This window comes from Actinomyces sp. (genome assembly GCF_030530635.1).
Taxonomy (GTDB): domain Bacteria; phylum Actinomycetota; class Actinomycetes; order Actinomycetales; family Actinomycetaceae; genus Actinomyces.
Genome location: NZ_JAUMUL010000021.1, coordinates 1 through 45,918, shown reverse-complemented (window position 1 = coordinate 45,918; position 45,918 = coordinate 1). Strand labels below are relative to the sequence as shown.

General features: G+C 68.4%; 41 protein-coding genes and 1 tRNA gene. 9 read left to right on the top strand and 33 right to left on the bottom strand.

What is annotated here, in order from left to right:
* Window positions 1-108 precede the first annotated feature (108 nt).
* Window positions 109-543: an RNA-binding S4 domain-containing protein gene (locus Q4A20_RS06935; RefSeq protein ID WP_303121674.1), complete on the top strand. Its 435-nt coding sequence runs from the start codon at window positions 109-111 to the stop codon at window positions 541-543.
* A gap of 14 nt (window positions 544-557) precedes the next feature.
* Complete coding sequence (locus Q4A20_RS06930; protein ID WP_303121667.1) at window positions 558-1,634, top strand: alpha/beta hydrolase; 1,077 nt, start codon at window positions 558-560, stop codon at window positions 1,632-1,634.
* A 44-nt stretch (window positions 1,635-1,678) separates the two neighbouring features.
* Here the strand turns inward: Q4A20_RS06930 and Q4A20_RS06925 are convergent, their stop codons facing one another.
* The 4 genes from Q4A20_RS06925 to Q4A20_RS06910 all read right to left on the bottom strand — a co-directional run bounded on the left by Q4A20_RS06925 (window position 1,679) and on the right by Q4A20_RS06910 (window position 5,315).
* Window positions 1,679-2,521 carry an aldo/keto reductase gene (locus Q4A20_RS06925; RefSeq protein ID WP_303121664.1) on the bottom strand — a complete coding sequence of 281 codons (843 nt, stop codon included), beginning with the start codon at window positions 2,519-2,521 and terminating at the stop codon, window positions 1,679-1,681.
* Window positions 2,522-2,606: 85 nt separating this feature from the next.
* The gene (locus tag Q4A20_RS06920; RefSeq protein ID WP_303121672.1) at window positions 2,607-3,461 is read right to left on the bottom strand and encodes an HAD family hydrolase; all 855 of its coding nucleotides are present in this window, start codon (window positions 3,459-3,461) and stop codon (window positions 2,607-2,609) included.
* 113 nt (window positions 3,462-3,574) lie between these two features.
* On the bottom strand, window positions 3,575-4,546 hold the full coding sequence (bsh, locus tag Q4A20_RS06915) for a choloylglycine hydrolase (RefSeq protein ID WP_303121662.1): 972 nt from the start codon (window positions 4,544-4,546) through the stop codon (window positions 3,575-3,577).
* A gap of 223 nt (window positions 4,547-4,769) precedes the next feature.
* Window positions 4,770-5,315, bottom strand: coding sequence for a TetR/AcrR family transcriptional regulator (locus tag Q4A20_RS06910; protein ID WP_303121671.1), 546 nt, complete (start codon window positions 5,313-5,315; stop codon window positions 4,770-4,772).
* Window positions 5,316-5,568: 253 nt separating this feature from the next.
* Between Q4A20_RS06910 and Q4A20_RS06905 the strand changes: the two genes are divergently transcribed.
* Together Q4A20_RS06905 and Q4A20_RS06900 are read left to right on the top strand one after the other, a co-directional pair.
* Window positions 5,569-5,748, top strand: coding sequence for a hypothetical protein (locus Q4A20_RS06905; RefSeq protein WP_303121660.1), 180 nt, complete (start codon window positions 5,569-5,571; stop codon window positions 5,746-5,748).
* A 55-nt stretch (window positions 5,749-5,803) separates the two neighbouring features.
* On the top strand, window positions 5,804-6,553 hold the full coding sequence (locus Q4A20_RS06900) for an SDR family NAD(P)-dependent oxidoreductase (protein WP_303121658.1): 750 nt from the start codon (window positions 5,804-5,806) through the stop codon (window positions 6,551-6,553).
* Here the strand turns inward: Q4A20_RS06900 and Q4A20_RS06895 are convergent.
* The 7 genes from Q4A20_RS06895 to pgi form a co-directional block, all read right to left on the bottom strand.
* Window positions 6,550-7,284, bottom strand: coding sequence for an alpha/beta fold hydrolase (locus Q4A20_RS06895; RefSeq protein ID WP_303121655.1), 735 nt, complete (start codon window positions 7,282-7,284; stop codon window positions 6,550-6,552). The two genes, Q4A20_RS06900 and Q4A20_RS06895, sit on opposite strands and share 4 nt — an antisense overlap.
* Window positions 7,285-7,339: 55 nt before the next feature.
* Window positions 7,340-8,014: a DUF998 domain-containing protein gene (locus Q4A20_RS06890; RefSeq protein ID WP_303121653.1), complete on the bottom strand. Its 675-nt coding sequence runs from the start codon at window positions 8,012-8,014 to the stop codon at window positions 7,340-7,342.
* A complete protein-coding gene (lysX, locus tag Q4A20_RS06885; RefSeq protein WP_303121651.1) occupies window positions 8,011-11,193 on the bottom strand; it encodes a bifunctional lysylphosphatidylglycerol synthetase/lysine--tRNA ligase LysX in 3,183 nt (1,060 codons plus the stop codon). Before lysX ends, Q4A20_RS06890 begins: the two co-directional genes overlap by 4 nt.
* A 122-nt stretch (window positions 11,194-11,315) precedes the next feature.
* The gene (locus tag Q4A20_RS06880; protein WP_303121649.1) at window positions 11,316-11,987 is read right to left on the bottom strand and encodes a GyrI-like domain-containing protein; all 672 of its coding nucleotides are present in this window, start codon (window positions 11,985-11,987) and stop codon (window positions 11,316-11,318) included.
* Window positions 11,988-12,122: 135 nt separating this feature from the next.
* Window positions 12,123-12,199 (bottom strand) — tRNA-Pro (locus Q4A20_RS06875).
* Window positions 12,200-12,357: 158 nt separating this feature from the next.
* Window positions 12,358-13,557, bottom strand: a complete 1,200-nt coding sequence (gene moeB, locus Q4A20_RS06870; protein WP_303121647.1) for a molybdopterin-synthase adenylyltransferase MoeB — start codon at window positions 13,555-13,557, stop codon at window positions 12,358-12,360.
* A gap of 27 nt (window positions 13,558-13,584) precedes the next feature.
* Entirely contained in the window at window positions 13,585-15,249 is a 1,665-nt protein-coding gene (pgi, locus tag Q4A20_RS06865) for a glucose-6-phosphate isomerase (protein ID WP_303121645.1), read from the bottom strand.
* Between the two features lie 34 nt (window positions 15,250-15,283).
* Between pgi and Q4A20_RS06860 the strand changes: the two genes are divergently transcribed.
* The gene (locus Q4A20_RS06860) at window positions 15,284-15,886 is read left to right on the top strand and encodes a DNA-3-methyladenine glycosylase I (RefSeq protein WP_303121643.1); all 603 of its coding nucleotides are present in this window, start codon (window positions 15,284-15,286) and stop codon (window positions 15,884-15,886) included.
* Window positions 15,887-16,115: 229 nt separating this feature from the next.
* On the opposite strand, the gene Q4A20_RS06855 is transcribed toward Q4A20_RS06860, so the two are convergent.
* The 17 genes from Q4A20_RS06855 to rapZ all read right to left on the bottom strand — a co-directional run bounded on the left by Q4A20_RS06855 (window position 16,116) and on the right by rapZ (window position 34,063).
* Window positions 16,116-16,814 (bottom strand): HEAT repeat domain-containing protein, encoded by a 699-nt coding sequence (locus tag Q4A20_RS06855; protein WP_303121641.1) that lies wholly within the window; start codon window positions 16,812-16,814, stop codon window positions 16,116-16,118.
* Between the two features lie 115 nt (window positions 16,815-16,929).
* Entirely contained in the window at window positions 16,930-18,147 is a 1,218-nt protein-coding gene (locus Q4A20_RS06850) for an MFS transporter (protein ID WP_303121639.1), read from the bottom strand.
* Window positions 18,148-18,198: 51 nt separating this feature from the next.
* On the bottom strand, window positions 18,199-20,358 hold the full coding sequence (gene der / locus Q4A20_RS06845; RefSeq protein WP_303121637.1) for a bifunctional cytidylate kinase/GTPase Der: 2,160 nt from the start codon (window positions 20,356-20,358) through the stop codon (window positions 18,199-18,201).
* A gap of 120 nt (window positions 20,359-20,478) precedes the next feature.
* Window positions 20,479-21,435 carry a ketopantoate reductase family protein gene (locus Q4A20_RS06840; RefSeq protein WP_303121635.1) on the bottom strand — a complete coding sequence of 319 codons (957 nt, stop codon included), beginning with the start codon at window positions 21,433-21,435 and terminating at the stop codon, window positions 20,479-20,481.
* A 12-nt stretch (window positions 21,436-21,447) separates the two neighbouring features.
* Complete coding sequence (locus Q4A20_RS06835; RefSeq protein ID WP_303121633.1) at window positions 21,448-22,611, bottom strand: prephenate dehydrogenase; 1,164 nt, start codon at window positions 22,609-22,611, stop codon at window positions 21,448-21,450.
* Complete coding sequence (locus Q4A20_RS06830) at window positions 22,608-23,549, bottom strand: pseudouridine synthase (RefSeq protein WP_303121669.1); 942 nt, start codon at window positions 23,547-23,549, stop codon at window positions 22,608-22,610. Before Q4A20_RS06830 ends, Q4A20_RS06835 begins: the two co-directional genes overlap by 4 nt.
* Window positions 23,550-23,557: 8 nt before the next feature.
* On the bottom strand, window positions 23,558-24,220 hold the full coding sequence (gene scpB, locus Q4A20_RS06825) for an SMC-Scp complex subunit ScpB (protein WP_303121631.1): 663 nt from the start codon (window positions 24,218-24,220) through the stop codon (window positions 23,558-23,560).
* Window positions 24,217-25,101, bottom strand: coding sequence for a ScpA family protein (locus Q4A20_RS06820; RefSeq protein ID WP_303121629.1), 885 nt, complete (start codon window positions 25,099-25,101; stop codon window positions 24,217-24,219). The genes scpB and Q4A20_RS06820 overlap by 4 nt, the downstream gene beginning before the upstream one ends.
* Complete coding sequence (locus Q4A20_RS06815) at window positions 25,091-25,978, bottom strand: ParA family protein (RefSeq protein WP_303121627.1); 888 nt, start codon at window positions 25,976-25,978, stop codon at window positions 25,091-25,093. Before Q4A20_RS06815 ends, Q4A20_RS06820 begins: the two co-directional genes overlap by 11 nt.
* Before the next feature lie 55 nt (window positions 25,979-26,033).
* A complete protein-coding gene (locus Q4A20_RS06810; protein ID WP_303121624.1) occupies window positions 26,034-27,023 on the bottom strand; it encodes a site-specific tyrosine recombinase XerD in 990 nt (329 codons plus the stop codon).
* A gap of 28 nt (window positions 27,024-27,051) precedes the next feature.
* Window positions 27,052-27,294: a preprotein translocase subunit SecG gene (gene secG / locus Q4A20_RS06805; RefSeq protein ID WP_303121622.1), complete on the bottom strand. Its 243-nt coding sequence runs from the start codon at window positions 27,292-27,294 to the stop codon at window positions 27,052-27,054.
* A gap of 165 nt (window positions 27,295-27,459) precedes the next feature.
* On the bottom strand, window positions 27,460-28,239 hold the full coding sequence (gene tpiA / locus Q4A20_RS06800) for a triose-phosphate isomerase (protein ID WP_303121619.1): 780 nt from the start codon (window positions 28,237-28,239) through the stop codon (window positions 27,460-27,462).
* Window positions 28,240-28,281: 42 nt separating this feature from the next.
* Window positions 28,282-29,475 carry a phosphoglycerate kinase gene (gene pgk / locus Q4A20_RS06795; protein ID WP_303121617.1) on the bottom strand — a complete coding sequence of 398 codons (1,194 nt, stop codon included), beginning with the start codon at window positions 29,473-29,475 and terminating at the stop codon, window positions 28,282-28,284.
* A gap of 131 nt (window positions 29,476-29,606) precedes the next feature.
* A complete protein-coding gene (gene gap / locus Q4A20_RS06790) occupies window positions 29,607-30,614 on the bottom strand; it encodes a type I glyceraldehyde-3-phosphate dehydrogenase (protein WP_303121614.1) in 1,008 nt (335 codons plus the stop codon).
* Between the two features lie 172 nt (window positions 30,615-30,786).
* The gene (whiA, locus tag Q4A20_RS06785) at window positions 30,787-31,767 is read right to left on the bottom strand and encodes a DNA-binding protein WhiA (RefSeq protein WP_303121612.1); all 981 of its coding nucleotides are present in this window, start codon (window positions 31,765-31,767) and stop codon (window positions 30,787-30,789) included.
* A gap of 105 nt (window positions 31,768-31,872) precedes the next feature.
* Complete coding sequence (gene yvcK, locus Q4A20_RS06780; RefSeq protein ID WP_303121610.1) at window positions 31,873-32,922, bottom strand: uridine diphosphate-N-acetylglucosamine-binding protein YvcK; 1,050 nt, start codon at window positions 32,920-32,922, stop codon at window positions 31,873-31,875.
* Between the two features lie 7 nt (window positions 32,923-32,929).
* Window positions 32,930-34,063 (bottom strand): RNase adapter RapZ, encoded by a 1,134-nt coding sequence (rapZ, locus tag Q4A20_RS06775; RefSeq protein WP_303121608.1) that lies wholly within the window; start codon window positions 34,061-34,063, stop codon window positions 32,930-32,932.
* Between the two features lie 122 nt (window positions 34,064-34,185).
* On the opposite strand from rapZ, the gene purT reads away from it, so the two are divergent.
* Window positions 34,186-35,427 carry a formate-dependent phosphoribosylglycinamide formyltransferase gene (purT, locus tag Q4A20_RS06770; protein ID WP_303121607.1) on the top strand — a complete coding sequence of 414 codons (1,242 nt, stop codon included), beginning with the start codon at window positions 34,186-34,188 and terminating at the stop codon, window positions 35,425-35,427.
* A 20-nt stretch (window positions 35,428-35,447) separates the two neighbouring features.
* Here purT and Q4A20_RS06765 read toward each other — a convergent pair whose 3' ends face one another.
* The 5 genes from Q4A20_RS06765 to uvrC form a co-directional block, all read right to left on the bottom strand.
* A complete protein-coding gene (locus tag Q4A20_RS06765; RefSeq protein WP_303121605.1) occupies window positions 35,448-36,302 on the bottom strand; it encodes a DUF817 domain-containing protein in 855 nt (284 codons plus the stop codon).
* Window positions 36,303-36,363: 61 nt separating this feature from the next.
* Window positions 36,364-37,785, bottom strand: coding sequence for a glycoside hydrolase family 1 protein (locus tag Q4A20_RS06760; protein WP_303121603.1), 1,422 nt, complete (start codon window positions 37,783-37,785; stop codon window positions 36,364-36,366).
* Window positions 37,786-37,842: 57 nt separating this feature from the next.
* Window positions 37,843-39,723, bottom strand: a complete 1,881-nt coding sequence (locus Q4A20_RS06755; protein ID WP_303121601.1) for a beta-glucoside-specific PTS transporter subunit IIABC — start codon at window positions 39,721-39,723, stop codon at window positions 37,843-37,845.
* 205 nt (window positions 39,724-39,928) lie between these two features.
* Entirely contained in the window at window positions 39,929-40,795 is an 867-nt protein-coding gene (locus Q4A20_RS06750) for a PRD domain-containing protein (protein ID WP_303121599.1), read from the bottom strand.
* Window positions 40,796-40,808: 13 nt separating this feature from the next.
* Entirely contained in the window at window positions 40,809-43,064 is a 2,256-nt protein-coding gene (gene uvrC, locus Q4A20_RS06745; RefSeq protein WP_303121597.1) for an excinuclease ABC subunit UvrC, read from the bottom strand.
* A gap of 103 nt (window positions 43,065-43,167) precedes the next feature.
* Here uvrC and Q4A20_RS06740 point away from each other — a divergent pair, with 103 nt between their 5' ends.
* From Q4A20_RS06740 to Q4A20_RS06730, 3 genes are read left to right on the top strand one after another with little or no spacing between them, the layout of a single operon-like run.
* Window positions 43,168-43,698 carry an AMP-binding protein gene (locus Q4A20_RS06740; protein ID WP_303121595.1) on the top strand — a complete coding sequence of 177 codons (531 nt, stop codon included), beginning with the start codon at window positions 43,168-43,170 and terminating at the stop codon, window positions 43,696-43,698.
* Window positions 43,680-44,912, top strand: a complete 1,233-nt coding sequence (locus Q4A20_RS06735) for a GNAT family N-acetyltransferase (RefSeq protein ID WP_303121592.1) — start codon at window positions 43,680-43,682, stop codon at window positions 44,910-44,912. Before Q4A20_RS06740 ends, Q4A20_RS06735 begins: the two co-directional genes overlap by 19 nt.
* A gap of 28 nt (window positions 44,913-44,940) precedes the next feature.
* Complete coding sequence (locus tag Q4A20_RS06730) at window positions 44,941-45,846, top strand: Cof-type HAD-IIB family hydrolase (protein WP_303121590.1); 906 nt, start codon at window positions 44,941-44,943, stop codon at window positions 45,844-45,846.
* Window positions 45,847-45,918 lie beyond the last annotated feature (72 nt).

Sequence of the window (45,918 nt, the reverse complement as noted above, 5' to 3'; positions counted from 1 at the left end):
GGTAGAAGTCACGTGCCGAGGTCGGTAGAAGTAGCGGTAGGAGGACAACGTCCATCATCTAGGATGAAACACGTGGCAGAAAGGCAGGTTGCCCGAGCGGATGGCAGCATCGACCGGGGTGCGCCCGGCGCCAATGATCCGGCGTCGGCGCGCGTGGATGTGTGGTTGTGGAGTGTGCGCCAGGTCAAGTCCCGCTCCGCCGCAACCGCCGCCTGCCGCGCCGGACATGTCCGCATCAACGGGGAGACCGCCAAACCGTCCCAGCATGTGAAGATCGGCGACGAGATCCGCTATCGCGTGCAGGGATTTGATCGGCTATTGCGAGTACAACGCATCCTGATCAAGCGGGTCGGCGCGCCGATCGCCCGCGAGGCCTACACCGACTTCTCTCCCCCGCGGCCGACTCCACTGGATGCACCGGCGGCCATCATCCGGGAACGCGGTGCCGGGCGCCCCACTAAGAAGGAGCGCCGCCAGCTCGACGCCTTGCGTGCGACTCGGGGCTCCACCGTGGACATTGAGCACCTGCTCGATGAGGACTGAGAGGGGCCGCGCGTATGTCACGATCGGGACGGGCCATGCTGGGAGCCGCCGCAGTCGCAGCCCTCAGCGCCGTGGGTGCGCTGGCTGTACGACGCCGAGAGCTCGGTCCGGGGCTGGAACGCGTTGCCCACGAGCTGCGGGCGCCGTTACTCGTGATCGGGCGTGGACAGGCCGGTGAACCGGTTGATCTGCCTGAGGACTTCTCCTCGCTGCTGTCCATCCGGTTACCCAACCGGGTGTTCCCCACAGGTCTGGGACACCGCTCCACTGCCGTCTGGGACGGCGTTAAGGTGCCGGTGTGGGTCTATGCCGATGCCACCCGCCCCAAGTCTTTGCCCTCAGGAGCCCTGGTCTGGTTACACGGGGGTGGCTTTGTAGGTGGAAGTCCCTCCCAGGATCATCTGTTCTGCTCCCGGATCGCCCGGGAACTGGGCATCTTAGTTGTGTCCGTGGATTACCGGCTGGCCCCGGCCCACCCCTACCCCGCGGCTCTCGACGACGCCACCACCGTCCTGCGTTGGTTGCGGAAGCAGACTGAGAGCTTGAGCATTGATCCTGATCGCATCGCCGTCGGCGGTGCCAGCGCTGGAGGGGGCCTGGCCGCTGCACTTGCGCAGCGCGCCCTGGACGAAGAAATCCCGGTAGCCTTCCAGATGCTGATCTACCCGATGCTGGACGACCGCACCGGTGCGGGCGGCGTGGAGATCCCCGGACGCGGGGAGTTCGTGTGGACGGCGCGCCGCAACGCCGAGAGTTGGGGGGCCTACCTGGCTCGTCCCGCCACCACCATGCCCGAGTCGGCAGCTGATGGCGGGACGGTGCCGACTGCGGCCCGCTGGGCGGTGCCTGCCCGAAGGAGCGACCTATCGGGACTACCGGATACCTGGATCGGCGTCGGAGATCTCGACCTGTTCTTGGATGAGAACCGCACTTACGCCGAGCGCCTGCGCGCAGCCGGGGTGCGCGCGCAACTGCACGTGGAACCCGGCATGTATCACGGCGCCGACTACTGCACCTGGTCCGCGGCCATGCGTGGCTTCCGTGGCGATGCCGTTGCGGCGCTGGGCCGGGCGCTGCGCTCACCCCGTTAGCGTGGGGGTGCCCGGCGCGGCGTCCCAAAGACGATCGCGGTTGTTCACATCTCCTCGTGGGTGCGGGGATCGCCGTCGAAGAGCCTGCCGTCCGGACGGCCCAGGGCGCTGATCGCCTCGACCGCCGCAGCGTCCAAGCGCACCGAGGCCGCCGCCAGGTTCTCCCGCTGTCGTGCAGGAGTCGCGGACTTGGGGATCGGATGAACTCCTCTATCCACATGCCAGGCCAGGACCGCCTGTGCCGCAGTGATTGCGTGTGCTTCGGCGACTTCCAACACAACCGGGTCGGTCAGTACGTCCTGTCCACGGCCGAGAGGGCTCCATGCCTCGGTGAGAATGCCCCGTTCGGTGTTGTAGGAGACCTGCTCGGAGTTGGGGAAGTAGGGATGGCTCTCGATCTGGTTCACTTCCGGGAGTACCCCCACTTCTCGCTCTAGGCGCTCGATGTACTCGGGCAGGAAGTTGGACACGCCGATATGACGTACCAGGCCGCGTTCGCGCGCCTGAACCAGGCCCGCCCAGGTCTCCACATAACGGTCCTGCGCCGGGTTGGGCCAATGGATCAGGTACAGGTCGATGACACCGATCGGGCTCATGCGCGCCATGGACTCCTCGACGGCGGCGATCGCCTCGTCGTGACCGTAGTGCCTTCCGGGCACCTTGGAGGTGATGACTATCTCCTCCCGTCGAGCGGCGCCCTGCTCGATCGCGTGCGCCACGCCGCGGGCCACGCTGCCCTCGTTCTCGTATGAGAATGCCGTATCAACGAGCCGGTAGCCGGTGGCAATCGCATCGGTTACCGCGGCCGCCCCGGCCGCTCCCCGCAACTTGTAGGTGCCCAGGCCAATGGCGGGCAGACTGAGGGCGGTAGCTGTGTTCTCGGTCATGATTACCTCCTGTTGCGAGCCTACGCGTGGAGCAGTCCCCCTGCGCCCGTTGGACGTGAACTCTGCGGATTTTCGCCTGCGACACTCAGCTCAGCCGGTCCAGCAGGGCCTCCACGGTACGCATCACGCCGGCCTCGGTGTTCGCCGGTGCGGTCCAGCGGGCGACGGCGTGGATGCCGGGGTGGGCGTTGGCCATGGCGAAGGACAGCTCGGCGCGGTCATACATGTCCAGGTCATTGAGGTAGTCGCCGAAGACTGCGGTCTGCGCCGGGGTGATACCGGCGCGTTCCTGCAGGGCGGCCAGGGCCCGGCCCTTGGAGGCCGTCGGGGGCATGAGGTCGGTCCAGTGCTCACCGGAAACCACGGCTTGCACACTCGGCACCGCGGCCTTGAGCGCCTGCGAGCTGCCGGCCTCGACGTCGCCGAAGTCGTAGACGGCGACCTTCAGGGTTCGGTCCAGTGGCACGGCCAGCAGGTCGTCCACCACCTCCAGTTCCCGGTAGTAGCGGGATACCTCCTCCAGGAATGGCGGGTCCTGACGGTCGATGTAGGCGCAGTCGACGCCAGCCAGGACGGCGCCGACGTCGTAGCCGTCGATGCGCAGGTCGCGGGCGGTGTCGATGGCGGCGATCGTGTCATCCACACTGATCGTCTCGCAGTGGATGACCTGCTGGTCCTGTACCACCAGCGTGCCGTTCTCGGCGATGATCGGTGAGTGTGCCACCGCCTCGCCGAGTACGGCGCGTAGGTTGGCCAGTTGTCGTCCGGAGGCGGGGGCGAACAGCACCCCGTGCGCGCGCAGGCGCGCCACCGTATCGGCAAAGCCGGCCGGTAGCAGGCCGTCGCCGTCGAGCAGGGTGCCGTCCATGTCTGAGACAACCAGGCGTAGGTCTACGGGCGCTGACGGCAGAGTCGGACGGGCATTACCGGGGACGGGCATGGCGGAGCTTGTCACGGCGGCGATTGTTCCAGACGACGACGGCGCGCGTCGCCTCCGCGATGTTGCGGACGCAGCGCGCGCCTTGAAGCGCCTGGGGGAGCTTCGACTCCGCCCTACGGCCGCCACACCACCGGCTCCGGCTCCAGTAGGTGGGTCGCCTCGGCGCCCGCGCAGTCGGCCAGGCTTACGCACCGCAGCGCCGGGTCGTCATAGGTGGAGTAGTAGTAGGTGCCGGTCCGGGCGGAGAAGCAGCCGGTGTAGAGCGTTCGCTCGTAGGCGCCGTCGGACATGAGGGCGGCCCCATCCACCATGGATACGTTACCGAGCGTGTGGAACATACGGGAGACGTTCTCAACCTCATTGTCCTTGACCGGATAATGGGCGTTAAGGAATGCCGCCTTGGCGAATCGCGACGGCGAGTAATAGTCGCCCGGAATTCCCCGCATGCCCGCTCCGGAGCCGAAAGGAGAAAGGGTGGCGTCGCGCCAGCTGGCGGAGTCCGGCAGATCGCCGGTAGCGGTGATGAAGGTGCGCAGGTTCTCCATATGCCAGTCGAACGCGGGCTGATTGGCCAGCGTGTCTACCAGGTCGTGGTGGATGTGCATGCCGTCCTTCATGTACTCCACCACGATGCTGCGCGTGCCGTCCCCAATGATCCAGTGCAGCAGCGAGACACCGAGGTTATCGCTGACCGGCTTGGCCACGATGGCGGTTTCCGCCAAGGCCGCCTCCACCTCGTCGACGCTGGTGAAGTTGGCGGCGATCCACAGTGGGAACTCGTAGGCGGCCACATTGGTCCTGCCGGCCACGGGGCCGTCCTGATAGCAGGCATAGCCCGGGAAGTTCAGCCCGGCAACGGCCAGGCCCGCATCGTTGCCGCAGTCGAAGTACAGTGGGTAGTCCTCGAAGACGATGCCCATGCCGATCGTCGCGTGCGCGGCCGGAGCATCCTCGCCGAACGCCGAGCGGATCATGAAGCCCGAGGGGACGACGACGATGCGCTCGCCGTAGGAGGTGCTCCAGTCCAGGTTGCGCCCGAAGTACATATTGCCTTCACTGTCCGTGAACCTGATTCCCGTGCACATGGCGGCCTCTTTTCATCTGTGAGTGCTGACGTTGTATTGACTGGACGGTGCCGGCCGGTCAACTGGGAGACAATTTAGTACGTCACTCACATGTGCGTGGGAGATTTCACCAATTCGATACGACGGGCGCCTTATCTGGGAAAACAATGAAATTAGTCTGCGGTTTTCCGGGGCGTAAAAGCGGTGCAATACGGCTCGTTAGCCTACGTACCGCCTCCGATGCCTAAACCCAAGCCACATCGGGTCGGGGCAGCTCCCGTCCGGCAATCAGCTCCGCCACGCGAAACACCTCGTCCAGGTCCGGGGTCTGACCGAGGTAGGTCAGCCGGTAAAGGAAGGTGCCCACCAGCATGTCCACGGAGGTCTCCGGGTCCGGCCCGTGCCACGCTCCGGCGTCCACCGCGCGGGCGACGGCGGCAATCGCCCCGTCTCGCAGGGGTGCGATCACGCGCTCCCGGTAGGCGGCGGCCGCCCGGGGGTGCCCGGCGAGCTCCACACCCAGGCCGGGCAGCGCCGTCGTCAGGGGCGGGCGCATGAGCAGTCGCCAGGTGTGGGCGATGACGCGAGCGAGGTCGGCCAGTGGGTCCTTACCCGCCGGGAACTCCCGCGGCCCGAGGGCGGCGTCGACGGCGTCGACGGCGACCTCGGTCAGGGAGTGCCAGCGCCGGTAGATCGTGGACTTGGGGACGCCCGCGCGCGCGGCTACCGCGTCGATGCGCAGCCCGTGCAGACCCACCTCGGTCAATAGAGCAAAGGTCTCTCGCAGGATGCGTTCGTCCAGCGCGGTGTCGCGCGGCCGTCCGCCGCGGCCCGCGTTCGCGCGCCGAGCGGCGCCGGCTCGCGGGGCCGCCCCGTGGTCGCCCCCCGCTTTGCTGGCTGGTCCACGACCTGGAGGAGTACGCCACCATGCCCGGCCGCACTCACCCCTTCATGCGTTCACTGCCACTCCTGCCCGAGGACGTACGCACGCGGGGCATGTCGCGCGACCAGGCGTATGTTGCGCTGAGTCTCATGGGGTGTTGATGGCGGCGGCCTCCGTGGACGGTTACCGCACCCGCGGGCGCTCGGCCTTCTACCAGGCGATGCTCTACGGCTACGGCATGCACGCCTTCATGCACCTGGGCTCGGCGGCGCCGGCGGAGCTTCACCTCATGACGCGGCCCGCCGGCGTCAAGTCGGCAGCCGGCCACGATCGTTCATGACCGCCGCTCCCCCGACCATGATGCGGTAACGTTACCGTCAAGTATAGCAAGGAGAATGGAGAACACCGCAGTGACACGTGTGCTGGTGACCGGAACGAGCCAGGGGCTGGGCCTCGGCACCCTGACAGACCTGCTGGATGCCGGGGCGCAGGTAGTGGCGCATGTGCGCCGCCCCGAGCAGCTCGACGCCGTCGGCCGATCCCTGGGAATGGAGGTGTCCGGCGTCGTCGGGGACCTGGCGGAGCAGACGCAGGTGCGGGAGGTGGCCGAGCAGGTAGCCGCTCTGGGAGGTGTGGACGCCGTCGTCCACAATGCCGGCACCATGGACGAGGCCCTGGTGCTGGCCGTCAACGTGACCGCCCCCTACCTGCTCACCGCCCTAGTGCCCGCACAGCGCCACGTGTACCTCTCCTCCAGCATGCACCGCGGTGCCCGGCTCAACACCACCCGCCTGGCAGGAGTCGACTGGACGGGCACGCGGCCGACGGTGTCGTACTCGGACTCCAAACTGCTGGTGACGGCGCTGGCCGCCGCGGTGGGCCGGCTCCGTCCGGGCACATGGGCCAACGCCGTCGACCCCGGCTGGGTGCCCACCCGCATGGGTGGCGCCGGGGCACCGGACGACCTGGAGGCCGGGCACCATACCCAGACCTGGCTGGCCCTCGGTGAGGACCCACGCACCCACATAAGCGCCTACTGGCACCACCAACACACTCAGGAGCCAGACCGGCGTGCCACCCACGTCGATTTCCAGGAGCAGCTGCTGGCCGAACTGGAGCATGCGACCGGGACCCCGCTGGGCTAGGACAGTCGCTCGATCTCCTCCACGATCACCTGTGGCGCGTCCAGCATCATCAGGTGCCGGGAACCGGACACGCGCCGTATGCGTGAGGTGCGGAAGGCCGAGAGCACGCTCACAACCGCCGCCGCACCGTTGAACGGCGGCGCCTCCAGAACGGCGACTCGGGCGGGTGCCGGCGCCTTCTGCCTGGCGCGCAGAACCAACAACTGGGCGGCCTGGTCGCGGTAGGACAGCCACTCGGCCGCCGCGGCAGCCAGAGCCTGCTCGCTGCTCCAAAGGGGACGCCACCGGGGGGAGTCGATTGCCTGCGGCCGTACCGTCTGGGACCGCATGCCCGCCCGCAGCATCCAGCCGACTACATCACGTACCGGTCCCAGCCGCACCATTCGCGCTGCGAGACCTGCCAACGCCCCTACCGCTGCGGAGAACCGGGCGCAAGGCGGCGGCACCGACGGGTCAACCAGCACCACCCCGACCACACGTCCGGGCCGCAGACGGGCGATCGCCTCCGCCTGGAAGGAGGCCATGGAGTGCGCCACCACAACCACCGGGGTCGCCTCCGCGTCCAGCAACTCCGCGAGAAGGCGGGTCTCATCCACAAGTGACGGCGGCCCCGCAGCCCTGGTGCCGTTGTGCCCGGGGCGGTCTAGGGTGATCACCCGTCTTCCCTCCAGAGAGGCAGCCACCTCATCCCATCCGGCGGCGGACAGCCCACAACCATTCAGGAACACCACGGCCGGCCCGGATCCATCCCGCACCCGGACTGTGTGTCCGCTCGGGCAACGCGTCTCAGCGAATCGCGGATCGTCTGCCATCGTCCTCCTCCCGTTTCTGGCCCTCATCTTCGAGCCGCCATGCCAACAGCGCCATCCACGCCGAGCACGCCAGTACCTGAAGGATCTGCACCCAGCCCTGCGTTCCCGGTGCCAGCGCCGGTGCCGCCGCGCTGAATATAAGCAGCGCCCCGATGACGACGGCGAAGCCGACCGCTGCCCGTGCTCGCCCAGTCCAGCCGTCCCGCTCCGCCATTCCCAGTGCCACCAGGGCTATGAGTGCGACCAGCGCGACCGACACGAGCACCGAGGCCGCCTCATGCAGGTGCCTGACCAGGCTGGGAGTTTCCGCGCATACCGGATCCCGGCTCTCCGCGCAAGGCAGGTTGAACAGGGTATCCAGGGCCGTGCCGACGGCCACCAGGGCCAGCACCGCCGCCACCTGCGGGGCACGGCGACCGAGCCATCGGCTCCAACCGCGTCGTCCCAGCGCGGCGATGACGGCGAAGACGACGGCGGCCGCCAAGTCGCCGAGGCGGAAGAACCACTGGTAAGGCTGGTCCTGCGCCGCCAGTTCGGACAGGTAGCCGGACAGGACTCCCGGATCGCCGTTCAGCCGCCACGCCAGCCAGCTGTTGTAGGTGACCAGCGCCAGTACCGCCAGCACCCCCCTGAGCCGGTGCGGGCTCACCGTTCGGGCCTAACCAGTGGGAAGGCGATCGTCTCGCGGATCGATGCGCCGGTGAGCATCATGACCAACCGGTCCAGACCCATGCCCAGCCCGCCCGAGGGCGGCATTCCCTGCTCCAGTGCCGCCAGGAAGGCCTCATCCAGCTCCATGGCCTCGGGATCGCCTCCGGCGGCGGCCAGGGACTGGGCGGTCAGGCGTTCACGTTGAATCACCGGATCAACCAGCTCGGAGTATGCGGTGCCCACCTCGGCGCCGAACACGATCAGGTCCCAGCGCTCGGCCAGCCGGGCGTCCTCGCGGTGGGGCCTGGTCAATGGCGAGGTCTCCGCGGGGAAGTCGGTGAAGAAGGTCGGGGTGACGGTGGTGGATTCGGCCAGGTGCTCGTACAACTCCTGCATCATCGTTCCCCAGCCCCAACGTGGATCGTAGGGCATCCCGATGGCGTCGGCGTGCCGGCGCAGCGACTCGACGGGAGTGTCGGGTCCGACCTCCTCACACAGGCCCTCACTGACGGCCTGGCACACGCTCACAGTCCGCCAAGGCGCTGCCAGGTCGATCTCATGCTCAACGCCCCCCACTTGTCCGCGCACCACCGTGGTTCCGAGCGCGGCCCGGGCCGCCGACACGATCAGATCGCGTGCCACATCCTTCATGACGCCGTAATCGGCGTGGGCCTGGTAGGCCTCCAGCATGGTGAACTCGGGGTTGTGCGTCGCATCTGCGCCCTCATTGCGGAAGTTGCGGCCGATTTCGAATACCCGCTCCATGCCGCCGACCATAAGACGCTTGAGGTACAGCTCCGGGGCGATGCGCAGGTACAGGTCCAGATCGTAGGCGTTGATATGTGTCTTGAACGGACGCGCATTCGCGCCCCCGTGCACGGGCTGGAGTATGGGCGTCTCCACCTCCAGGTAGTCGCGGTCCAGTAGCTCCCGGCGGACCGCCTGGATGGCGGTGGACCGGGCCGTCACCATCGCACGCTCCTTCGGGTCGACAATCAGTGCCAGGTGACGCTGCCGCACCCGGGTCTCGGGGTCGCGGATACCCCGGTGCTTGTCCGGCAGGGGCCGCAGCGCCTTGGAGGTCACGGACCAGCTGGACGTCAACAGGCTGCGTGTGCCGGTGCGCGAGGTCCCCACCGTACCGGAGACGACCACCTGGTCGCCTGCGCGCACAAGTTGCCGGAACCGGGCTACGCCGTCGGCACCGGCCGCCGAGCGTTCAAGCAGAATCTGCAGGTCGCCGCTGCGGTCCCGCAGATCCGCGAAGACGACGCCGCCGTGATCGCGTATCGCCAAGACGCGGCCGGCCACACAGCACGGGCCTGCGGCGTCGAGGCAGGAGGCAGTGACGTCAACTGACGGCGGGTAGGGGTCCAGGCCCATGGCGAGCATCGCTTCACGGGATGCCAGACGGGAGGCGAACTGCTTGACGTGGCGGCTGGCCGGAGCGGTTTTAGCCGAACCCATGCTGATGGCCGCCAAGCGTGCCGACGCCTCGTCGTCGCGGCGCGGCTGCTGAATGCCGGTGGTCGATGACAACCATGCGGGAGGGGACACGAATCCCTCCGCGACTCCCATGGCGAAGGCCACGCGGGCCAGGTCTCCACCGTCTGGGTAACAGATCATCCGTGGGAACCAGTCGGGGTTGTATTTCGCATTGGACCGGTAGAGCGACTCCAGCTGCCACCAGTGGGAGGCGAGCAGCAGCAGTCGGCGCCACAGACGCCGAACGGGGCCGGCACCGATCCTCTCACCCTCGACGAACGCCGAGCGGAAGACCGCGAAGTTGAGTGATGCTCGGGTGACACCGAGTTCCACGCCGTCTGCCATGAGGGAGGCGACCATGAGCTCAGTGACACCATTGTCTGCGTCTGGGTGGCGTCTCATCACATCCAGGCTCAGGCCATCCGATCCCCAGGGGGCGAAGGACAGCAGGGCGGCGATTCTGCCGCGCTCATCGCCAGAAGGGAAGAGCGCCTCCACCATCACGCACTCGCCGTCGGACGGGTCGCCCAGGCGGCCGAGCGCCATGGAGAAGCCGCGCTCCGTCTCACCTCCCAGCCAGTCCTGTGCGAGGCGGGCCAGGGCCGCTAGCTCGTCGGCGGGGATCGTGCGATGCCGGCGTATCCGTACCGTGTACCCGAGTTCCTTGAGGCGACGAACCGGCCGGCGTACCTCGGGCATGTCATCGATCCGTGCGCGTGCGAAGTCGAGCACGGCCTCGTCCCCAATGTGCAGCGCCCGCAGGCCGGCATCGGCGTATGCCCGGGCGCCCGCCTCGGAGACCCCGATCACGGCTGGAGTCCAGCCGAATTCCGCGGCACGGCGGGTGAAGGCACGTGCGGCCGCCGACCAGGTGGAGGGATCCCCCAGGGGGTCGCCGGAGGCCAGGGCCACGCCCTTGGCCACCCGGTAAACCACGGCGGAGTCGCCGACCAGCAGCGCGGACTTGTCCCGGCGGGTGGCGAAGTACCCCAGCGAGTCCGCCGGATGTTCAGCCAGCAACGTGCGCACACGGGTCTCCTCCGCAACGGACATCTGCGCGATCTGCTTCTGGGAGCGCAACAGCATCCAGAAGGCGGCGAGGAAGCTGACCGCCCATCCAAAACCGAGCAGGCTGACCAGCCATCGGGGGGACACATCCCCGAAGAACAACTCGCTCAACTGCTGCAGCCCCACCCCGGAAATCGCGAACTTGAGGAGTATGGCGACCAGCGTGACAGATCCCGCCGAGACTAGGAAGATCGCCAGGGCGCGCCGGGTGTTGCCCGGCTGGGAACGCACCGTGTAGCAGCGGCGATACGACGCCAGCAGCGCGAGGAACAACAGCAGCGTGGCCACATTCACCATCAGGAAGCCGCGCATGTCCGCCAACTCCTCGTTCTGAAGGGCGGTGGCCAGGACAACGGCGTGTAATAAGGCGATCAACGCCGTCAGGATGATCAGAGCCGTCCAGGCGGATCGTTTCCGCTTGTCCATACCCTCGGCCAGCAGCAGGATGACGACTGCCGTCAGCCAGTCGATGGAGGGAAGCGGAATGATCCACAAGAAGATGAACTCCAGGATCTGCCCAATCCCGGGTGTGGTGCCCAGCAGGCTGTCCGCCAGCGCGAGAATCGCGATAACGTACAGGAGTCTGGGCAGGAGTCGTGGGAACAGGGGATCGTACTTCCGCATCGTCGGTGATCGTTCCTTCTGGTCTGTGTGGGCGCCCGTGCGGGCACAGCGGAAGATTCTTCACAAGAACGGCGCGGCCAGGATCATCCCCACGCAGGACATAGGATCACAATTTCTTGCCTCTACAGGAGGACATGGTCACCGCCGGTCGACGGAGTCGATGCGGAATGCGCGAGCAGATGGCGAATCACAGTCCTGAGTCGTTCGGGGGCGACCCGTCGGGCGTCGCTCAGGTAGATCTCGTGATGACGGCGGGTGTCGGACAAGTCAGGGCGATAGCCCTTAGACCGCGCGAACTCGTGCATGAGCGCGATCGTGGCGGGCTCGTCGTCGTAGGGTCCGACGTGCAGGCATTGCACGCACAAGCCCTCCTCGAGCCGCATGAACTCGACGGGTGAGAAGTCGGTGCGCTTCTTGTGTGTCGCCTCCTCAATCGCCCAGCCGAACTCTGCCTCGGTGACGAAGTCCGGCACCCGGATCGCGGAGATCCACTCAAAGTGCTCCTTGTGCGCGTAGTCGACGCCGTCGACGCCGGGCTGCCACCAGAATCCCTCCAGCGGCGGGACGACGTAATCGAAGTATCCGTCCATCAGGTGCCCGGACCGACGACTCATCTTGATGGTGAAGGCGATGGCGTAGAGCAGCTTCAGCGCACGCTGGTAGTCCCCGTCCTCCGCATTCGGATCTCCCCTGCCCCGCACGGCGATGAAGCTCATCGCGGGGATGGTGACGATACCCGGCCGTTTGGGCGGGGTATAGAAGTCCTTGTACTCCTTCTTGTAGTCGAAGGCCATGTCTTACCTGCTGCTCCCTTGCATTCGGTTGGTCCGACGATTGTCGCTCGGTACAGCCGACGTCCACCGTCGAGAGACGACCGACTACCGCCGGTGAATAACACGAAGCCCCGGAGTAACATCTCTCCAGGGCATTGGTCGGGCTGGCGGGATTTGAACCCACGACCCCTTGACCCCCAGTCAAGTGCGCTACCAAGCTGCGCCACAGCCCGCGTCCGCACGGCTGACGCCGCTTGGAACATGGAAGACGATAGCTCATCCGAGCGCCGCCGTCGAAATCCGTGGGCGGTGACGCCGCTCACCGTTCCCGCAGGCCCATCGCAGCCACTTCTACCGACCTCGGCACGTAAGATCTACCGACCTCGGCGGGTCAGGCGGAGGTATTCCAGGCGTTGATGCCGCCTTCCAGGTTCGTCATGGTGCCCGCGTACCCCGCCCGCTCCAGCGCCTCAATAGCGCGGGCGGAGCGCACGCCGCCGGCGCAGTAGACGATCAGTTCCCGGCTCGAATCCAACTCTCCGAGGCGACGGGCCACCTGGTCGAGCGGGATGTGCACCGCCCCGTCGATCGCCTCCAGTTCGACCTCGTGGGGCTCACGCACGTCCAGTAGCGTGTAGGCCTGCCCGGGCAGCTCCCCGGCGGCAATGCGCTCGCGCAGACCTTCGGCGGTGATCGTGTTCATGTTGCTCTCCTCTGCTTGAGTGATCGGCGTCAACGGCCGGGCGCCGCACAGGGCCTCATAATCCACCAGCCCGGTGATGGTTGGCTGGGTGCCGCATAGCGGGCAGTCGGGGTTCTTCCTGATCGGCAACTCCACACCGTGCCCCTCCCAGGCGTTGACCAGCAGCATGCGCCCGATCAGTGGGCGCGCTCCCCCGATCACGAGCTTCAGCGCCTCCGCGGCCTGTATCGCTCCGATGATCCCGGGCAGCACCCCCAGTACCCCGGCCTCGGCGCAGGAGGGCACCGCGCCCGCATCGGGCGGTTTCGGGTGTACGCAGCGGTAGCAGGGTCCGCGCCGGGTGTCAAAGACGGTGACCTGGCCGTCGAAGCGCAGTACCGCCCCGTGTACGAGCGGGACGCCCAGCAGCACGCAGGCGTCCCCGAGCAGGTAGCGGGTGGGGAAGTTGTCGGTGCCGTCGATCACCACGTCCCAGCCGCGCAGCAACTCCATGGCGTTGGCGCTGGTCAGGGCCTGCCTGTGGGTGATGACCTCGATGTCCGGGTTCAGGGCGGCCACGGCCTCCCGAGCGGAGTCGACCTTGGGCCGCCCCGCGGCGGCGGTGGGGTGCAGGACCTGCCGTTGCAGGTTGGAGATGGTGACGTCGTCGTCGTCAATGATGCCGAGCATGCCGACGCCGGCCGCGGCCAGGTACAGGACGGCGGGCGATCCCAGGGCGCCGGCACCTACCACCAGGATGCGGGCGGCGCGGATGCGCTGCTGGCCGCGCCCGCTCACCTGAGGCACGAGCGCGTTGCGCGAGTAGCGCTGCTGCTCGGCGGCGGTGAGCGGGCGCAGGCGGGCGTCGTCGATCAGCGAGGGGTAGGTATCCCCCGCAACCGGCGTCATGACGCTTCCAGAACCGTGGCGCGACGGTCAGTGCCGCAGGCCGCGGTAGCGGTCGATCAGCTGCCGGGTGGAGGCGTCCTGGCCGGCGTAGGCGGCCTCGTCTCCGCGCACCGCGGGGGCGATCTCCAGGGCCAGCTTCTTGCCGAGTTCCACGCCCCACTGGTCGAAGGAGTCAATGCCCCACACGATTCCCTCGGTGAAGGTGATGTGCTCGTACAGAGCAATCAGCTGCCCCACCACGGCGGGGGTCAGGGCCGGGGCGAGGATCGACGTCGTCGGCCGGTTTCCGCTGAACACGCGGGCCGGGACGATCGCCTCCGGGGTGCCCTCGGCGCGCACCTCCTCGGCGGTCTTACCGAAGGCGAGGGCGGCGGTCTGGGCCAGGAAATTGGACAGCAGCAGCTCGTGCACATCCGCCTCGCCGTCCTTGACCGGGTGGGCCGGGTTGGCCACGGTGATGAAGTCGGCGGGGATCAGGCGGGTGCCCTGGTGCAGCAGCTGGAAGAAGGCGTGCTGGCCGTTGGTGCCGGGCTCGCCCCAGAAGATCTCCCCGGTGTCGGTCACCACCGGGCTGCCGTCCCAGCGCACGGACTTGCCGTTGGACTCCATGGTCAGCTGCTGGAGGTAGGCCGGGAAGCGGTGCAGGTACTGGGCGTAGGGCAGCACCGCGTGGGAGGCGGCCTGGAAGAAGTTCACGTACCAGACGCCCAGCAGGCCCATGAGCATGGGTACGTTCTCCGCCGGTGCCTTGGTGGCGAAGTGCTCGTCGACGGCGTGGAAGCCGGACAGGAAGTCGGCGAAGTTCTCCGGGCCGATGGCCACGGCCAGCACGGTGCCGACGGCGGAGTCCACCGAGTAGCGCCCGCCCACCCAGTTCCAGAAGCCGAAGGCGTTGGCCGGGTCGATGCCGAAGTCCTCCACCTTGTCCAGGGCGGTGGACACGGCCACGAAGTGTTTGGCGACGGCGCCGTCGGTGCTGATACCGCGCGCGGCCAGTGCCTCCAGCAGCCAGGTGCGGGCCATGCGGGCGTTGGTGAGGGTCTCCAGGGTGGTGAAGGTCTTGGAGGCGATGATGAACAGGGTGGTCTCCGGGTCCAGGTCGGAGACCTTCTCGGCGCAGTCGTTGGGGTCGATGTTGGAGATGAAGCGGGCCTCCAGACCCTCCTGGACGTAGGGGCGCAGGGCCTCGTAGACCATGACCGGGCCGAGGTCGCTGCCGCCGATACCGATGTTGACGACCGTCTTGATGGGCTTGCCGGTCACACCGGTCCACTCCCCCGAGCGCACGCGGCGGGCGAAGGCGTAGATCTTCTCCAGAACCTCGTGCACGTCGGCTACGACGTCCTGCCCGTCCACGATGAGGGTGTCGCCGGCGGGACGGCGCAGAGCGGTGTGCAGGACGGCGCGATCCTCGGTGATGTTGATGTGTTCGCCGGCGAACATGGCGTCGCGGCGGCCGGGCACGTCCACGGCCTCGGCGAGTTCCACCAGGGCGTCGCGGACCTCGTCGGTCAGGAAGTTCTTGGACAGGTCGACGAACAGGTCGCCCACCTCGTAGGAGTAGCGCTCGGCGCGCTGCGGGTCCTGGGCGAACCAGGCGCGCAGGTCGGGCTCCATGGACTGGTGCAGCTCGGTGAGTCGCTTCCAGGCGGCCGTGGTGGTGGGATCAACCGGTGTACGTGTTGTCGACATGGAAGCAGTCTAGGCCGTCCGCTACGGTTGCCGCATGGGCGACCTGGTGATCGGCGAGGACGGGCTGGCGCGGCCGGTGTGGGCGGCCGGCGACCCGCTGCTGCGCGACTACTACGACACCGAGTGGGGCATGCCCGTGCGCGATGAGCGCGGCGTGTTCGAGCGGCTCAGCCTGGAGGCCTTCCAGTCGGGCCTGTCCTGGCGCACGATCCTGGTCAAGCGGCCCGCCTTCCGGGAGGCCTTCGCGAGCTTCCAGCCGGAGGCGGTAGCCGCCTTCGGGGACGACGACGTGGCCCGTCTGCTGGCCGACGCCAGGATCGTGCGCAACCGGGCGAAGATCCTGGCCACCATCAACAATGCCCGGGCCACTGTGGCGCTGCGGGACGCCGACGACGTCGACGACGGCCTGGCGGGCCTGGTGTGGTCCTACCGGCCGACGGCGACCCCCGCCCCGCGCACGCTGGCGGAGGTGCCCACGCGCTCACCGGAGTCCGAGGCGCTGGCCCGTAGGCTCAAGCGCCTGGGCTTCCGGTTCGTCGGCCCGACGACGGCGTTCGCGCTCATGGAGGCCATCGGTATCGTGGACACCCACCTGGTGGGTTCCTGGCGGCGCGGCTCTTCCGGCGTGTGGAACTGAGGAGCGCCTCACGAAGTCAGTGATCCGCTGGCTCGCCGTGGCTCGTCCCGCGCTCTTGCTGTCAAAAACGATGACAAACGAAATCCGCAGCGCTCGAGGCGCTTCACAAAACGTTGGAACCATGCGGGTGCCGAGTGGCGTAGAAGAGCGCTTCCCCGGCGTTTGTCATCAATCTTGACACCGCCGGTCCGGTGGCATGCCGAGCCGCCCAGGCAACACCACTACGGGGTCAGCCTGGGGTGTCCAGGAGCTTGGACAGGCGCTTCTTGCGGCGGTTCTGGGTGACGATCCAGGCCACGTCCGGGTCACCGACGTCGAGCGCCGCGAATACGGGGAGCCCCGCGCCGGGGTCGGCCGCCACGGCCACGCTCCAGCAGTAGCCGAGGGACTTGCGCAGCATCCGCGCCGCCGGGGCCTTGCGGTCCTGCGGCGGCAGCGCAATGAGGTGATCGGTGGTGCGCCGGCACACGTCGATGGCGATCCGAGCGGCCTCGGCGGTACGCAGCAACCGGGGCTCGCAGATAGCCACCGCGGCGACGCGTTGTACCAACGAGTCCGTGTCATCCGCCCACGCCAGGATGAGTGCGAACAGCGTTTGCGGGTCGGAGTCCCCCAGTAGTTGCAGGCCGATGGTGACAGCCTCGCGCACGCGCCAGCGCTCGTCGGTGGCCAGCTCCCGCGCCCGTCGCTCGAATGCCGCGTCGGCCGCCCGGTAGCCCAGCGCAGCGGCCGCACAGGCAGTGGTGTACTCGCCGCCGTCTGCGAGCAGTTCTTCGATCGTGCCTGGATCGGCGGCCCGCGCAACCACTGCGATCAACTCGATGTTCGCCCGGGGGCCGGGAAGCCCAGAGCGCTGGTTCAGGTACGCGGGCCAGTCGGCGGCCTCCAGCTCCTTGAGCTCAGTCAGCCACGGCGATGTGTCGACCATGCCTCGACCGTACAGCGGACGGATATGGCGATACAACCAGGAAACGAGACTCATGCCGACGCCGAGATCACCGCGTACCGGCCGGCACCCGGCACCACTCGCCCGGACTAAGACCTCACCACTCGGAGGCGCGCGCCAGCTGTCTCGCGGGCGTGACCGCTACAACCACAGCGGTCGCCGCCGCCCCGAGGCCGAGGGCGACCAACACGCATAGGCGCAGGCCGCCGAGTTCGAGCAGCACCCCGGCCGTGACCGGCACGGCCGCCGAGATCGCGGCGATGACCAGCCCCACCAGCGCCAGGGCGCGTCCCTGTCCGGCTTTCGGCACCACGTGCTGGATGTAACCGAAGGTGCAGCCACTCGTGGTCGCGGTGGGCAGCCCGACGAGTGCCAGCGTCACCGCTTGGACGGCAGGCTCCGGTTGGACGAGCACGGGAACCACCACGAGCGTGCACAGCAGCGATCCCACGGCGATGATCCGGCCGGCCCGCACGCGTTCGATGATCCACGACGCGGGCAGCGCACCGAGGAGCACGCCCACCGCCAGGAACGTGTTCAGCAGTCCCACTGCGGCGGTGGAGGCACCGGCCACGCGCAGGGACATCTGCCACCCGTCTATCAGGAGCAAGACCTCCACGCTTGACAGCAGGGCCGAAGATGCCAGGGCCAGAGCGGCCGGTCGGGCGAGTATGCGCAGCAGGCTCCGCCAGGTCACGGCGGCTTCCGGCGCTGGTGAAGCCGCGCTGTGGGCGTCGTCGGCAAGCGGGTGCAGGTCCGCCCGCACGCGACTGATGCCGACGGCCTGACCGAGCGCACCGACCACCGAGGCCACGAATGGCACCCAGGAACCCACCGCCAGGAATAGCCCGGAAATCGGCTGCCCGATTATGTTGACGACGCCGTCCCGTCCCCGGTTCACGGCCAGCGCGCCGGGCAGCCGCTCGCCGGAGACGATGCTGGGCAGGGCGGCGTCCGACGCCGTACCGAACACACCGGTGATGAGTCCCGCAAGTGCGGCGCATACGGCGAGGAGGCCGAGTGAAAGCTTGCCGGTCACGCACATGAGGGCGACCGCGGTATAGAGCACGGCCCGCAGCATCCCGGAGGCAATGATGGCCCCGCGCCGATCCACGCGATCCATTGCCATGCCACCGGGGATGGAGAGTGCCGCGGCCGCCAGTCCGGCTACCGTCGAGACCAGGCCCGCCTGCGCCGTCGACCCGGTGACGTCCAGCGCGACCATTGTCAGCGCGAAGGTGCCGACCACCGAGCCCAGCTGCCAGGAGGTGTCCGCGCACAACCAAGCCAGATAGTCGGTGCGCTGCGATTCCACCGTCTCAGCCTACGCGCTCCTATCGCCGGTTTCTGGCCAGAACCGCCGCCTTCAGCGCCGCTGGCGGCGTTCGCGCACGCGCACGCCGATCTGGATGGGGGTGCCGACGAAGCCGAACTCCTCGCGCAGCCGGTTCTCGATGAAGCGCCGGTAGCCGGCGTCCAGGAAGCCGGTGGTGAAGACGACGATACGCGGCGGGGCCGCCTGCACCTGGGTGGCGAACAGGATGCGCGGCTGCCTGCCACCGCGTACCGGGTGCGGGCTGGCCGACTGCAACTCCCCCAGGAAGGCGTTCAGTCGTCCCGTGGGCACGCGCGTGTTCCAGCCGGCCAGGGCCGTGTCCAGGGCGCGCGCCAGCCGGTTGGTGTGCCAGCCGGTGCGGGCGGAGAGGTTGATGCGCGGCGCCCAATCCACATGGGCGAGCTCGTGCTCCGCCTCCCACGCCAGCTGCTTACGACGGTCCTCATCAACCAGGTCCCACTTGTTGTTGACGATCACCAGGGCGCGCCCGGCGTCCACCACCTGCTGGATCACGCGGATGTCCTGCTCGGTGATGGCCTCGGAGGCGTCCAGGAGTACCACCCCCACCTCGGCCTTCTCCACCGCCCCCTGGGTGCGTAGCACCGCATAGTAGTCGGCGCCGCGCACCTGCCGGATGCGGCGGCGGATACCGGCGGTGTCCACAAGCACCCACTGGCGGCCGTCGAACTCGACGACCTCATCCACCGGGTCACGGGTGGTGCCGGCCACCTCGTTGACCACCACCCGCTCGTTGCCTGCGAGCTTGTTGAGCAGGGAGGACTTGCCGACGTTCGGGCGCCCCACCAGGGCGATGCGGTGCAGGTCGTCGCTGCGCTCCGGCCCGGCCACCGCGGACACCTCCGGCAGGATGGCGACGGCGGCATCGAGCAGCTCCCCGCTGCCGCGGCCGTGCAGCGCGGACACGGCATAGGGCTCGCCCAGGCCCAGGGCCCACAGCGCCGCGGCGTCGCCCTCCTGTACGGGCGAGTCGACCTTGTTGGCGGCCAGCACCACCGGCTTGCCGGAGCGGCGCAGCATCTTGACGATCCGGTCGTCGGCCTCGGTGACGCCCACGCGGGCATCCACCACCAGCAGCACGGCGTCGGCCAGGTCCACGGCGGCCTCGGCCTGCGCGGCGACGGCGGCGTCCAGCCCGGCCACGTCCACCTCCCAGCCGCCGGTGTCGACGATGGTGAAGCGCTTGCCCGCCCATTCGGCCGGGTAGGAGACGCGGTCGCGGGTCACGCCGGGCACGTCCTGCACGACGGCGGCGCGCCGCCCCAGCACGCGATTAACTAGCGTCGACTTGCCGACGTTGGGGCGGCCGATGACGGCCAGGACCGGCAATCCTGCCTCCAGCCCCTCCTGGGCGCTGGGGATCTCCTCCCCCGCGAGCACCGCCTGGTCGTCGGCGTCGAGCACGTAGTCGTCCAGACCCGACCGCAAGGCCTCGGCCCGGGCCTCCTCCAGTCGCTCGCGCTCGGCGGCCTCGGCACGCGCCTGCTCGACCAGCTCGGTGACGTGGGCAATGGTCTCCTCCAGCGTCAGATCGGAGGTATCCACCGCGGTGACGCCCTCGGGGGCAGTGAGGAACTGGGAGACGGTGGCGTCGTCGCGGTCGCGGCGCACCACCTGGTCGCGCAGAGCCGCGGCATCCACGGTCTTGCCGGCGGCATCCAGTTCGGCGGCGCGGCGCTCCAGCCGGGCCTGCTCACTGGCGGTCAGCAGCAGGCGCACATCGGCGTCGGGGGTGACCACAGTGGTGATGTCCCGGCCCTCGGCGATGACACCGGCACCGTGGGAGAAGGAGCCTGCCAGGCCACTGGCCTCGGCGCGGATGATGTCGCGCTGCAGGCGGGCCATCTCTGCACGCACGTCCAGGTTGGTGGCGATCTTGGAGACCACTGCGGACACGTGCGGCTCACGGATCGCGTCGGCGATGTCCACGCCGTCGCAGGTGACACTGGGCGCCGCAGGGTCCAGGCCCATTATCAACGGCATGGCCTGCACGGCGTGGGTGACGGCCGCGGAGTCGTCGAAGTCGATACCGGTGCGCTCGCACCACCAGGCGGCGGCCCGGTACATGGCGCCGGTGTCCAGGTAGGCCAGCCCCAGCGCGGCGGCAACCCGCTTGGACACCGTGGACTTGCCGGACCCGGACGGCCCGTCAATGGCGACGACGATTCCCATGTGCTCCTCCAACGTTCAACCCCGCGGGCTCCGGCGAGCCCGGTCGGTTTCAAGGGGTAAGCGTCCCACAATCACCCGGTTGGGCGCGGATCCGCAGCAGATGAGTCCGCCCACAGCCGGTCATCGGGTACTTCCGCCGGCCACCAGGGGCGCATAGCTGTCCCACACCGGCATGGGCACGCCGAAATGCTCGCCGGCCTCCAACACCTCAAAGAAGCCGGCCCGCCACTCCTCACGGCCGTGTGCCAAGTGCGCCAACACCATGCGGCGGGTGTCGGCCTGAGCGAACATGCGGCCCAGGCCCACTGCGACGATCCTCGCCGGTAGACGCAGCAGCGGTGCAGGTTGTATCCGGCCGGTGGCAATGCCCCGCGCCCGGCATACGGCGACTCCTTCGCGCAGTGCCAACACCATGCGTCGCAGGGCGTCCCTGTCGGTGCACAGTCGGTCGTAGCCACCCGCTTCCAACAGCGGGCCGAGGGTGAGGGACTGTTGCAGGTAATGCACGGCGAGCCAGCCGGCCATGTCCCGCTCCCGTCGGACCGACAGCCCGGCCGCCGTCAGGGCGGAGACGGCTGTGTCCAGCGCGCCGCGTTTCGCAGGCGTGTCCGCTTCCAGGCGTGTGCCGTTACGGTAGAGCGTCGCCTCAATTCCCAAGTCGCCGCCCGCGTCGGTGCGTCCCCCGCCGATCTGGCCGGGGAAGCCGAGAACGTAGTCCTCTCGCGGCAGACACTCCCGTAGCTGAGTGACGATATCCCAGTGGTTGAGCATGAACAGTAGCGATGTCCGCCCGGCAAGTGGTGTGACGGCCGGAATCACCTCATGCAGGTGGAGCCGGTCCACCGTGACGAGCGTCAGCTCGGCGTCCACGGGCGTGGTGACAACCTCAGGAGGATACCGGCCGACCAGTGGCTGCCTGCAATGGCGTCCGCCGGCACGGTGCAGCCGCAGCTGCACGCCGGCTCGCAGCTGCTCCGCACGATGCGGGCGGGCCATGACCACCACCTGGTGGTCTCGGCTGAGCAGCCAGCCGTAGCTCAGGCCGATCACTCCCGCCCCGATGATCAGGATGCGCACGCTGCACCGCCGTCAGGCCACGACCACGCGCCAGCCGCGGGCGTCCAGGGCCTCCTCCAGGCTCTGCGCCGCGGCCGGCATGACCGAGAGCATGGCCAGGCCGGCGCTCTGGCCGGGCGAGTGTTCCATGGCGAAGTCCTCAATGTTGACGCCTGCCTTGCCGACGTCGGAGAACAGACGGCCGAGTGAGCCGGCGGAGTCGGGCACCAGCACCTGCACCTGTGCGTAACGGCGCGGTGCCCCGCCGTGCTTGCCCGGTATGCGGGCCTGCCCGGCATTGCCGCGGGTCATCAGGTCGGTAATGGAGCCGACGGCGCCCGGGGCGATGGAGCCGGCGTCCCCCGCGGCGGTGTATGCGGGGTCGTCCGGGTCGACGGCGGCCGGTGCGATCCCGGATATCAGGGCGTCCAGGTCCTCCCGCAGTCGGCGCAGCATGCCCACCACCGGTCCGGCGTTGCCGACCACGATGGCCGACCACAGCCGCGGATCGGAGGCAGCGATCCGGGTGGTGTCGCGCAGTCCCTGCCCGGCCAGGCCGAGCGCGTTCTCGGGAAGAGTCTCCAGCCGAGCGGCCAATAGGGAGCTGACCAGTTGGGGCACATGGCTGACGGCGGCGACGGCGGCATCGTGCTCGGCGGCACTCATGCGCACCGGGGTGGCGCCGACGTCGACGGCCAGGTTGCGCACGGCAAGTTCCGCGTCCGGGACCGCCCCGTCGGCGATGACCACCCAGGGACGGCCGGCGAACAGGTCGGAGTCGGCGGCGCCGGCACCGGACCGCTCCCGCCCGGCCATGGGATGGGAACCCACGTACCGGCGCGCCTTCGCGCCGCCGCGGCGGCGCACCTCGGCGCCGATGCGTTCCTTGACGCTGGCCACGTCGGTGACCACCGCCTCCGGGTGGTCGGCCAGCTCACGCAGGACCACCTCGGCGGCCACGTCCGGCGGGGTGGCCACCACCACCATCCTCGGCTCGGCGCTGTCCTGTTCGCGTACACGTCCGGCCCCCATGTCGCGCGCGAGTGCCAAGGAGGTGGGTGAGGTGTCGGCCAGCTGCACCTCGACGCCCGCGCCAGTCAGGGCCAGCGCCAGGGAGGTACCCAGCAGGCCGGTGCCGACCACCAGCACCGGTCCCCGGGTGGCTAGGACTGCCGAGGGGTTGCCGATGGCGCTCATAGCCCCGCCTCCTGCTGCAGGGCGCTTACCTCCGCACCGGTCAGTGCCCGCATGGCACCCGGGCGCAGGTCGCCGAGTGCCAGCGGCCCGATCCGGGTGCGGGACAGGCGGGTGACGGGGTGGCCGACGGCGGCGAGCATGCGCCGCACGATACGGTTGCGACCCGAGTGCAGCGTGACCTCCACAATGGAGGCACGCGGCGAGGTGTCCTTCACCACCACGCGGTCCGCGGTGATCGGACCGTCGTCCAGCTCGATGCCGCGCCGCAATCGACGCGGCACACCCGGGCCCATGCGCCCCTTGACCACGGCCACGTAAGTCTTGGCGACCTCGTAGCTGGGGTGCGTGAGCCGGTGGGTGAGTTCGCCGTCATTGGACAGCAGCAGCAGCCCCTCGGTCTCGGCGTCCAGCCGACCCACATGCACCAGCCGGAGGGAGGCGGCCCTCTCCGTTCCGCCCAGCTGCTCGGCGTGTTCCGCCAGGTAGCGCTCGGCGTACTCGGCGACTGTGGGGCGCCCCTCCGGGTCCTCCATGGTGGTGACCACGCCGGCTGGCTTGTGCAGCATGACGGTGATGACGTCGGGGTCGGTGAGCACCCGGGAGCCGTCCACCCGGATCTCCTGGGCGGCGGGATCCACCCGCACGCCGGGTTCGGTGACCCGCACCCCATCCACGCTGACCCTGCCGGCGGCGATCAACTGCTCGCATACGCGCCGGGACCCCACTCCCGCGTGCGCCAACACCTTCTGTAGCCGCTGCCCGCCGTCCGTGTAGGGGTCATCCGGCGCGAGTTCGCGTTCCCCTCCGGCGCCAGCATCCTGGGCGTCCGTCGGCTCGGCGGCCTCGTAGCCGATCTCCTCCAGATCGTCGGCGTCGTAGAACTCCTCGGCACCGAAGTGCAGTGCAGCCTCGGCACTAGTGCCCTCGTGGGGATCCATGCGCTTGGTCATGGCAGTATCCTTCCGGTGATCTCCTCCTCGATGTCTCCCAGGGAAGATGCATCGGGCAGGTAGGGGGCCAGGGGCGGCAGATCTTCTAGCGAGTCCAGTCCCAGGTACTCCAGGAATTCACTGGTGGTGCGGTAGAGGATGGCGCCGGACGGCTCGGTGCCGGCCTCCTCGATCAGACCGCGGGCGTGCAGGGTGCGCACCACCCCGTCGACGTTCACGCCGCGTACCGCCGCCACCCGGCCACGCGTGACGGGCTGCCGGTAGGCGATCACGGCCAGGGTCTCCAGGGCCGCCTGCGACAGACGCGCGGTGGCTCCGCCGATGACGAATCGCTCCACCAGATCACCGAAGCGGGGTGCGGAGGCGAGCCGCCAACCGCCGGCGGCGCGCCGCAGCACGAAGCCGCGGGCTCGGACCTCGGCCGCGTCCTCGTCGGCCCCACCGTTGTCGCCACTGTGCTTCCCGGCGTATTCGGCGGCGAGTGACTCCAGCAGCGCCTCCACATCGTCCTCATGCGAGCCCAGGGCGGCGGCGAGGGCGGCGGCGGTAACCGGCTCATCGGCTACTACCAGGACGGCCTCGACGGCGGCACGCAGCTCCTCCTGCGCCACAGGCACCGGCTCCCGTGCGCCCGCGCTCGAAGAAACCGGGGTGGTCATGCGAACTCCTCCTCCAGCTCGGGGGACGTCATGGCATCCACCTCCGCGTAGCCGCGCCAGGTGACGGTGATCTCCTCCATGGGTGCGTCCTGGGCCAGGTCGATGCCGCCCTGACGGTACAGGATCAACACCGCCAGGAAGCGGGCGACGATCACTGCGGTGCGGCCCGCATCGGCGGTCAACTCGGTGAAGGTCAACGTGCCGGAATGGCGCAGCCGGTCGACGATCAGCTGTAACTGCTCCCCCACGGGGACGCGCTCGTGCAGGTGCACCGTTTGCACACCCGGATCCCGGGGCCGGGTGAAGACGTCGGCGGCGATGCGGGCCAGGTCCTCGGCGTCGATGGTGGACACGAGCCGGGGCAGCAGGGCCGCGAGTTCGGGCGGTAGGCTGACGACGCGGGGGTGAGTGCGGGAGGCGGTTTCGGCGCGGGCGCGGAAGGCGGCGGCGGCCTCCTTGTAGGCGCGGTACTGCAGCAGGCGGGCGAAGAGCAGGTCGCGGGCCTCCAGCAGCTCCATGTCCTCATCGGCCTCATCGGGGTCGTGCGGAAGCAGCCGGTGCGCCTTGAGCGCCAGCAGGGTGGAAGCGATGACCAGGAACTCGGTGGCGCGTCCCAGGTCCCAGTCGGCGCGCATATAGGCGATGAAGTCATCAGTGACCTCCGCCAGGGCGAGTTCAGTGATGTCGAGCCGTTTGCGGGCTATGAGGGTGAGCAGCAGGTCGAAGGGGCCCTCGAACTGGGGCAGGTTTACGCTGAAGCCCGGCACCTGTGCGGGGTCGACCGGACCGGAGGCATCCAGCTGCGGGTTCTCCGGCTCAGGCGGCCGAGCCGCGGCGGGCACAGCTGCGGTGAGCGTCTCGGGCGACGTTTCAGGCGACATTGCCGCGGGCGATGACCTCCCGGGCCAGGCGCCGGTAGGCCTCGGCACCCGGGTGGCCGGGGGCGTAAGTGGTGATCGGCTCACTCGCGACGGAGGCGTCCGGGAATTTGACGGTGCGGCGGATCTGCGTGTCGAGGAGCTTGTCGCCGAAGGCCTCGGTCAGACGTTCGAGGACCTCCCGGGAGTGGAGGGTGCGCGGGTCCACCATGGTAGCCAGGATGCCGTCGATCTGCAGGCGCGGGTTGATGCGATCACGCACCCGGTCCACCGTCTCCACCAGGAGGGCTACGCCGCGCAGAGCGAAGAACTCGGTCTCCAGGGGGATCATGACGCCGTGGGCGGCGGTAAGCGCGTTGACGGTCAGCAGCCCGAGGGAGGGCTGGCAGTCCACGATAACGGCGTCATAGTCGTCCAGTACGGGCCGCAGCACGCGGGCGAGCGCCTGCTCACGGGCGACCTCGCCCACCAGTTGTACCTCGGCTGCGGACAGGTCGATGTTCGCCGGAATCAGATCAAGGCCATCAACGGAGGTGGAGTGGATGATTGGTCGCACGTCTGGGCGGACGGCGACCAGCATGTCGTAGACGGTCTTGTCCAATTCGTTGGCGTTGACTCCCAGACCGGCGCTGGCCGCGCCCTGCGGGTCGAAGTCGACGACCAGCACACGGCGCCCGTATTCGGCCAGAGCGGCGCCCAGGTTGATGGTGGTGGTCGTCTTACCGACGCCACCCTTTTGGTTGCACATGGCGATGACGCGCGCCGGGCCATGGGAGTCGAGCGGCGCCGGGACCGGGAAGACCTTCGCGTCCTCCTCCTGCTGGTAGTCGGCAAAGGTCTCGGGCGGATCGATCAGGCCGGGTTGCTTCGCGTCACTCACACCGGCAGCCTAGCCGAAGTGGCGGCACGTGGAGTGGCGACTGGCCTGCCACCCATCAGCCGCGGGCGCGCGGATGGCTGGTGGCGTACACCTCGCGCAGGTGGTCGACGGTTACCTTGGTGTAGATCTGGGTGGTGGTCACGGAGGCGTGCCCCAACATCTCCTGCACTACCCGCACATCCGCTCCCCCTGCCAGCAGGTGGGTCGCGAAGGAGTGACGCAGCGTATGCGGGGAGATGCGCCGGTCCTCCTGTGCGGTCGCCTCGTCGGCGCCAATGAGGCCGGCGCGTCGAGCCGCCTGTTGCAGCACCGCCCAGGCGGACTGCCGTGACAGGGGCCGTCCGAGAGTGTTGAGGAAGACCTCCGGCACCCCCCGTCCCTTCGCCGCAAGGACCGGGCGTCCGCGTACCAGGTAGGCATCCAGGGCGTCCCACCCGTATCCGCCCATCGGCACGATCCTCTCCTTGCGGCCCTTGCCGAACAGACGCAGGCATCCGGAGGCCGCGTCCAGGTCGTCCACGACCAGACCGACCGCCTCGGAGATACGGGCACCGGTGGCATACAGCAGTTCCAAAAGGGCACGGTCACGCAGGCCGGCCGGGGAGTCGTCGGCGTCTGCGGCCTCAAGCAGGCGCCGCACTTCGTCGACGGTCAATGCCTTGGGCAGTCGTCGCCCCACCTGCGGCGGACGCACCGGCGCCGACGGGTCGGCGGCGGTGACCCCCTCGGCATGAAGGAACTTGTGCCAGCCGCGTACGGCGGTAACGGTGCGCGACGCGGAGGACGCGGCCAGTGGGCGGCCGCCGTCGGCACCGGTGCGCAGCGCCTCCAGGAAGTCGGCCACATCCGCCTCACCTACCTGGCCGGGCGCGTGAATGGAGCGGCTGCGCAAGAACTCGGTGTAACGCACCAGGTCGCGTTCGTAGGCATTAAGCGTGTTCGGGCTGAGCCCCCGCTCCACCCGCAGGTGGGCCAGGTAGCCGGCCCGCGCCCGCTCAAGCCCGTCCCCGCGGCGGTCGACAGCGGGGCCGGCGGATGGAGACATCGACGGCTTCGTGACGGCACCGTCCCCGTCAGGCGAAGCGGGCGACCAACCCGAGGCCGATGATGGTGCCGGCCCACAGCAGAGCCACACCGACGGTGATGCGGTTGAGGTTGCGTTCGGCGACGCCGGAGGAGCCCGCGGAGGAGGTGATGCCGCCGCCGAACATGTCAGACAGGCCGCCGCCCTTGCCCTTGTGCATGAGGATCGTCATGATCAGGAAGAAGCTGGAGAGCACCAGTAGCACTTGCAGGATGATGGTCAGCACACCCACGCCGTGTTCCCTTCGTCGTCTGTCTCGGCCGGCTCAACCGGCGTAGCGGGAAGGCCGATACCGCCTAGCCGACGGCGACTCTACCCGATGGCCGGCCCATTGTGCGCAGGTGCGCCCGGTTCCATAAAGGAATCGGGCGCACCTGCCACCTATGTGCAACACAGATCAGGCGTAGAAGCCGGCCATCTGCGCAAAGGAGTCGGCCTTCAACGAGGCGCCGCCGACGAGGGCGCCGTCGATGTCCGCCTGGGCCATGAGCTCCTTGATGTTGGCGGGCTTGGCGGAGCCGCCGTACAGAACACGGGTCGCCTCGGCGGTGGCGTCACCGTAGTCGGCACGCAGGGCCTCACGGATGGCACCGCACACCTCCTGAGCGTCCTCGGCGGTGGCGGTCTCACCGGTGCCAATGGCCCAGATGGGCTCGTAGGCGATCACGATCTTGGCGACGTCCTCGGCAGACCAGCCGGCCAGGGCGGCCCGGATCTGGCCGAGCACGAAGTCCACATGGGTGCCGGCCTTGCGCACCTCAAGGGCCTCACCGCAGCACAGGATCGGGGTCATGCCGGCGTCCAGGGCCTTGCGGGCCTTGGCGCCGACCAACTCATCAGACTCGCTGTGGTACTCACGGCGCTCAGAGTGGCCCATGACCACGTAGCTGCAGCCGAGCTTGCTCAGCATGGAGGTGGAGATCTCACCGGTGTAGGCGCCGTTGTCGTGGATGGACACGTCCTGCGCACCGTACTTGATGTCAAGTCCGTCGGCCTCCACCACGGTTTGGACGGAGCGGATGTCCGTGAACGGCGGAATGACCAGGACCTCACACTTGGCGTAGTCGTGGCCGGCGTCACTCAGCGCCATGGCCAAGCCCTGCACCAGGTGGTTGGCCTCAAGGTGGTCGAGGTTCATCTTCCAGTTGCCCGCCATCAGCGGGGTGCGGTTGCTCATAATCGGATTCCTTAGCTTGGGATGGGATTGGTTGGGTGCCTGTCAGTCATCAAGGACGGCGATGCCGGGCAGCGTCTTTCCCTCCAGCAACTCCAGGGAGGCGCCGCCACCGGTGGAGATGTGGGAGAAGGTGGACTCGTCGAAGCCGAGCGTGCGCACGGCCGCAGCGGAGTCGCCGCCGCCGATCACGGAGAAGGCCTCGGATGCGGAGATGGCCTGGGCGACAGCCTTGGTGCCCTCGGCGAAAGCCGGGAACTCGAACACGCCCATGGGACCGTTCCACACGACCGTCTTGGAGGATGCGATCGCCTGGGCGAACAGCTCCCGGGTCTTGGGGCCGATGTCCAGTCCCATCTGGTCCGCCGGGATGGCGTCGGAGGCAACCACGGTGGCCGGGGCATCCGGCTTGAACTCGGGGGCAACGACGGTGTCGACGGGCAGAAGCAGCTCCACCCCGTTGGCCTTCGCGGTTTCCAGGTATCCCTTGACCGTGTCGATCTGGTCCTGCTCAAGCAGAGAGGTGCCGACCTCGTGACCCTGGGCGGCGAGGAAGGTGTAGGCCATGCCGCCACCGATCAGAAGCCGGTCGGCCTTGGTAAGCAGGTTGGCAATGACGCCGAGCTTGTCGGAGACCTTCGAACCGCCCAACACCACGGTGTAGGGGCGCTCGGGGTCGTTGACGGCCCTGCCGAGAGACTCGATCTCCTTGGCGACCAGCAGACCGGAGGCGGCCGGAAGAATGCGGGCGACGTCGTAGACGGAGGCCTGCTTGCGGTGCACGACGCCGAAGCCGTCGGAGACGAACACGTCAGCCAGGGCGGCGAGCTGCTCGGCGAAGACGGAGCGCTCGGCATCGTCCTTGGAGGTCTCCGCGGCGTTGAAGCGCACGTTCTCCAACAGCACGATGTTGCCGGGCTCCAGGGCGGCGACCGCCGCTTTGGCACCTTCGCCGACGGTGTCCTCGGCCAGGGTCACGTCCACTTCGGCCAACTCGGCCAGCCGCTTGGCGACCGGGGCGAGTGAGAAGTCCGGGTTGACCTTGCCCTTGGGGCGGCCCAGGTGGGCGGCGACGATGACCTTGGCGCCGGCGTCGAGCAGAGTCTTCAGGGTCGGCAGCGCGGCGCGGATGCGGCCGTCGTCGGTGATGTTCTTGTCGTCGTCGAGCGGAACGTTGAAGTCGGAGCGGACCAGGACGCGCTTGCCCTTCAGGTCGCCCAGGGACTCGATGGTCTTCATGAAACCTCGCAGTGTTGAATGTGACGTGGATTTACGGGTGAGTGGGGGTGATTGATTAACGCCCGCGCACGCCGGTGGCGCGCGCGGGCGTTAATCAGGTGCTCACGGTGTGAGTATCCGCCTGCTCGAGCTCAGGCGAGCTTGGCGCAGACCAGGGCGGTGAGCTGGACGAGGCGGTTGGAGTAACCCCACTCGTTGTCGTACCAGGAGACGACCTTGACCTGGTCGCCCTGCACCTTGGTGAGCTTGGAGTCGAAGATGGAGGAGTGGGAGTCGCCGACGATGTCGGTGGAAACCAGGTCCTCCTCGGAGTAGGCCAGAACGCCCTTGAGCGGCCCCTCGGCGGCGGCCTTGACGGCAGCGTTGATCTCCTCAACGGTGGCCGGCTTGGAGGGCTTGAAGGTCAGGTCCGTAACCGAGCCGGTCGGGACCGGCACACGCATGGCGTAACCGTCCAGCTTGCCCTTGAGCTGCGGGAGTACAAGGGCGACCGCGCGGGCGGCGCCGGTGGAGGTCGGGACGATGTTGAGGGCGGCGGCACGGGCACGGCGCAGGTCCTTGTGCGGGGCGTCGTGGATGCGCTGATCGCCGGTGTAGGCGTGAACGGTCACCATGAGGCCGTTCTCGATGCCGAAGGCCTCGTCCAGCACCTTCGCCACGGGGGCGAGGCAGTTGGTGGTGCAGGAGGCGTTCGAGATGATGTTGTGCTTGGTGGTGTCGTACTCCTGCTCATTCACACCCACCACGAAGGTGCCGTCCTCGTTCTTCGCCGGAGCGGAGATGACGACCTTCTTGGCACCGGCGTCGATGTGCGCCTGGGCCTTGGTGGCGTCGGTGAAGAAGCCGGTGGACTCGACGACTACGTCGACGCCCAGGTCCGCCCAGGGCAGGTTGCCGGGCTCGCGCTCAGCCAGGACGCGGATCGGCTTGCCATCGACGATGATGTTCTGCTCGTCGTAGGTGACCTCGGCGGCGAGGCGGCCCATGATTGAGTCGAACTTGAGGAGGTGGGCGAGGGTCTTGATGTCGGTCAGGTCGTTGACAGCCACGACCTCGAAGTCGGCGCCCTGCTCAAGGGCAGCGCGGTAGAAGTTGCGGCCGATGCGGCCGAAGCCGTTGATACCAACGCGGGTGGTCACTTTGTGTCCTCCTAGTGCACCAGTGGGTGCACATACTCGTAGCTCTTTGCACACACGGTGTGCCCCGGCCTTCGTGGGGAGTTCCCCGTCCGATCCGGCAGGTTGAGTCTAGCGTCACGTGCCTGCCGCCGGGCAGGTTCGGACACGCCACGGGCGAACACACCGGCTCATCTCACATGTCGAGCATGTCCTGGGTGAGCACCGACTCGGTGTCCGGGATGCCCAGCTCATGGGCGCGCTTGTCCGCCATGGCCAGTAACCGACGGATGCGTCCGGCCACCGCGTCCTTGGTGAGCGGCGGATCGGCCATACGTCCTAGTTCCTCCAGGCTGGCCTGCTTGTGCTGGATTCGCAGCCGGCCTGCCTGAACCAGGTGCTCGGGTACCTCCGCTCCGAGGATCTCGAAGGCGCGTTCCACGCGCGCCCCCGAGGTGACGGCGGCACGCACCGAACGGCGCAGGTTGGCGTCGTCGAAATTCGCCAGCCGGTTGGCGGTGCCACGATTCTCACGGCGGGTACGGCGCTCCACCCAGGTGGCATTGGCCTCGACCGCCCCCATCTTCTGGAGCAGAACGCTGATCGCCTCGCCGTCGCGCACCACCACCCGGTCCGCGCCGCGCACCTCGCGCGCCTTGGCGGCCACCTCGAAGCGGCGGGCGGCCCCGACCAGGGCGAGGGCGGCCTCACTGCCGGGGCAGGTGACCTCCAGCGCCGAGGAGCGGCCGGGCTCGGTCAGCGAGCCGCGGGCCAGGAAGGCCCCGCGCCAGGCCGCAGCGGACGCATTGCGCCCGCCCTGCACGACCGCCACGGGCATGCCGCGCACGGGACGACCGTGACCGTCCACCAGCCCGGTAAGGCGCGCCAGGTCGCGGCCGCGGTCGGTCACGCGCAACACGTAGCGGCTGCCACGATGTAGGGAACCGGCCTGCACGACCAGCACCTCGGGGGTCATGCCGAACAGCTCCCGCAGGTCGCGGTGCAGCCGGCGTACGGCGCCGCCGTGATCGAGTTCGGCCTCGACCACGATGCGGCCGGAGACGAGGTGCAGGCCGCCGGCGAAACGCAGCATCGCGGCCACCTCGGCCCGCCGCTGGTTGGCGTTGTCATTGTTCACGCGTGCGAGCTCGTCCTTGACGGTCACCGTCAGCGACATGTGGTGATGCTCCTGGTCTTGGCTGGTGGTCGGAACGGTTCTAGCAGGGATACGGTCAGATCTGTTCGGATTTGGTCGGATTTGGTTGGATGCGGTCGGGCACAGTCAGGTCTGTGGCGGTGCGCCGGCGATATCGCCGACCACGCCGTCGAAGGCGTCTCGGAAGACGGCCGCCAACCGCAACGGATCATGGTGGCACATGGCGTCCCCGGTGCGCACCTGACGCAGCACGAGAATCGCCCCCATCGACTCGGCGACGGCACTCAGATCAGCCACGTCCTCCACCACACTGGGATCGGCGACGACCACGTCCAGACGCAGGTCGGGCGCATACTCGGCCAGGACGCGCAGGTGGTCGGCCACGGTCATGTCGTCGGTCTCGCCGCTCTGGGCAGACAGGTTGAGGACCACGGCCTTACGCGCACGCGTGCGCACCAGGGCGCGGCGCATGGACGGCAGGATCAAATGCGGCAGCACGGAAGTGTACCAGGAACCGGGCCCGAGGATCACCCAGTCGGCAGCGTCGATGGCCCGGATCGCCTCGGGGTGGGCGTCGGCGTCCTCAGGCACCACACGCACATTCTCCATACGGCCGCGGGTCGAGGCGACGGTTACCTGGCCGCTGACGCGCTGGCGGGACTGGCCGTCGACGATATCCGCCTCGATCACCAGCGGAGAGGCACTCATAGGGATCACGCGGCCGTGGATACTCAGCAGTCGCCCCACCCAGTCCAGACCCTCGACCTCGTCGCCGAGCAACTGCCACAGGGCGAGAATCAGCAGATTTCCCAGAGCGTGATTATTCAACTCGCCCTCGCCTGAGAAACGATGCTGGAGCACATCCCGCCAGGTCAGTCCCCAGTCGGTCTCATCGGTGAGGGCGGCCAGCGCCATCCGCAGGTCTCCGGGTGGCAGACAGTCGAACTCGCGACGCAGCCGCCCCGAGGAACCACCGTCGTCGGCCACGGTTACCACCGCGGTGAGCCGATGGGTGACGTGCCGCAGGGCCCGCAGGGTCGCCGACAGGCCGTGTCCACCACCCAGGGCGACGACGGCGGGCCCCTCCTCACCGCGGCGGCTCCAGCCGGCGGAGTCGATAGTGGCCCGGGCCGTCCGTGTGTTGGCCTCGGCGCCATCACCCCGTGTCTCGCTCACAGCCGCCTCACTCCCTCCCCAGGTCCCGGTGCTGCACGGCGACCTGGAAACCGGAGGCACGCAGGCTGGCGGCGATCCGTTCGGCGGTGGCCACCGAGCGGTGCTTGCCTCCGGTGCAACCCACCGCGATGGTGACATTGGGCTTGAGTTCGTCGACATACCGGGGCAGCGCCGGAATCAGCAGGTTCACGTAGCCGTCCACGAAGGCAGATGCGCCGTCCTGCTGAAACACGTACTCGGCCACGGGCGTGTCCCGTCCGGTCAAGTGCCGCAACTCCGTCACCCAATAGGGATTGGGGATGAAGCGGACATCCAGGACGTGGTCGGCGTCCATCGGCAGCCCGTACTTGAAGCCGAAGGACATGACCGTCACCTGCAGGGCCAGATCGGACTCGTGCGCGACCAGTTCACGGATGCGCCGAGCCAGATCGTGCACCGAATAGCCGGTGGTGTTGATGACCTCGTCGGCCGTGCCCTTGAGTCCGGCCAGTAGGGTGCGCTCGTGCTCGATCCCGTCCAGGATGGACCCGGTGCCTTGCAGCGGGTGCGGGCGCCGCGAGGACTCAAAGCGGCGAACCAGCACGGCGTCCGAGGCGTCCAGGAAGATCAGGCGGATGTCCACACCGGTTTCCCGCAACTGCCCCAGGTACTGCATGAAGGAGGCGAAGAACTCGCGGCTGCGCACATCGACGACGGCCGCGAGCCGGTGCACCCCCGCTCCGACCGTGGTCATCATGCCGGCCAGCGCGGGCAGCAGCTGCGGCGGCAGGTTGTCCACCACGTACCAGTCGAGATCCTCCAGGGCGTCAGCCGCACGAGAACGTCCTGCGCCGGACAAGCCGGTGACGATGATCATCTCGGGCCGCTTGGCCGGGGGCACCGGGACGGCCGCCTCATCTATGGCGGAGATGCCGCGCGGCACCGTGTCCTTGACCGGGTCCCGGTGTTGGTGCACGGCTGCCGTGCCGTCTCCGGCGGAGTCGGTCCCGGCCACGTGGCGCACCCGCCTGCGCGGAGGCACACCCGGGGGCAGCGGGGCCGCGGGCCGGGAATCGGCCACGGGAACCGACGGGGGAATCCGATCGGGGCCGTCGTCCGGAGCGGGCGGACGGCCGGGGTCGGTTCGATCCGGTGCATCCATGACCCCAGCATTGCACAAACGGCTGTGTTGGGCCGCGGAGTTTCGGTAGCGTGGCCGCAGCAAAGGGCACCGCGGTGCCTAACCGATCGCACGCAACTGCGTGCCGAGCAGCGGAGGTAGCCGTGACCGAATCCCACTCCCCCTCACCCTTCACCGAGGACTTCGGCACTCCGGGGACGTCATCAGGCACCCGGGTGGCGCTGCTCGGCTCTGGGGAACTCGGTAAGGAGGTGGCTATTGCACTCACGCGCCTGGGTGTGGAGGTGACGGCCATCGACCGTTATGCGGGTGCTCCCGCCCAGCAGGTGGCGCACCACGCCCTGACCGTGGACATGTCCGACCCGGCCACACTGACGACGGCGATCGAGTCGACCGGGGCGCGGATCGTGGTCCCCGAGCTTGAGGCGCTGGCGACCGACGCCCTGGTGGCGTTGGAGCAGGCCGGCCGGGTTCGGGTGGTGCCGACCGCGCGCGCCGCCCGGTTGACCATGGACCGGGAGGGCATCCGTCGGCTCGCGGCGGAGGAACTCGACCTGCCCACCAGCCCCTATGCCTTCGCCTCCGCTCCGGCCGAGCTGGCAGCCGCCGCCCAGCGCATCGGCTACCCGTGCATCGTCAAGCCGGTGATGTCCTCCTCCGGGCACGGCCAATCCGTAGTGCGCGGACCCGACGACGTGGCGGCCGCCTGGCGCCTGGCGGCCGCGGAGAGCCGGGTGGATCGGGGCCGGGTGATTGTGGAGGGCCTCGTCGACTTCGACTCTGAGATCACACTGCTGACGGTCCGCTCTCGCGACCCGCACACCGGCCAGACCGTGACCTCGTTCTGTGAGCCGATCGGACACCGGCAGGTCGATGGCGACTACGTCGAGTCCTGGCAACCGCATCCGCTTGCGGCGACTGCTTCACGCCGGGCGCGGGAGGTGGCCGCGGCGGTGACCGGCGCGCTGGGTGGTTGGGGACTGTTCGGGGTGGAATTGTTCATCTGCGGCGAGGACGTCCTCTTCTCGGAGGTGTCCCCTCGCCCGCATGACACCGGCATGGTGACCCTGGCGAGCCAGCGCCTGAGCGAGTTCGAGTTGCACGCCCGGGCGCTGCTGGGGCTGCCGGTCGACACCTCCCTGCGCTCGGCCGGGGCCTCCGCCGTCATCAAGTCCTCCATCGAGTCCACACCCGACACCGGGGTGTGCTACACGGGTGTGGCCGAGGCACTGGCGGTACCCGACGTCGACGTGCGCCTGTTCGGCAAACCACAGGCGCACCCGGGACGCCGTATGGGTGTGGCCGTAGCCACGGCCGGAAACGTCGAGACCGCACGCCTCCGGGCGCGGGAGGCGGCCGGGGCCATCACCGTGACGCAACCCTGAATAGTGATCACGAGGGGCGGTCACCGAATTCGACGACGGCGCCGCGGCGCAGTGACCCGCGCCTCGCCGTCCCCGTAGAGCACGCCCTCCTCCGCCTTTACGGCCGCCACCAGCACGAAACTCAGGGTGACCAGCAGCGCCCAGCTGCCGAGCTTGCCCACGTGCACCAGGTGCCAGCCCGCCTGCTGGTCCGGGTAGCGCCAGGCGTTGAGGAAGGTGCCGAGGTTCTCCGCCAGCCACAGGAACACCCCGATGAGCGTGAACGACACGGCAGTGGGCATACGGTAGCGGTCCGGGCCCACGGTGAAGTGCACCGTGGAGCCCCATAGGGCCAGGACGAAGCCGATCGCCACCGCCCAGCGCAGGTCGCAGATGAAATGGTGGGTGTAGAAGTTCGCGTAGGCCGCTACTGCCAGCGCCGTCACCGGCCAACGGCGGAAGTCGCAGATACGCAGATCGAAACGCCGAAAGGCCTGACAAATATAGGAGCCGACCGAGGCGTACATGAAGCCCGAGAAGATCGGCACTCCGCCCAGGCGCACCACCCCGGCGTCCGGGTAGGTCCAGGAGCCGACGTGCACCTTGAACACCTCCAGCGCCAGGCCGATCAGATGGAAGGCGCAGATGACTGCCAGTTCGCGCCAGGTCTCCAGTTTCAACACCACGAAGGCGATCTGAATCGCCAGCACGTAGATGAGCAGTGCGTCATAGCGGGCCAGCGGCAGGTCCACCCGGTTCCAGATGACCACGGAGACCGCCATGCCGACGAACACGGCGATCGAGAAGGCGCAGCAGGACAGCTGGATGCCGGCGAACTGGGCCAGCCGCAACGGCAGCAGCCGCAGGCGACTCAACGGTAGGCGCTCTTCGGGCATCGGCAAAGACTACCCGGTAGCGACGACGTCGGTCGGCTGCGGCTGCTGCTCGTTTAGTAGGTCAGGCCTTCAGGCTGGCACCATTCGAGGCGATCACGTCCCGGTACCAGGCGAAGGACCGCTTGCGGTAGCGCGCCAGCGTGCCGGTGCCGTCGTCGTTGCGGTCCACGTAGACGAAGCCGTAGCGCTTGGACATCTGGGCGGTGGAGGCGGAGACGCAGTCGATGCAGCCCCAGGAGGTGTAGCCCATGACCTGCACGCCGTCGGCGATGGCCTCACGCACCTGGACCAGGTGGTCGTTCATGTAGTCGATCCGGTAGTCATCCTCGACGGTCGGGGTCCCGTCGGAGCCGGTGACCAGCTCGTCGCGCGCACCCAGGCCGTTCTCCACGATGAACAGGGGCTTGCCCCAGCGGTCCCAGTAGTCGTTCAGGATGGTGCGCAGGCCGCGGGGATCGATCGCCCAGCCCCACTGGGAGACCTCCAGGGTGGGGTTGACGACGCCGCCCATGAGATTGCCGCCGCCGGCTTCACGTTCCTGAGTGGCGGTCTCGCAGGAGGACATGTAGTAGGAGAAGGACACGAAGTCGACCGTGTGCTCAGCCAGGGTGCGGCGGTCCGCCTCAGTGATGTCCAGTTCGATGCCCTTGTCCCGCAGCTTGCGCAGGAAGTATCCGGGGTAGGTACCGCGCACGTGCACGTCCCCGAATGCGTAATTGTCCCGCTCCGCCTGTTTGGCGGCCCACACGTCCCGGGGATCCGGGGTGAGCGGATAGAACGGGATCGCCAGGATCATGCAGCCGACCTGCAGCTCGGGGTTGATCTCATGTGCGATGCGGGTGACCGACGCGGAGGCGACCAGCTCATGGTGGATGGCCTGGTACAGGTCCTGCTCGCGCAGCTCCTCCTTGGGCGTGTTGATGCCACCGGACATGAAGGGCTCGTGGAGGACGGAGTTGATCTCGTTGAAGGTCAGCCAGTACTTGACCCGCTTGCCGTAGCGCTCGAACAGTGTGCGGGCATAGCGCTCGAAGAAGCCGATCGTACGTCGGTCGGCCCAGCCGTTGTAGGCCTCAGTCAGGTGCAGCGGAGTCTCGTAGTGGCTGATGGTCACCAACGGCTCGATGCCGTACTTCTCCAGCTCGTCCAGGACCCGGTCGTAGAAGGCCAGGCCGGCCTCATTCGGCTCGGTCTCATCCCCCTTGGGGAAGATACGCGACCAGGCGATGGAGAAGCGGAAGACCTTGAAGCCCATCTGAGCCAGCAGCGCGATGTCCTCCTGGTAGCGGTGGTAGAAGTCGATGCCCACCAGCTTGAGGTTATCCGCGGTAGGCGCCTGGGTGCGGGGGCCGACGATTCCCCGGGGCATGACGTCCTGGACGCTCAGGCCCTTGCCGTCGGCGTCGTAGGCGCCCTCGTACTGGTTGGCGGCCAGTGCACCGCCCCACAGGAAGTCGGCGGGAAAGGTGGTCGATGTAGACATCTCTGGATTCTCCTTAATGCGTGAATGAATGCGTGAATGCTTGTGCTTGCTCACGGTTCAGTGGTCGATTTCGACGACGTCGGCGTCGGCCTCCACGTCGGCGTCGACCACCGGGACCACGCCCGCCAGGCTCGCCGTGTTGGTGACAACGAGGATGGTAGTGGGGTCGTATCCGCCCTCGCGCACAACCTCCAGGTCGACCTCGGCCAGTTCCTGGCCGCGGGTCACGCGCTGGCCCACCGTCACCTTCGGGGAGAAGCCCCGCCCCTCAAGCTGGACGGTGTCCAGGCCGACGTGCACCAGGAGCTCCACGCCGTCGTCGGTCTTGATGCCGTAGGCGTGTCCGGAGTCCATGACCGTGAGCAGGGTGCCGGCCGCGGGTGCCGTGACCACGATCCGCCCGGAACCATGGGGCCGCACGGCGACGCCGCCGCCCAGGGCACCGGAGGAGAAGACCGGGTCGGAGACCTTTTCCAGCGGCATGGCCCGACCCGCCACCGGGGCGCCCAAGGCGGTGGTGGGCTCCGCGGGGGCGCTGGGTTGCTCGGCCTGGGCGGCCTCAGCCCCGGAGGCGTCGCCGGATGCGTCGGACTCGTTGAAGCCGAGCACTAATGCCAGCACGAAGCCGACAACCACGGCCACTCCGATACCGATGAAGGTCACCGCCACATTGCCGTACTGCAGCAGCGCCGGAATACCGATCAGCGAGGGGAAGACGAAGGCGGAGGAGGCGCCGCCGCCCACGGCGATGATGGCGCCGCCCACGGCACCGCCGATGCAGCCGGCGATGAAGGGGCGCTTCAAGGGGAGGTTCACGCCGTAGATGCCGGGTTCGGTGATGCCGGCGAGGAATGCGGAAAGCGTGGCCGGGCCTGCTACCTGTCGCATCTGCGCCGAGCGGGTGCGGATCATGACGGCAAGCATGGCTGCGGCCTGGGCCAGGACGGCGGCGAACAGCGGGGCGGCCATGACCGAATACCCGGGATTGTCGTAATCGGCCAGCATGATGGGCACGAAGCCCCAGTGGATGCCGAACATGACGAATACCTGCCAGAAGGCACCCATCACCGCACCGGCGGCCCAGGGCGCGACCCGGAACAGCGACTGAATACCGGATGAGATCCCACCGGACAGCGCGGTGGTCACCGGGCCGATCGTCATCAGTACCAGGGGCACCATGATGGCGAGCACCAGCAGCGGCATCGTGAAATTGCGGATGGTGCTGGGCAGCACGCGCTTGAGCCAGCGCTCCAGGTAGCTCTGGATCCAGGTGGAGAAGATGATTGGCAGCAGGGATGAGCTGTAAGACGCCATCACCACGGGAATGCCGATGAAGGTCACCGAGTCGGCGTCCGCCAGGGCGACGATGTCCGGGTAGACCAGGGCCCCGGCGATGGCGACCGCTGTGATCTCGTTGGCCTTGAATCTGCGCGCCGCTGAGATCGCCAGCACGATCGGCAGGAAGTAGAAGACGGAGTCTCCGGCGGCATTCAGGATCGTGTAGGTGGTGCCCGTGGCCGCCATCCACCCCAGAGTGGTCAGCAGGGCGAGCATCGCCTTGATCAGCCCGGCGCCAGCCAGGGTCCACAGCACCGGGTTGATCAACGCCGAGATCAGCTTGATGAAGCGATCGAAGAGGTTGCCCTCCTCCGCGGGCCGGTCCGCACCGGAGCCCGCGGCGCCGAGTGACGTGATCCGCCCCAGCTCCTCATACAGCACGGGCACGTCATTGCCGATGACCACCTGGTACTGACCGCCCGCCTGTACGACGGTGACGACTCCGGGCAGCTGCTTGATCTGTGCCGTCGCCGCCTTGGACTCGTCCGCCAGGACCAGGCGCAGACGCGTGGCACAGTGAGTCATGGAGCGGACATTGCCCTCACCTCCGACCTTGTCCAGCAGTTGCGGCGCCAGCGCCGCATAGTCGACTTTCGCCATACGATCCTCCTCGATCCGGTTGCCCGTAGGTGGCCGGAAAACAAAAAAGACCCGAAACGACCACGCAGTTACTCTGCGAATCGTCTCAGGTCTTGCCCCTTGCGGGTCACAATCCTGGGCCCCGTGCGGGGCTCGTGGCCAACTATAAGGCCAACCTGCGGACGGACATCACAGCCGCACGGGGTGCCCTTGGTCACAGCGCATGTCAGGACACACCGTCTGCCTGTGGGTGCGTTCGGTCCATGCCGGCCTCCAGCCGGGCGACGTGCATGGTGAGATACGCGGTCTCGTCCTGCTGCACCGTGATCCCCAGACGCATCTCCAAAAGCTCCTTCACCCGTATGGCCACTCGATAGGCCCCCGGGTACCGGATCCGCAGGGACTCGGCGATGGCGGCGCCCGTGCCGTCTGCCAGCTGTTCCCCGGTGCGGGCCCGCACCAGGAAGTAGCGCAGATGCACGGCGAACCGCGCCGCATCGATCGAGTCGGGACGGAAGTCGCGTCCGTAGGCGGCCTTGAGGATGTCCATGACCTGCCCGATGAGTTTGGATTGGAAGGCGGCCTCGCGGGTGGAGGGCGCACCCACGGCGGCGGCGAACAGGTGCAGGGCGAGGGCGACGGCCTCGCCGTCGGGCAGCTGTACCTCCTGGGCCTGGTTGAGTTCAGCCACCATTCGCTCCGCCAGCCGCAGCTCCTCCGGGTGCAGGTGAGCGGCCTCGGAACGCAGCGGGTAGTCCATGGTGATTCCGGCCCGTACCCGCTCCATCGCCTGGTTGACGTGGTCGATCACCGCCACGATCGTGGAGGCCGGGACCGTGGTGCCCAGGTCGCGGGCGGCGCCACGGAAGGTGCGCTCGATCAGGGCTATGCGCTCCAGCGGGATCGCCGCCATCACCTCGCCGACACTCTCGGCGTTCTGTGCCAGCACGTAGCGGCGTACCACCCGGGATGTGTCGGCGTCCTGACCCGGTTTGCGCTGGAAACCCAAGCCACGACCGGTCAGTACCGCCTCACGCCCCAACTCGTCACGCGCCAGGATTACGTTATTGTTGAATACCCGCAGGATCTCCACCTGCGGGATTGTGTCACCGATCCGCCGCCCGTGGGGCGGGCGTCTGCTCCTCCCCGTGCGCCTGATGCGTGCTTTGGGCGGCAAGACGCTGAACAATGGTGGCGGCCAGGGTCGGGCCGATGCCCTTGACCGCGGCGATCTGTTCGGCCGAGGCGGCCCGGATGCGCTTGACCGATCCGAACTCCTTCAGCAGGGCCGCCTGGCGGGCGGGTCCAAGTCCCGGGATCGAGTCGAGCACGGAGCGGGTCATACCCGCCGAACGCTTCTTGCGGTGATGGGTTATGGCGAAGCGGTGGGACTCATCGCGCAGATACTGCAGTAAGTACAGCGCGGGCGAGGTACGCGGCAGCACGATCGGGAACTCCTCCCCCGGTACCCACACCTCCTCCAGCCGCTTGGCCAGGCCGACCAAAGGGATATCCACACCGAGTTCGTTAAGAACCTTGCGTGCGGCGTTGACCTGCGGCAGTCCGCCGTCGACGACGACGAGCCCGGGCGTGTAGGAGAAGCGGCGGGGGCGCCCGGTGTCGGGGTCGACGGGCCCGGAGACGGGCGCGGCGGTGTCGTCCGCGGACACCTCCCTGGCGCCGGGGGGCGACGGCTCATCATCGGATACGTACTCCTCACCGACGTCGGCGGGCACGGAGCCGGATACCGGGCCGGGGCTGTTCTGCTCGGCCAGCAGCCGCTTGAAGCGGCGGGTCAGGACCTCGTGCATGGCGGCGGTGTCGTCGGCGGTACCGGAGCCATCCTGGCCGCGGATGACGAAGCGCCGGTAGTCGGACTTCTTGGGTGCACCGTCCTCGAAGACGACCATGGAACCGACCTGGTAGGTGCCCTGGGTGTGGGAGATGTCGTAGCACTCCACCCGCAGGGGCGCCTCGGGCAGCTCCAGGGCCTCAGCCAGTTCCTCCAGGGCCTGGGAGCGCTGGGTGAGGTCGCCGGCACGGCGAGTCTTGTGCTGGCGCAGCGCCTCCTCGGCGTTCTTGCGCACGTTGTCCATGAGGGCGGCCTTGTCCCCGCGCAGGGGCACGCGCAGTTCCACCTTGGCGCCGCGCAGTCCGGTGAGCCAGTCACGCACAGCGGTGGCGTCGGTCGGCAGGGCGGGGACGAGGATCTCCCGCGGCACGGCCGTCGTGGAGGTGTGGGTGACGTCGTCGACGCTGGTGGCGCCGCGCTCGCGGCGCCCGGTGCGAGTGCCGTTCTCGGGGGCGGTGCGCTCCAGCGGGGCGGCCGGGGCGCGGTCGCCGACGCCGAGCGAGGTCGTCGGCCCGGAGCGGGCGGGGACGCCTACCGCCACGCCCACGGTGGCGGCGTCGTCGGCCGGGTCGAGCAGGTCGGAGTAGACCTGTTGGAGAAGCCGCTCGATGAGCTCGGCGTCGGTGGCGTCCTCAACCAGGTCGATCACCCAGCCGCGCTGGCCGCGCACCCGGCCGCCGCGCACGTGGAACACCTGGACGGCGGCTGTGAGCTCGTCACGGGCCAGGGCGAACACGTCCACGTCGGTGGCCTCCGGCAGCACCACGGCGTTCTGCTCAATGACCTTGCGCAGGGCCTCCGCATCATCGCGCAGGCGGGCCGCCTTCTCGAAGTCGAGAGCCCGGGCGGCGGCCCGCATCTGCGTCTCGACCTCGCGCAGGTAGGGACCGGTGCGGCCGGCCATGAAGGCACAGAAGTCCTCCGCCAGCTCCCGATGGTCGGCCGGACTGATGCGGTCCACGCAGGGAGCGGAGCACTTGTCGATATAACCCAGCAGGCAGGGACGGCCGGAGGCGTGAGCGCGTTTGAACACGCCGGCCGAACAGGAGCGGATGGGAAATACGCGCAACAGCTGATCGAGGGTCTCCCGGATGGACCAAACCTGCACGAAGGGTCCGAAGTAGCGCACGCCGGGGCGGCGGGCGCCGCGCACGATCTGGGCCCGCGGGTAGGTCTCCTGCATGGTGACCGCCAGGTACGGGTAGGACTTGTCATCCTTGTACTTGACGTTGAAACGCGGGTTGAACTCCTTGATCCAGGAGTACTCCAGCGCGAGGGACTCGACCTCGGTGGAAACCACCGTCCACTCCACCGCGCAGGCGGTGGTGACCATCTTCTGGGTGCGCGGGTGCAGGGCACTGAGGTCCTGGAAGTAGTTGCCCAGGCGAGCGCGCAGGTTCTTGGCCTTGCCCACGTAGATGACGCGTCCCTCGGCATCCAGGAACCGATACACGCCCGGCGAGGTCGGGATATCGCCGGGGGCAGGACGGTATGTCGACGGGTCGGCCATGCGGTAAACACTACGACCTGGGTTCGCAAGCCACCGCGCTTGCGTTAGGCTAACGTGACAACCGAACGGTTCCACTTCCATAGCCTGAACGAAGGAAGTGACTATGAAGACCCAGACCATCTACGGTTGCTTCACAGAGCAGGTCGCACGACGACCAGACGCCCCGGCAGTCACCACCCGGGCCAGAACCCTCACCTACGCCGAGCTTGACCGCATGGCATCCGCGATTGCCGCCATGCTGCCGCACAATCCCCGCTTCGTCGGCATCGTGATGGACCACGGCCCGGCGATGATCGCGGCCATACTCGCCGTATTGAAGACGGGAGCGGCCTACGTCCCGGCAGAGCCGTCCTTTCCCGTCGACCGCATCCGTTTCATGCTCACCGAGGCGGACGTGGATGTGGTGGTGACACAACGCGAATACGACGGCCTGTTCCGCGGGGCGGAGCGCATCTACATCGCCCCCGACTTCTCCGACGCCCCAGCACCGCGGCCCGTCCCGGTCGGCACGGCTACGGAGGATCTCGCCTACGTGCTGTACACCTCCGGCACCACGGGCGACCCGAAGGGCGTGTGCGTCGAGAACCGCAACGTGCTCGGCTACGTGTCGAGGAGGTGTTCTGCTCCCTGCTGACAGGCGCCGCGCTCGCCATCCCCTCCACCGCCGAGCACGACAACGTGCCGGCCCTGCTCGACTTCGTTGACGAGATGGGCGTGACGATCGTCGACGGTTTCCCCTACCTCATCGCAGATTTCAACGCATCGGGGCGCGTGCCCAAGGGGGTGCGTCTGTACATCAGCGGTGGCGACGTCCTACGGGCGAACTACTGCGACCAGCTCGTGGACCGGGCCGAGGTCTACAACACCTACGGTCCTTCAGAGACGACCTGCTGCGCCACCTACTACCGTGCCAGCGCCGGAGCGCCTCTAGCGGATGGCACCTACCCGGTGGGCAGGGCGGTGTTGGGCTACCGCGTGGATATCCTCAACGACGACCTACAGCCCGTCGACCGCGGACAGGTCGGCGAGATCTGCGTGACGGGTGCAGGCGTATCGCGCGGCTACCTGACACAGCGACCGGAGTCGAGTAACTTCGTCATGCAGGACGACGGCTCGCGCATGTACCGCACGGGAGACCTGGGGGTCATGACGGACACCGGCGACATCGCCTTCCTGCGCCGAAAGGACTCCCAGGTCATGAGCGAGGGGAAGCGGGTCGAGTGCACGGAGGTGGAGAACGTGCTCTCAGCCGACGATTCCGTTGACCGCGCCGTGGTGCGCGACCATTCCGACGAGAACGGGCTCTCCTATCTGGTCGCCTACTTGACGCCGGCCTCCCAGGGCATCGTGCTCTCCGAGTTGCGCGAGCGCCTCGCACGGCGGCTCACCTCGTTCATGATTCCCGAGTTCTTCGTCGTCATGAATGAGATCCCCCTGAACAGCAACGGCAAGCCCGACGACGCCGCTCCCACTCGCCTCGAGCGCGCCAACCGCGCCTACTACGAGCGGGAGCTGCCGACCGGCGGGCATATCGCCTGCCTGGCCCGCCTGGACGGCGAGCCGGTCGGATGCGGCGGCGTCTGCCTGCACACGGAGATGCCATCGCCCGACAACCCGAGCGGTCATTGCGCCTACCTGATGAACGTGTACACGCGTCCTGCATTCCAAGGACGCGGGGTAGGGGCGGCGGTGGTCGACTGGCTCATCCGCCAGGCACGTGCGCGGGGCGTGGACAAGGTGTACCTGGAGGCGTCGGACGCGGGCAGGCGGCTCTACGAGAGCACGGGCTTCACGGACATGGCCGACATGATGCGCCTGACGCAGGGCGGACGCACCCGCCCCGCATGAGCCGACCCGTCGTACCCTCGGTGTCACCATGAACACTGCCGCCTCCCACCATCGCGTCATCCCGCCGGATGCGGACGGCACCCCGGTGTCCTCCGTGCTGCCCGCTCCCCCGACGCCACGTCCGTCGGATTTGCGCCTGGTGGCGGTGGATATGGACGGCACCTTTCTGCGCACCGGCTCCAGCTATGACCGGGGCCGCTTCGCACCGCTGCGCCGCCGGATGCGTGCGGCCGGGGTGCGTTTCGTGGTCGCCTCCGGCAATCAGGAGGCGCAGCTGCTCAGCTTCTTCCCGGCAGCGGAGGGCCTGGCTCCCGACGGCGTGGTCTCCGACAACGGGGCGATCGTTCTGGCCGACGGCGTCCGGCTGCGGGAGACGCACGTGCCCATGGACGCGCTGGCGCGGGTGCTGGCGGTACTCGACGACGACGCCGGGCTGACCTTCATCGCCTCCGGCCCCGACGGCGCCTACCTGCGCGAATCGGAGACGCCGAAGATGCGTGAGCTACTGACCTTCTACCACCCACGGTACGAGCTGGTGGCGGATGCCGCAGACATTAACGGCCGCAGGGTGTCAAAGATCGCGCTGGTGGACGAGAGCGGCTTCGAGGCCGCGTTCCTGGACCGTCTCGATACGGTATTGGACGGCGCGATGGTACCGGTGGTGTCGGGGCACGACAGCGTGGACCTGATCGTACCCGGACGGCATAAGGCCTCCGGTCTGGACGTGCTCCTGGACCACTGGGGACTGGTGCCGGATCAGGTGGCGGCCTTCGGGGACTCCGGCAATGACGCGGAGATGCTGGCTCGGGCGGGCTACGGGATTGCGATGGCCAACGCCTCGCCGAACGCCAGGGACTCCGCCCGCTTCATGGCGCCCGCCAATGACAACGACGGCGTACTGCAGGTACTGGAGAGCTGGTTCCCTGCTGCGTGAGTACCTGAATGAGGAGCGGTGGTGGGCGATACTGGGATCGAACCAGTGACCTCTTCCGTGTCAGGGAAGCGC

Bases quoted from the DNA above. Each gene is read 5' to 3' on its own strand.
- Q4A20_RS06930 (WP_303121667.1), top strand. From the start codon at position 558: ATGTCACGATCGGGACGGGCCATGCTGGGAGCCGCCGCAGTCGCAGCC.
- Q4A20_RS06925 (WP_303121664.1), bottom strand. From the start codon at position 2,521: ATGACCGAGAACACAGCTACCGCCCTCAGTCTGCCCGCCATTGGCCTG.
- Q4A20_RS06920 (WP_303121672.1), bottom strand. From the start codon at position 3,461: ATGCCCGTCCCCGGTAATGCCCGTCCGACTCTGCCGTCAGCGCCCGTA.
- bsh (WP_303121662.1), bottom strand. From the start codon at position 4,546: ATGTGCACGGGAATCAGGTTCACGGACAGTGAAGGCAATATGTACTTC.
- Q4A20_RS06905 (WP_303121660.1), top strand. From the start codon at position 5,569: ATGGCGGCGGCCTCCGTGGACGGTTACCGCACCCGCGGGCGCTCGGCC.
- Q4A20_RS06900 (WP_303121658.1), top strand. From the start codon at position 5,804: ATGGAGAACACCGCAGTGACACGTGTGCTGGTGACCGGAACGAGCCAG.
- lysX (WP_303121651.1), bottom strand. From the start codon at position 11,193: ATGCGGAAGTACGATCCCCTGTTCCCACGACTCCTGCCCAGACTCCTG.
- Q4A20_RS06880 (WP_303121649.1), bottom strand. From the start codon at position 11,987: ATGGCCTTCGACTACAAGAAGGAGTACAAGGACTTCTATACCCCGCCC.
- moeB (WP_303121647.1), bottom strand. From the start codon at position 13,557: ATGACGCCGGTTGCGGGGGATACCTACCCCTCGCTGATCGACGACGCC.
- pgi (WP_303121645.1), bottom strand. From the start codon at position 15,249: ATGTCGACAACACGTACACCGGTTGATCCCACCACCACGGCCGCCTGG.
- Q4A20_RS06860 (WP_303121643.1), top strand. From the start codon at position 15,284: ATGGGCGACCTGGTGATCGGCGAGGACGGGCTGGCGCGGCCGGTGTGG.
- Q4A20_RS06855 (WP_303121641.1), bottom strand. From the start codon at position 16,814: ATGGTCGACACATCGCCGTGGCTGACTGAGCTCAAGGAGCTGGAGGCC.
- der (WP_303121637.1), bottom strand. From the start codon at position 20,358: ATGGGAATCGTCGTCGCCATTGACGGGCCGTCCGGGTCCGGCAAGTCC.
- Q4A20_RS06835 (WP_303121633.1), bottom strand. From the start codon at position 22,611: ATGAGCGCCATCGGCAACCCCTCGGCAGTCCTAGCCACCCGGGGACCG.
- Q4A20_RS06830 (WP_303121669.1), bottom strand. From the start codon at position 23,549: ATGGATCCCCACGAGGGCACTAGTGCCGAGGCTGCACTGCACTTCGGT.
- scpB (WP_303121631.1), bottom strand. From the start codon at position 24,220: ATGACCACCCCGGTTTCTTCGAGCGCGGGCGCACGGGAGCCGGTGCCT.
- Q4A20_RS06820 (WP_303121629.1), bottom strand. From the start codon at position 25,101: ATGTCGCCTGAAACGTCGCCCGAGACGCTCACCGCAGCTGTGCCCGCC.
- Q4A20_RS06810 (WP_303121624.1), bottom strand. From the start codon at position 27,023: ATGTCTCCATCCGCCGGCCCCGCTGTCGACCGCCGCGGGGACGGGCTT.
- tpiA (WP_303121619.1), bottom strand. From the start codon at position 28,239: ATGAGCAACCGCACCCCGCTGATGGCGGGCAACTGGAAGATGAACCTC.
- pgk (WP_303121617.1), bottom strand. From the start codon at position 29,475: ATGAAGACCATCGAGTCCCTGGGCGACCTGAAGGGCAAGCGCGTCCTG.
- whiA (WP_303121612.1), bottom strand. From the start codon at position 31,767: ATGTCGCTGACGGTGACCGTCAAGGACGAGCTCGCACGCGTGAACAAT.
- rapZ (WP_303121608.1), bottom strand. From the start codon at position 34,063: ATGGATGCACCGGATCGAACCGACCCCGGCCGTCCGCCCGCTCCGGAC.
- Q4A20_RS06765 (WP_303121605.1), bottom strand. From the start codon at position 36,302: ATGCCCGAAGAGCGCCTACCGTTGAGTCGCCTGCGGCTGCTGCCGTTG.
- Q4A20_RS06760 (WP_303121603.1), bottom strand. From the start codon at position 37,785: ATGTCTACATCGACCACCTTTCCCGCCGACTTCCTGTGGGGCGGTGCA.
- Q4A20_RS06755 (WP_303121601.1), bottom strand. From the start codon at position 39,723: ATGGCGAAAGTCGACTATGCGGCGCTGGCGCCGCAACTGCTGGACAAG.
- uvrC (WP_303121597.1), bottom strand. From the start codon at position 43,064: ATGGCCGACCCGTCGACATACCGTCCTGCCCCCGGCGATATCCCGACC.
- Q4A20_RS06740 (WP_303121595.1), top strand. From the start codon at position 43,168: ATGAAGACCCAGACCATCTACGGTTGCTTCACAGAGCAGGTCGCACGA.
- Q4A20_RS06730 (WP_303121590.1), top strand. From the start codon at position 44,941: ATGAACACTGCCGCCTCCCACCATCGCGTCATCCCGCCGGATGCGGAC.